This window comes from Sorangiineae bacterium MSr11954 (assembly GCA_037157815.1).
GTDB lineage: Bacteria > Myxococcota_A > Polyangia > Polyangiales > Polyangiaceae > Pendulispora > Pendulispora albinea.
Genome location: CP089984.1, coordinates 8175413 through 8233083 on the forward strand (window position 1 = coordinate 8175413; position 57671 = coordinate 8233083).

The following is a 57671-nucleotide window of genomic DNA, read 5'->3' on the forward strand; positions in this document are numbered from 1 at the left end:
GTTCATCGCGCACCAAGAGACGGCCTTCGATGTCGATGCCGTCCGCGATGCCAAAGGTTCCCGATGGATCGCTGCAAACGCGCCGGCCCCGTAGCGCATCGACGGCGACGAGGCGCTCGTGCACGGGGCCCAGGCCGTGCGCCGCCACCAACGGAAGATCGCGGGCGAGGCCCTCGAGCAGATCGACCACCAGCGCGGCGCGGTCGGGCAGCGCCGCGGTATGCAGCGCCACCGAGGTGGCGAGGTTGGCGATGGCCTCCGGAAAGACGCGGGTGTGCACATTCATCCCCACGCCAATCACCAACGACTCCACGTGGCTCGCCGCGAACTGCGCCTCCACGAGGACGCCCGAGACCTTGCGCCCGTCGATGACCACATCGTTGGGCCACTTGACGCGCACGTCGGCCTCCGGCGCGGCGCGGGCGATGGCGTCGCGCGATGCGAGGCCCGCCACCAGCGACAAAAGCGGCAGCCGCGGCGGCGGGCATGGGATGCGCGCGAGCACCGAGAGCAAGACGTTCTCGCCGCGCGGGGAGATCCACTGGCGGCCTTGGCGGCCGCGGCCCGCGGTCTGCGACTCGCTGATCCACGTGGCGCCGTGGGGTGCGCCGACCTTGGCCGCGCGCTTGGCCTCGTCGTTGGTCGACGTGGTCTCTTCGAGCACCGTGAGCGGCCCCCCCAGGGCGATGCCGCGCTGGCGCAAGAGCGCCGGGATGGGGAGCAGATCGCTCGCGACGGTCATTCGAAGTCGAGCCCGATGTCGGCGGCCGGCGCCGAGTGCGTCAGCGCGCCCACGGAGATGGCGTCGACCCCGGCCTGCCCGAGCTCGGTGATGCGCGGCAGGGTGATGCTGCCGGAGGCTTCGACCAGCGCCTTGCCGCGCGCGCGGCGCACGCCTTCGATCACGTCGGCGGTGGACATGTTGTCGAGCAAGACGATGTCGGCGCCTGCCTCCAGCGCTTCGTCGAGCTGGTCGAGCGAGTCGACCTCGCACTCGACCTTGCCGGTGTGCGGCGAGCGCTCGCGCGCACGGCGGATGGCCTCTTTGATGCCGCCGGCCGCCACCACGTGGTTGTCCTTGATGAGCACCGCCGAGCCCAGGTTGTCGCGGTGGTTCTTTCCGCCGCCGGCGCGCACGGCGTAGCGCTCGAGGACGCGAAGGCCGGGCGTGGTCTTGCGCGTGTCGATGATGCGGGTGCGGCTGCCAGGCGGGAGGGCGCTCACATAGGTGCGGGTCAAGGTGGCGATGCCGCACATGCGCTGCACCAGGTTCAAGGCGGTGCGCTCGCCCATCAAGATGGCGCGCGCGCGGCCCTGCACCGTCCAAAGCCGCGTTCCGGGCTTGACCAAGGTGCCCTCCTCCACCGCGTCGGTCACCTCGAGCAGGGGGTGAATCCGCTGAAACACCCTGCGGTACACGGGGCCGCCGCAGGCGACGAGCTCCTTGCGCGCCACGGCGTGGGCGACGGCCTCCGCCTCCGGGTCGATGCATGCTTCGGTGGTGAGATCGCCGGCCGCGAGATCCTCGTAAAGTGCCAGGTCCACAATCTTGTCGACGACGACCGAGGGAAGTTCGAAAGACATGCGCTCATACTAGGGCGCGCGGGCGCCCTGGACCATCTCGGCGCGGAGGCTCCCTGCGGTCACCACGCTTCGATGCGCCAACCGCGGCGGCGCGCCAGCCGGAGGAGGCGCGGATCGGGGTTGACCACGACCTGCTCGCCAACCGCCTCCAGGAGCGGCAGATCGGTGAACGAATCGGTGTAGAAGACCGAATCTTTCAAGCTAAAACCAAGCGATTCGGCCAGGCGCGCGGCGCGCACGACCTTGCCCGCGCCATACGCCAGAGGCTCCAGGGCCCGGCCCGTGAAGCGGCCATCGCGGCCGACCTCGAGCTCGCTCGAGACGATGTGCTGGATGCCGAGCCGCCGCGCCAGAGGGCGCGCCGCGTAGGGCGATGCGCCGGTGGCGATGGCTACGATATCCCCTTGCGCGAGGTGCTGCGCCACCGCCGCGCGCCCGCGGTCGGCCACGTGCTCTTCGACATAGCGGCGAAACCAGTCGTCGCAGCGCGAGGCGAGCACGGTTTCGGGCATGCCCGCGAAGCCGCGCATCACCTTGGCGGCCACGCCCGGGGCGTCGATCACGCCGAACGTGTAGAGGAGCACCCAATACGAAACGCGGGCGGCGTCACGCCAGGTGGCCTCGCCGATGGTGCGCTGGTAGCGAATGTACAAGCTGGCGGTCTCTCGTCGCACCAAGGTGCGATCCATGTCGAAGAGGGCGGCGCGCGGCATCAATAGACTCCATACCCTCGACCGAGGAGCATGGAGAACATATTGCACGTCGCGTGAAAAAGAATGCCCGCGCCCACGCCGCCCGTCCGCGCGCGCAACCACCCGAAGACGAGCGCCGGAAAGAAGACCGCCAGGCGCGGCGCCGTGCGAATGGTCGCAAAGTGACCGAGCGCGAAGACGATGCTCGCGATGACGAGGCCCGGGGTCACCGACGCGCCCAGAATGCGAACGCGCGCCGGGATGGCGTCGTCGAGCCGGGTCTGCAGGTAGCCGCGGTAGAAGGCCTCCTCCGGCAGCGCGATGATCAGCAGTTGCCCGAGGAGCTCGTTGAAGAGGCTTGGATCGATGGTCTCCCAGCGCAGATGAAAGTCGCCGGCGGCCCTCCACCACCAGCGCCATCCGAGCCAAAAGGGCACGAAGGTGATGGCGGCGAACAGCACCGCCCAGCCCAGCGCGCGCGCAAAGCTCCCAACGAGCCGGCCGATGTCGAGCTTTCCGGGCAGCACGAGCCCGCCGAACGCCAGACCGAAATGCGCCACCCTGGCGTCGTCGCGCGACCACACGAGCCACCAGGTCGCGCCGAGAAAGGTAAAGCCAACGGCCGACGCCACGTACCGGTCGGGCAGGAGCGACGCGGCCACGGTGACGAGCAAGGTCACCACCGCCGACACGCCCAGCGCTTCCAGGATCGCGCGCCCATCGACGGGCGGACGCTCGGGGGTCGTTGGGGAAGGACTTACGCGATAGGCCACGGAACGACGAGCGATGAAAAACGAGGCAGACGAGGGACTACGGACGGCATACCACGCGGGCGGCGTACGCTTCGGTGTGACCGGCCTCGAAGTCTTGCCACGCGAGGGACCATTCCCCCTTGGCGCGCCCCGGGGCAATGGCCGGGCGAGGCTGATCGCCGAGCACCTTGCCGATCACGCTGGCCACGCCGACCCCATCGCGGGTGAGCGGCGCCATCTTGATCCGGCCGGCGTCGTAGTAGGCGAGCTGCACCACGCCATCGGTCCCCACGCCCAGCGAGGGGTGCGAGCTCTTGTCGCCCAGCTTCTTGCGCCAGAGGACGCGTCCTCCCGCCGGCTCGACCATGGCCGCGTAGGCGCCGCCTTTTTCACCGTGCCACGCGATGAAGCAGCCCTCGGCGCCGCACGCGATCACGGGCTGATCGCCCGGGAGCTTGTCCTCGTTGACGATGGCCACGTCCCCGAGCTCGCGATCGAGCCCGCCGCCTTTCGGCCCCGGTGTGGTGCGCTCGTCGAGGCCCTTTTTCAGCTCGGCGGTGCCGAGCTTGAGGCGCATGCGCGCGATGGTGTGCTGCGGCTCGCGCTCCAGTTTGTACACCACGAAGACGGCGTTGCTGGCGATGGCGAGCCCGGGGTATCGGGCGCTGGCGTTGCGGCCGCCCACCGAGAGGTAATCGGTGAGGCGCACCTCGTTGCCCTGCGGCTCGAGATCGTTGGAGAGCTTTCGCAGGAAGAGATCGTCGCCCTCTTTGTCGCGGTCGTCCTGCCAGGCCACATAGAAGCCGTCGGGAGCGCGATCCAGCGCGGGGTAGAAGTTGCCCGCGCGCTCGGCGCCGACCAAGGTGCTCGCGCCGCCGATGCGCCCGTTCGGATCGATCCAGCGCACGCGCACCCCCGCGTCGCCGCCGGTTTTGTCCCAGTAGTAGAGGACGGCGCGGTCGTTGACGGTGAGCAGGCCGGGGCGCATCACCTCGCTGGCCTCGGGGGTCAGATCACGCGAAGCGGACTGCGGGCGGCCCACGTCGTCGAGGACCACGGAGTAGACGTGGTAGTGCCCCGCCTCCTCGTGATCGTCGGTCCACGCGACCAAGGTTCCCTTTTCGACGCTCGCGATGGCCGGGCGACCGATGTTGCTCAAGGGCCCGAAGCGCGGGTGCGAAAAGGCGACCGGCTTGCAGAGGTTGCGCGATACGGGGACCGCGCGGATCTGATCGGCCAAGCCGCGGGCGGCCAATGCGGCGCCGCCGCCGGGCGTGTTTCCGCCCAGCTCCTGCGCGTCTTTGAGCCGGCGAAGCGCGCCGGGGATGTCGCCGGCGGCAAAGAGCTTTTGCCCGTCGGCAAAGGCGGTCATCCACTTGGGCTCGTCGACGGGCGGCACGTTCGACGGGCTGCCCGATGGGCCGGCGATCGGTGCCATCGTCGCCGTCGATGCCACCGTGGGATTGAACACCTGCGGCTTGAGCATGTTGGTCCAAACGACGAACGCCGCCACCGAGCCGCCCACCAGCGCCGCCGACGAGAAGACCCAACGAAATGCCGAGGGCGGCGGCGCCGGGAGCACCTGCGACGCCGAGCCCGCGGACGGCGTTCGCCCAGGGGAAATCTCGGGAACGCTCGCGCCCAAGCTCTCCGCGCCGCTGGCGAACATGCCAGGCCGCGGGGACACCGCGAGCCCCGGACGGCGCCCATTCGCGTCGTTGAAAAACTCGGCCGCCACCCCGGGATCGGCCGCGCCCGCGACGGGCGGGGTGAGCGAGAGCGCGACCCCTGCCCCCGCACCGGCATAGGCCGCGCGCACCACGGCGCCGCCGCCCATCATGTTCTCCTCGGCCGAGTGCGCGGCATGGCGCACCACCGTGGTCTCGAGCCCCTCGGGATCGTGCCGCTCGCTGAGCGAGGCGCGGGAGGCGCGCGCCGCCGCCGCCGCGACAGCCACGGCAGGAACGGCCTGCCGCTCGAAGGCTTGCACCAGCGCCTCGGAGAGCTCTTTGGCGTCTTGGAAGCGATGATCGGGATCGCGCTCCAGCGCCTTGAAGAACCACGCGTCGAAGGTGGCCGGCAGATCGGGGCGGAGCTTGGAGGGAACGGGGATGGGCGCGGTGGCGATGGCGGCGAAGGTCATCGCCACGCCTTGCTCGGTGTTCCAGACCGGCCGGCCAATGAGGCACTCGAAGGCCATGCAGCCGAGCGCCCATAAATCGGCGCGATGGTCGACCGACCCCTGACCTTTCACCTGTTCCGGCGACATATAAGCCGGTGTACCGAACACTGCGCCCTCACGGGTCAGGCGCGCGGTTTTCACGTCGGGGGCGACGGGCGCGTAGAACTTGGCGAGGCCGAAGTCGAGGAGCTTGCTGATCTCGCCGCCCTCCTCGGTCTTGATGAGGAAGATGTTCTCCGGCTTCAGATCGCGGTGGACGATCCCGGCCGCATGGGCCTTGGAGAGCCCTTTGGCGCATTGGGTGATGATGCGCACCGTGGTCTCGGGATCGATGAGGCGCAGGCGCGCCATGCGATCGTAGAGCGACTCGCCCTCGAGCAGCTCCATGCAGATGAAGGGGCGGCCATCCTCGAGGCGCCCGGAGTCGTAGACATCGACGATGTAGGGGCTGCGAACGCTGGCGGCGGCGCGCGCCTCACGGAAGAAGCGCTCGATCACGATGCTGGAGGCCGAGAGCTCGGCCGCGAGCACCTTGACCGCGACCTTCTTGTTCAAGGTCGTCTGCTCCGCCTCGTAAACGGCCGCCATGCCACCGCGGCCGATCTCGCGCGTGACGCGATACTTCCCGACCAGCAGGGTCCCCGCGGGGATCTTCGACTCGTTGGGAACAGGGCGCATTATGAAAACGGGTGAAGAATACGCGAACGGCACCGGAAGGGCGAGGTGAAGCCGAGTCTGTCGGCACGCTTGCTGCGCCAACGCATGCTAATCGGACACGGGCCATGCGAAACCCGTCTTCCCTCGTTCGATTGCGAGTGGCCGTTCTCGTTTTTGGGTTGCTCTTTCCGATGATAACGTTCCCCCCATCTTCTGCGCGTGCGGAGGCCGCTTCGGACCCCGATCCTTGGTTCGGCCGCGATAAAGTATTGCATTTTTCGGTTGCAGCGCTCATCGCCAGCGGCACCTACACCCTGGCGGCCACGCAATTCGAAGCACGGTATCCCCCTTTGCTCCTCGGGGCCGGTACGACCTTGGTGCTGGGCGCGGCGAAGGAAGCTTACGACGGACTCGGACATGGCACCCCATCCTGGAAAGATTTCACCTGGGACGTGATTGGCGCGGTGGTTGGCCTCGGTGTGGCGTGGGGGCTCGATCTGGTGATCCGTGGCATCTCCGATGAGCACCCTTTGTTTAGTGCACCTCATCATGTCGCGAAGCAGGCACCGTCCGAGCCCGGGCATGCCCGATTGCAGCTCGGCCCGGGTCGAGGGCTCATATTGACCTGGTAGCGTCACGGTAGCCTTCGGGTTGCCTGCTGGTAAGCGCACGAGCATGAGGTTTGCCTAAAAAAAGCCGCTCGCAATCATGCTGGGCCTGGGCACGGAGGTCGATATGCTCAAAAAGGTTTTCGAGCTCTTCCAAGAGGCTGCGGTTCGATGGAGCGATGACAAGTGCCATCGCATGGGCGCCTCGCTCGCCTATTACGCATTATTCTCGATTTTCCCACTGCTCATGCTGGCAGTGACGGGCCTCGGATTTTTCCTGGGCGACGATGACGCGACGCGCGCGAAGATCGTCTCCTCGTTCGGTTCCACGGGGGCACCTGGCGCGCAAGGCCTGGTCGACCAAACCCTGAGCAACCTGCAAAACCATCACACCGCGCGCGGGGTCGGCATGGTGGTGGGCTTGGTGGCCCTCGTGCTCTCGGCCAGCGGCGTTTTCAGCGAGCTCGATACGGCCCTCAGCCGGATCTGGCGGTGCCCCGAGCCGTCGTCGTCGGGCATCGTGGAGTCGGTGCTGCAAACGGTGCGGGAAAAAGCCATGGCGATGCTGCTCGTCCTGGGCGCCGCGCTCTTGCTCCTGGTGTCGCTCATCTTGAGCACCGCGCTCTCCGCGGTCACCAGCGTGGCGCGCGATGCCCTGCCCTTCGCGTGGGCCTGGTCGATGCTCGAGCACGCCGTCTCCCTTGGTTTTCTCACCTTTGCGTTCGCGGCGCTCTTCAAAGTGGTGCCCGCATGTGGCGCAAAATGGCGCGACGTGCTCGGGGGCGGGCTGCTCACTGCCCTGCTCTTCACGCTCGCCAAGCGATTGCTCACCCTCTACATGACCACCTTGGCCAGCTACGACGCCTATGGCGCGGTTGGCGCGGTGCTGGCGCTGCTCACGTGGATCTACCTGGTGAGCCTCATCGTCTTCTTCGGCGCCGAATTTGCGCGGGTGTACGCGGAGCGCCACGGCAGCTTCGCGAACCGTACGGCGCTCGAACCCGGCGAGGCGGACGAAACGCGCGCAAAGAGCGAGGTGGAAGCCGGAAAAACGGCGACCCGAGCGCCCGGATCACCACGAAAAGGCGAGCGCGATCGCGTAGCCGACGAGGGCGATCAGCCACACAAAGGCCCGCCCGCGCATTCGCTCCCGTAGGGCAAAATAAGGCGCAAACGGGAACGCGACCAGCGCGAGGAGCGCGCGCCAGCGGGGGGGTTTGCGCACGAGGCCGGCCACGATGGTGACGTGCGCCGTGGCGAACAGGGCGAAAAAGACGATCGTGGCGGCGACGACCAAGGTGTCCTTCATCGGCGACCACCGTCCTCGATGGCCACGATGGTCGGCCCCGTCTGGAAGGGCTCGCCCTCGGGGCTCACCACCGGGCTGCTCCCGGCGCGCGCACCCGCGAGCGGCTTGGGATCGGCGACCGGGAGGCCCTTTGCGTCCTTCCAGACGCCGGGCGCGAAGTACAAGGTGCCATCGGCCCCGCGCACGCTCGTCCACGGCGAGAACTTGGTGCCGGGCGAGGCCACCACCCAGCGCCCTTGCTTCCAGGCCCAACGCCTTCCGTCCCAGACCCATTCCCCGTCGATCCAAACGGCGTCGGGCCGCGGCTGTTTGGGGATGCCCTCGGCGTGCGCGGGCGGCGGGGGATAAGGCACCTCCGCCAGCGCGGACGTCTCCTGGCGCACGTACGATGGTGTCGGAAGCGACGAGCTACCGCAGGCAAAGAGCCACAGGCCGAGCAACGGGATTGGACCGAGGGTCGCCGACAGTAGTAGAGCCGTTTTCACACGTTCACGCATCGCGACCATCACATTATGTTTTCCGCACCCTCCGCGGTAGCCGCGATAGCGTGGTCGTCCTCTCCCTCGAACATGGTCCTCCGACGCCCCAGCCCCTTCGTCGTCGCCGTTTTTGGTGCGCTCCTTTGGATGCTGGCGGGCTGCACGTCGATTCCCAAAGGGCGCTCGGCCATCGACGACGTGAGCATCCGCGGCGCGTCCAAGGTCGATGACTCCGACATCGAGGAGCGGCTGGCCACCGCGGCAACCCCCAAGTTCCTGGGGATGTTCCGGGGGGTCGTCTTCGAGTACGAGCTGTTCGACCGCTTCGTGCTGCAGCGCGATCTGGCCCGCGTGGAGCGCTTCTACCGCGCCCGCGGCTACTACGACGCGCACGCCCGCGCCGGGCGGGTCACCCGCATCTCCGAGAACCATGTTCAGGTCGAAATCGTGGTTGAAGAGGGGACCCCGATTCGAGTCCGAAACGTCACCCTCGTTGGCGCGGAGGGCCTCTCGCCCGACGAGGCCAAAGCGGTGCGCAAGGCCATCGAGCGCAACCTCGGCAAGGGAAACGCCCCCTTCGACGAGGACAAATACAAGGAGGCGGAGACGGCGGCCACCCGGGCCCTGACCGACCGCGGGTACGCGTACGCCAAAGCCGATCGCGACGCCAGCATCGATCTGGTCGCGCACTCGGCCGATGTCAGCTTCAGCATCACGCCAGGCCACAAAGTCCGTTTTGGCGCGGTCACCTACGAGGGGCTGGAGACCATCCCGCTGGACCCCGTGAAGCGCGCCCTCGATATCCAGCCGGGCGAGCCGTATTCGACGGCCGATCTCGACGCTGCCCAACAAGCGGTGCTCGATCTGCAGGTCTTCAGCTCGGTCGAGGTGGTCCCCGATCTCGCGCACCCCGAGTCGGGGGAGGTTCCGGTCCACGTCAAGGTGGAGCCCTCGAAGCTCCGCACCCTCAAGCTGGGCGGCGGCGTGGAGTTCGATATCATCCGCTCCGACTTCCACTTGCTCGCGGGCTGGGAGCACCACAATTACCTGGGCGGCCTGCGCACCCTCTCCGTGCAGTTTCGGCCCGGCGTGGTGACCTACCCGCTGCGGGTCGACAACATCGTGGTGCCCCACCACCTGCTCCCCATGGAGAAGCTGCGGCTGGAGCTGCGGCAGCCGGGCCTCTTCGAAGCGCGGACCAACGGGTTCATTCGCCCGGAGTTCAACGTCATTCCGTTCATTCCGCCGCTGGACAAGAAGCTCCTCGACAAGGCTTCCATCATTGGGTACGCGGAGGCCAAAATCGCCGTCGGTCTCGACCGCACCTTCGGGAAATTCTATGGCGCGCTGGTTCACAGCGTGAACGTGGCCCACCCGTTCTCCTACATCGGTGAGCTCGATCCGGCGCTTCGGACCTTGGTGATCTCGAGCCCCGAGCTGATCGTGAACCTCGATCTTCGCGACGATCGCGTTCACCCGCACAAAGGCATCTTCCTCGGGAACAACTTGCAAATCGCGGGGGGCGTCTTTGGCGGGGACGCCTCGGACATCAAAATTCAGCCGGAGATCCGCGGCTACATCCCGCTCCCGCACAAGATGACCATCGCCATGCGGGTGGGCGTCGGGCTCCTCTTCCCATTCAATTATGGAAAGGTGGTGCGCGAGAACTTGGATCAAGCGCTCACCGACGCCAATCGGGGCGAGCGGACGCGCGATTTCCAGATCATGTACTTTCGCGGGCTCTTCTCCGGTGGTTCGAGCTCGAACCGCGGCTATCCCCTTCGAAGCATCGGCCCGCACGCGTTCGTCCCCTTTCTCAATCCCGATCTGGCGTCGCTGCAGCTCGATAGCGACTGCTTCCCCACCAACTCCGACGGCACCACACGCAAGCTCGGAAATGAGTGCGGTATTGCGGTAGGCGGATTTACCCTGTGGGAGACGTCCGTGGAGGCGCGCATCCCCCTGTCCGGTCCGCTGAGCAGTGCGATATTTTGCGACGCGAGCGACGTTTCTCCCCAGCGCGTCCATTTCCGTTTCAACCGGCCCCACCTCTCGTGCGGTGTTGGCGTGCGCTACGACACGCCGGTTGGTCCCATACGGCTCGATCTTGGCTACCGTATTCCGGGCATGCAGGTTCTGCGGCAGCTCTCTCCGAACGCTCCCCAAGGCAAGGTCAGCGAGCAGTTTCAAGAGGGCGAGCCGGACGAGTTCCTCGGCATCCCCATCGCGCTGGCCTTCGGCATCGGGGAGAGCTTCTAGATGCCGGGAAGGTTGCGGCGCGTCCTCCGGACGTTCGGGACCGTGGGTGTCATCGTGGGGACCACCGCGACCTTTGCCGTCGCGACCGTGGGCGGGGCGTTGCTCCACTTGAATCTGCCTGCAGCCCGCAGGGTCGCGGCCGTGCAAGTCAATCGCGCGCTCGCTGGCACCTTTCGAGGCACCCTCACCATCGAGCATATCGGGCGCATCGGGCCCTCGGGGATCACCAACGCAGGCGCGACCTTGGACGATCCCGAGGGCAAGCGGGTCGCGTGGCTCGATGGCGTGACGGTGAAGGTCGACCTGCGCGATCTGGTGCGCTCGCTCCTCCTCGAGAAAGGAAACATCCGCATCGGGCTCCCCGACATCGGGGTCGATGCCGCGCATGTGTCGCTCGACACCGATCCTTCTGGCGCGCTGAACATCGCGCGCGCCTTCGAGTCGGCCAACCCAAGCCCGCCGAGCGAGCCACCCGGGCGCGGGGTGCACGTGGGGATCCCCAATGTGGTGCTCCACCATGTGTGGGTGCACGGGCAAATGGGCGGCGCGCCCCCCATCGATGCCGATCTGGACGAGGTGGTGGGGCGGGTCAACGTGGAGCCGGGGCTCACCATCGACGTGTCGCATGCGCGCCTGACGGCCCGCGCGCTTCCAAAAGGCGCGAATCCGCGCGGGGAGCTCACCCTTCACGTCGATCTTCCGCCGGGCGCCGAGGCCGAGCTGGGGCTGGAGGCCACCTTCGGCGGCGACATTGCGGGGGTGCCTGCCACGGCGCACGCCTCCATGAAGGGCTCGCGGGTCGACGCCGTTGCCGACATTCCCCACGCTTCGAAAGAGCAGCTTCGCACCCTCGTCCCCGAGGTGGAGTGGAACGACGACGCCAAGGTCCATGCGGAGGCGCATGGCACCCTGCCGCAGCTGGCGATCACCGCCGACGTCGGGGTGGGCAAGGCGAAGCTCCACGCCACCGGCGATCTCCGGCTGGGCCCGACCATCTCCGCGGAGCTCGCGGCCGAGGCGCGCGACATCGATGTGCGCGCTTTTTCGCCTGCGGGACCGGCTTCGGATCTCTCGGCCGACGTCAAAGCCTCGATCCGGCTCGATGAAAAAGGCGCGCCGCACGGGACGTACACGGTGCGCGTTTTGCCGGGGGAGGTGGCGGGCCAGCGCGTTCCGGCGGTACGCCTGGGCGGAAAGGTCGAGGGCGAAAACGTCACGGTGCGCGGCCATGTGGGCGAGGTGGGCGCGCCCACGGAGATCCGCGCGTCGCTCGGGCGGCATGGGACGGAGCCCATCGTCCACTTCGAAACGCACACGCACATCGACAATTTGCAGGGCATCGCGCGGGTGGGCCCCATCGCCCGGGGCTCGGCCGACATTCATACGCGCGGGAACATCGTGCTCGGCAGCCCGACCATCGACGCGCGGGTCGACGTGGATGCCCGGGGGATCGAGCGCGAGGGCGTCGCGCTTGGAAGCGTGCACCTGGGCGGGAGGGTCACGGGCGAGCTCGCGAAGCCCTTCGTCGACGTCAATGTGGAGGGGCACGATCTCGAAGCGGGCGGGCGGCACTTCTCCGAGGTGGACGTGCAGGTGCGCGGGCCGGTCACGGCGCCGGTGATCGGCGCGGTCGCGCACGGCGACGACGAGACCCGGCTCGAGATCGCGGCCGCCGTGGAGATCGCCGGCGAAGACGTGACCTTGCGCCATGTTCGCTTGGACGTGGTGGAGCCCGAGATCGCGATGGTCACGCGGGCCAAGCGCATCCACATCGCCAAGTCGGGCATCCTGGTGGAGGACACGGTCATCGAGGGGCTGGGCGAGCCGACCGTGGTGCGCGCCGAGCGAAACCGCGAAGGCATCCGGCTGCGCTTGCAGAACAAGGGCCTCGACATCGCCAGCGTGGCCCGCCTCGCGCGCCTCGATCCCAGCTTGATCCGCGCGGGGAGCCTCGACTGCGACGTGGACTTGGTGGTGCACCCCAAGGGGGTCGATGGCACGGTGGTCCTCGACTTGAAGCACGCGGCGGTGGGCCATGTCGAAGATGCCCACGCGGATCTGCGCGCGACCTTCGACGACAAGCACGTGATCGCCTCTGCGCACGCCGAGTCGGCCAAGCACGGGACCGTCGATCTCGATACCTCGACCTTGGTCCTCCCCGGCTCCCCGCTCGATCCGAGCTCGTGGGAGAAGGTGATCGGCAAGGCGCACATCGAGAGCAACCTGGACATCGACGAGCTGACCGACGTTCTTCCGGCGACCCTCCCCTTCCGCCCCGTGGGCGGCACGCTCTTGGTGGAGCTCGACGTGGGCCGCGATCAAGCCCACGAAGAGCCGGATCTCGAGCTCTCGGTGCGCACCGAGAAGCTGGCGCTGGTGGCGCGCACGCCGCCCCCGGTCGACACCAAGGTCGAGGTCAACGGGAAGCCGATGGAGCAGGTGGTGAAGCCGCCGGCGTGGAGCCTCACCGGGGTGGATCTGGCGCTCGAGGCCAAAATCGACGGCGAGGACGGCAAGAGCCAGCTCTCCGCCAAGGTCGTGGACGCGCACGCGTCGCTGCTGGAGCTCGAGGCGAGCGGCCAGCTCCCGTACCACAAGCTCGTTCGAAGCGAGATGGCCGGCAACGCGAACCAAGCGATGGCCATGCTCGAGAAGGCGCCCTGGTCGGCCAAGCTCACCGTGCCACGTCGAAGGCTCGATTCGCTGCCGCTGGTGCTCGGCACCGCGGGCCTCGCGGGCGAGGTGGAGCTCACCTTGCGCGCCGAGGGGACGGCCCTCGAGCCGCGCATCGCGCTCGACGCCCACACCTACGACGTCAAGCGGCAACGGGGCGCCGACTACCCGGCCACGACCGTCGACCTGCTCGCGCAGTACAACGCAGGCAAAGCGCAGCTGGGGCTCTCGGTGCGCTTGCCCCCGCACGGCGGCCCGAAGAGCGCGACCCCGGTCGAGGTGTTCGCGCTCCACGGCGACGGCCATGTGCGCGCGTCCGAGCTCTTGCACCCGCCGGCCAAGGGCCCGGCGTGGGACGCGACGGCCTACGCGAAGATCCGGAGCTTTCCGCTGGAGAGCGTCGCGTTCTTCGCCGACCGCCATATGCGCGGGCGCCTCAGCGGCGACTTCGAGCTGAAGGATCTGCATCGCGCGGCGACGGCGCACTCCGAGATTCGCCTGGACGGTCTGCGGGTCGGGCGCGCGGAGTACACGGGGGTCAAGGTCTCCACCAACATCGACGACAAGGGCGCGCGCACCAGCCTGCGCTTCGATCAAAAAGACGGCTTTGCGCAGGTGGACGTTCGGGGCCGCGTCCTCTGGGGCGCGCGGGTGGTGCCGGTGCTCGATCGCACCACGCCCATCGAGGCCGAGGTCAAGGCCAACGCGTTCCGGGTGGCCGCCTTTTTGCCATTCGTGCAGCCCCAGGTCAGCGATCTCGATGGCCGCATCCACGCCGACGCCCGCGTGTACCTACCACCGCCCACGGCCGCGCAGGCGAAGGGCGGCCCGGACGATTCCGAAGAGGGCGAGGAGCGCCCCACGATGGAGGGGAACATCGTCCTCAGCGAAGGCTCCGTCGAGCTCCCGATCTTGGGCGAAAAGCTGCAGGGGCTGCACGCCAACGTGATCATCGATCGCGGCGGGCGCGTGCGCATCGAGGACATCGAGGCAAGGACCGACGAAGGCCATCTGCGCGGCGATGCGTCCGTGCGGCTGGCGGGGGTGCGGCTCACCGAGGCGAGCGCCAACCTGGAGATCCCGAGCAACGAGGCCTTTCCCATCAGCCTGCACGGCGAAGAGCTGGGGGAGGTCTACGGCAAGGTCGAGGTGCGCGCGACGGCGGATCGCAAGACGACGAATGTCGACGTCAATGTGCCGGAGCTGCGCTTCAAGCTGCCCGACACCTCGAGCCACGACGTTCTGGAGCTCGATCGCGCGGAGAAGATCCGGGTCGGCGTCCAGCGCACGCCGCACCAGCTCACGCTCCTACCGCTCACACCCCAGGAGTACGATCCTCCTCCCCCCACACCGCCGGGGGCCGAAACGAAGCTGGTCATCCGCACGAAGCTGGGACACGACGTGGAGATCAAGCGCGGCACGGGTCTGCGGGTGCAGATGGATGGCGAGACCAATGTCTCCGTCAACGCGGAGACCAAGATGAGCGGGCAAATTCGGCTGCTCGGGGGCACCCTGGAGGTGCAGGGCAAGCGCTTCGAGATCGAAAAGGGCACGGTGACCTTCACGGGCGATCCCACCAACCCCGTGGCCTCGGTGACCGCGGGCTGGACGGCGCCGCAAGGGACGCGTGTGTATGCCGACTTCGTCGGACCGATCAAGACGGGCAAAGTGAACCTGCGCTCGGAGCCTTCGCGCTCGCAAAACGAGATTCTGGCGCTGATCCTTTATGGGACCGATCAAAGCGGAACCGCGCCGAAACGACGGGCGGCGAGCGCCACCACGCAAGCGGTAGGAATGGGAGGTGGGTTCGCGACGCAAGGTCTCAACAAGGCGCTCGAGGGCCTCACGGGGAGCGACGTCGTCACGGTTCGCTTGGATACTTCCAGCTCGGCCAATCCGCGTCCCGAGGTCGAATTCCAAATTTCGCGCTCGATTTCCCTGCAGCTCGCCACCGTATTCGGCCGGCTGCCATTCGATCAACCGGACCGAAATCTCGCCACCATCGATTGGCGATTCCGGCGCAATTGGTCGGTGGAGACGACAGTTGGTGACAAGGGAAGCTCGATGATCGATCTGATATGGCAAAAACGATATTAGCGCGCACGTAGTCATGCGAAGCTCGCGGCATGAGCGCCGAAATCCCCCGCCGCACCTTCCTCGGTTCGATGGCCGCCACGCTCCTCGCGGGCGCCTGCGCGGAAAATGCGCAGGACGCACCGGATCCGCAAACGGGAAACGGAAGCGATTCGAGCGAGCCTAATACGGAAAACGGGACACGGGCGCTTCACGCAAACAACGAGGCGGATGGCATTTCGTCATCGTCGATTGACGCAAAGCATGAGCGCATTCCGCGGCGGAAGCTCGGCCGAACGGGTGTCTCGGTGTCGATGGTGGGATTGGGAGGATGGCATATGGCGGTGCCGAAGGACGAGAGCGAGTCCATTCGCATCGTTCACGCGGCGCTGGAGCGCGGGATCGATTTTCTCGATAACTGTTGGGACTATCACGATGGCGAGGCCGAGCGCCGCATGGGCAAGGCGCTGCGGGGCGGGCGCCGCGAGAAGGCGTTCTTGATGACCAAGCTCGATGGGCGCACGAAGACGTCCGCCCTCGGGCAGCTCGAGCAATCGCTCCGCCGGCTGGGCACCGATCGCATCGATCTGGTGCAGATCCACGAGGTGATCCGCGACAGCGATCCGGAGCGCGCGTTCAAAGAGGGCGGGGTCGAGGCGCTGGTCGAGGCCCGCAAGGCCGGCAAGCTTCGCTTCATCGGCTTTACGGGGCACAAGGATCCGAGCATCCACCTGAAGATGCTCCAGATCGCCGACGCGTACGACTTTCGCTTCGACACCGTGCAGATGCCGCTGAACGTGATGGACGCGCACTTCCGAAGCTTCGAGCATCGGGTGCTGCCGGTGCTGCTGCGCAAGGGCATCGGCGTTTTGGGGATGAAGTCGACCGGCAACGGGGTCATCTTGCAGAGCGGCGTGGTGAACGCGCGCGAGTGCCTGCGCTATGCGATGACCTTGCCCACCTCGGTGGTGATCGCGGGCTGCGACAGCATGCCGATCCTCGATCAAGCCATTCACGCCGCGCGCTCCTTCCAGCCGATGACGCGCTCCGAGATCCGCGAGCTCCTCACCCGAACCCGCGCCGCGGCCATGACGGGCAAATACGAGGTCTTCAAGACGACCGAGGAGCTCGACGCCACCACCACGCACCCCTGGTGGCTCGATACGGACTGCATCAAGGAAGACTGCAGCGAGTAGCCGCGCTTCGCCGACCAAGATTCGGCGCCGCGCGACGACGAGGATTCGGCGCGACCGACTACGAGGACTCGGCGTGGGCGACGATCCGCGCAGCGCGCGGCGCGAGCTTGCCCAGGGTGAGCGCCGCCAGGCCGGCGAAGGCCATGGCACCACCGGCGGCGATGAGCCCGGAGCGGAAGTCGCCGGTTTGGTCTTTGAGCGAGCCGGTCACATAGGGACCGAGAAAGCCGCCGAGGTTGCCGAAGGAGTTGATCAAGCCGATGGCCGCGGCCAGCGCGCCCCCGGCAAACATCGTGGGCGCCACGGACCAAAAGGCCGGCAGGGCTGCAAACGTTCCGATGGATAGGAGCGCGACCCCAGCGAGCACGAGGAAGGTCGACGGTGGCAAATAGAGCTGGGGCAACGTGGCGATGGCCCCGAGAAAGGCCGGACCTGCGATGTGCCAGAGTCTCTCGCCGGTGCGATCCGAGTGACGGGACCACCACCACATCCCAAAGGCGGAGACCGCATACAGGGCGGCGATGGATAACCCGATGTCCAGGGGAGAAAGCGTCGTTCCGTGCTCTTTGCCCAAGTCGCGGATGAGTTGAGGCAGAAAGAACGAAACTGTGTAGAGCGCATAGACGATACCTAGGTATGCAAGGCTCAAAATAACCACGCGCGGATCCAAGAGCGTGCCCAGCAAAGAGCGTTGGTTGCTCGCGACCGTGCGTTGTTCGGACTCCAAGCGCGCCACCAGCACATCCCGCTCCGCTTGGGGCAACCAACCGGCTTGTGCGGGGCGATCGGTCAGAAATGCAAATACGACGACTCCAACGAGCACGGCGGGAATGCCCTCGATAAGAAACATCCATCGCCAGCCGGACCACCCCAACCAACCGTGCGTACGAAGAATGAAGGTGGAAAGCGGTGCGCCGATGACTTGGGCAAAGGGAATGGCGAACAGAAAGAGCGCTGTGATCCGGGCGCGCTCTTTGGCCGGAAACCAGTAGCTCAGGTACAATATGAGGCCAGGAAACAGTCCCGCTTCCGCCACCCCGAGGAGGACGCGCACGACATAAAAGCCCGTCGTGTTCTGGATGAACGCGGTGGAGGCCGAGACCACACCCCACGTGACCATGATGCGCCCGACCCAAAATCGGGCACCCACGCGATGCAAGATCAGATTGCTGGGAACCTCGAATAGGGCATAACCCACGAAGAAGAGGCCCGCCCCGAGGCCAAACGCGGTCGATGACAATCCAAGCTCGGCGTTCATGGTCAGTGCCGCGTAGCCGACATTGACCCTATCGAGAAAGTTCAACACGTAACTCAAAATCAGGAATGGCACGAGGCGAGAGGCTGCTCTCCGCACGGCACGCGCCCCATCATTCTCATGTCGCTCATGTCGCTCATGTCGCTCGTTTCGTTCTTGTCGCTCGTTTCGTTGGTGTCGCTCGTCTCCGTTTCCTTTCGTTTCTTGGTCTTGCCTGGTCTTCGCGTTGTCCGCGTTTTTTGCGCTCATCGCATCTTCGGATTCGACATCCATGGCGAAACCCCCGCGTCGCTTGCAAAGCTTGCGAGTCCATAACATTATGCCACCGGTTGGGGGAATCGCGCTGGGGAGTTCAGAATGCCATACTCGAACGTACCCCCGTCCGTGTCGGCGCGCGCACTGGCCCGCATTGGGAATACGGTTCAGCAGAAGTACCGAATCAACCAGTTGCTCGGCATTGGAGGAATGGCCGCTGTTTATGCAGCGACGCACCGCAATGGCCATCGGGTCGCCATCAAATTTTTGCACGAGCACCTGCTGAACGAGCCGGACATCTACCACCTCTTCAGCCGCGAAGCGTATGTCGCGAATCAAGTCGGACATCCTGGCGCCGTCCCCGTTTTGGACGACGATGTCGACGAGGACGGATGTGCGTTCTTGATCATGCCCATCTTGGAGGGTGAATCCTTGCGGGCGCGCTGGGAGCGGGCGAACAAGCAGCTCCCCTTCGCGGAGGTGGCGGTGTTGATGTTGGACGCGCTCGATGTCCTAGCGAGTGCCCACGCCAAGGGCATCGTGCATCGGGACATCAAGCCCGATAATATCTTCGTGACGGCCGCGGGCAGCGTTCACATCCTCGACTTCGGGATTGCGCGGCGCATTGATCGCCAGGGTGTCACCGACACGACGGAGCGTGTGGTCGGTACACCGGTGTTCATGCCGCCCGAACAAGCGCTCGGAAACCGAGACGCCATCGGGCCGCACAGCGACTGTTGGGCGGTGGGCGCCACGATTTTTACACTGCTCTCGGGTGAGTTCGTGCACCACATCGAGAGCGCCAACGGGCAGCTGGCGGCGGCGGCCACCCGACGCGCCCGCTCCCTGCGCGCGGCGGCGCCCAATCTGCCCGAGGTCATCGTGCAGTTCGTCGACCGGTCGTTGTCCTTCGACCCTGGGGACCGATGGTACTCGGCGCGCGAGATGCGCGCGGCGCTGGTGCAAACGTCGGAGCAGGCGTTTCGTCAGCCGGTTTCACGGGTGGCGGCGTGCGTTCGCACCCTTTTGAGCGCAGAGCTGGCGCTGAACGAGCCGCCGTCGTGCCCCCTCGAGCTGCACACGGATCCGCCCGCGCCCGGCGCCCCGGCCCCCACGCCGACACGATCGTCGACACCCGTCGCAGGGGCGGCGCCGTTGGTCGTGAAGGATGCCGTGCCGCTTCCCGTGCCATCGGCGCCCATCGCACAAGAGACGCGGGTCTCGCCATCGTTTCCCAAGGAGCGCGCGTGGGAGTCCTCGCCGGAGCGGCGGCGCGATCTGCTGGAGACGCTCGATGCGTTCCGCGAGAGCCTTCCACCGTCGCCGGGGCTTTTGTTCCGGCTGGACCAGGTGGAGGACGCGATCACGAGCTTGTGCAAGCAGCGCCTCCTCTCCTCGCTGGGGCGCGAGCCAGGTCGAACGATCCGGACATTGGAGAACGTGGTCCGGGTGGGCGACCGCACCTTGATCCTGAAGCTGCGGCCCGATCTGGAGCGCGATCGGCTGCTGCACGTGCTGCTCCAAGATGCCACCGTGCCCCGTCTTCACGCGGGCGATGCCTATACACATACGGAGCTGACCATTCCGAGCTCCATCGGGCGTTACGAGGCGCTGCAAGTCTCGACGCCAACCGCCTTGGGGGCCGCCGTCACGGATCGAATTCACGCGCACATCTTCGATGCCTTCACCACCGGGTATTTCTGGCTCGGCGAGCAAGTGCAGCGCGCCCTCACCTCCGTCGGCAGCCCCTACGAGTCGGAGGCGCTGCAATTGTTGCGCAGGCAATTATTCATTTACGATCGCGCCTCGGCGACCGAGAAGGTATGGCTGGTCATGGTCAGCCAGGAGCGCGTCTACTACGCCGTCGACCACCAAGTCGTTCTGCAGGCGCTGCGCTCGGGGCAGGCGTCGAAGGCGCTGCAGCAGGCGCCCGCGTCCATTGCGACCGTTCTCCTAGCCAACTCCATTTCGCTGGAGCGAAGCTTCTCGCGGCGAGCGATCGACCAGCGGCAAACGGTGGAGATGACCCTGCAGAGCACCCCCTACGAGGACATCGCCCAGGACTTTTTGGTCGGCCAAACGACCATCTACGAGGACAAGATGCTGCTCACCCCCTTGGTGGGCGATGATCGGGGGTGGCTTCTCGCGGCCCACCCGCCGGACACGGACATTCGCCGGGTCCTGCAGGCGGCCAAGCCCGTCCTCGAAGAACATCTCAGCAGCACCGCCGACGTGGCGCTTCGCGCGCCGATCATGCGCCGGATGTAGCGTATGGGCTGCGTCCGGCTTCGATCGCGGGCTACTCTCGTTGGAGCATTGGCGCATTTCAATTGAGATACGGATTCGTCCCCCTACCCTTCTTGGAGCGCACCGTGATCGACTTAGAGCTCATCCGAAAACTCGCACGCGATGTCGACGTTACCGCCATCTGCGATGCCGATAAGACGACCCGCGTACTGCTCGGAATCCAGCCGCGGTCCAAGAACCGCTGGATGTGCGGCCCCGCGTTCACCGTGCGCTGCCGCGACGATTTTTTTGGCGTCGTTCAGGCCATCGAGGGCGCCAAGCCCGGCGATGTCGTGGTCGTCGACGGTGGCGGCAAAGAAATCGCCTACGCGGGGGAGCTGTTCGCGCGCGCGGCGCAGAGCCGCGGGCTCGGGGGCATCGTGGTCGACGGCGGTTACCGCGATGTGGGCTATGTCGCGGGCTGCGATCTTCCCGTCTACAGCCGGTACGTGGTGCCCATGGCGGGTGGGACCAACAAGCTTGGTGAGCTGCAGATCCCGGTCACCTGCGGGGGCGTGACCGTTTCACCGGGTGATGTCGTTCTTGCCGATGCCGAGGGGATGATCGTGCTTGCCCCGGAGCGGGCCGTCGAGCTCCTTCGGAGCGCCCGTGCGATCAAGGACGCCGAGGCGGCGGCCATCGCCACGATCGATCGGGGCGGCAGCCTGACGCACTGTCTGAATGTCACGGCCCACTACGAGAATCTTGCCGGTGGCAAACCGAGTCGGCTTGCGTTTACAGGGTGAGGTTACGGAGCACGAAAAAGTTCATCGACGGACGTGAGGGTGGCGGCTTGGCGAATCCATTGCTCGAGGACGGATTGATCCCTGCAGGCGAGAATTCGTTCGCGGGCTGCTGCGTCGATCGGCACGTTGCGGGCTTCGAGAACGGCGATCACGGCTCGGGCTTCGCTTTGGGCGACTTGTTTCGAGACTTCTTCCGCGACGCGTTTCGGAACTTGTTCCGCAACTTGTTCCGCGACGCGTTTCGGAAGCTCGATAGCGACGGCTTCGGAGACGCGTTTCGGAAGCTCGATAGCGACGGCTTCGGAGACGCGTTTCGGAAGCTCGATAGCGACGGCGTCGGCGAGCCTCTTTGGGAGTTCCCTCTCAAAGTCTTCCTCGACCATCCGGCGGAAGGTTTCGCTCTTGAACCGGTAGCCCGTGAAGTCCATTTCAATCTCCAGCTTAGCACGGTCCTCCGCGGGCAGCGCCGAGAGGATCAGGTCGAGGTAGAGCACGCGGCGTTCGATCGGAAGATTGCTCGTGACCGTAGCATGCGCGGCGGGACGGCCCACGGCGAGGCGATGCTTTTTTCCGTGCACCAACGCCGAGAGCACGGCGAGCTCCAAGGTGCGAGACGCTTCTTCCTCGGAGGTCACGACTGGGACGCGCGACGGGGAGATCACCAGAGGCGTGAACGATGAGCCGATCTGCAATGTCGTGATGGGTTGCTCCGCCCATCGCGCAATGCGCTCGCTTTCGGCAATGACGATGAGGACGATTTGGCAACGATGCTTTGCGTGAAAAATCGCGTTGTAGAAGGGCCAGGAGATACGCTTGTCCGCATCCTCGCCTCGCTGCACTTCGGCAATGATCCCCATCACGGGCACGCCCCCGCGCCTCAAGGTCATCACCAGATCGGCGTGAAACTGAACCGGGAAGACCTGCGTAAAGTCCGCCGGCTCGATGCGCGCCTCGGTGTGCTCCGGGATCGCGACACCAAATAAATCCCGCAACAACTCGGCAACGAGCTCGGGACGCTCGCGAAGAAGAAGCAGCGGCGCCTCGTGTTCACGGCTCACCATCGCCCGCCCCTCGTCGTTGACGTCCTTCTCGAGCCCGTAGCCGTTCTCGAACAACGAGAACACACGCCCGGTCGACTCGCACGACTCGCGTTGCGCGCCGCACACCCAAAATAAACCGCGAGCGGTATCGGCAACATCACGCGGACTCCTCCTGCGCCTGATCATCGGGTGCAGGAGGAGAGTCGTTGTGCGGTTTCGTGACGCAATCTTAAGTCGCGGCTCGCGCTACGCGTTGTTCAACGCACGCAGGTCGCGCCCTCGCCACGCCGCGATGGCGAAGCTACGCGTTGCTCCCATTTACGGCTGCGCCAAACGCCGTTTCCGTGTACTTGATGCCGCTGAACTCCCGCTTGGCGCTATTGAGCTGCCACTCCCCGGCAAAGAGAACGACGGCGCGGCCGCGGACGTCGCGGGCGGGGATGCCGACCCGTTCGCGGTCGAAGGCGAGGAGATCGAGCTCGCCGCCGTCTTCGCGCGAGACCCAGCGGACGAAGTCGCAGGCCAATGGCTCGAGGCGGGCGTCGACGTCGTATTCGGATTTGAGGCGGTGCTTGACGACCTCGAGCTGCAGACGGCCGACGGCGCCGAGGATGGGATCGCCGCCGCGCTCGGGGGTGTACTGCTGAATGGTCCCCTCTTGCGCGAGCTGATCGAGACCGCGTTTGAGCTGCTTGCGCCGCAGCGGATCGACCATCATCACGCGCACGAAGAACTCGGGCGAGAAGCTCGGAATTTCTTCGAAGGTGAAGTTCTCCCCCGCCGTGAGCGTGTCGCCGATCTCGAAGACGCCGGGATCGTAGACGCCGAGCACGTCGCCTGCGAAGCCCTCTTCCACGATGGTGCGCTCTTGCGCGAGGAAGGTCGTGGGGTTGGCCAGGCGCATCGCCTTGCCCGTGCGCACGTGGTGCACGCGCATGCCGCGCTCGAATCGCCCCGAGCAGACGCGCAAAAAGGCCACCTTGTCGCGGTGCGAGCGATCCATGTTCGCTTGGATCTTGAAGATGAACGCGCTGAAGGCGCCCAGCGGATCGACTTTGCCCTTCGAGCCCTCGCGCGCCACCGGGGGCGGCATGCGCTGGCAGAAGGCCTCGAGGAACGCCTCGATGCCGAAGTTGTTCATGGCGCTGCCGAAGAACATGGGCGAGACCTCGCCCGCCAGGAAACGATCGCCATCGAAGGCGTCGCCGGCTTCGTCGAGCAGGGCCGACTCTTCGAGAAGCCGTGAATAGCCCTCGTCGTCGAGCTCGCGCACCAAGGCCGGATCGTCGAGGCCCGTGACGGTGACCGGGGCGACCTCGGAGCCGAGCAGCGCGCTGGACACGCCGGCGCGGGCAGCGTCGAAGAGGTAGACGCGCTTGGGTTCGTCCTTGTGAAAGCCGCGGTAGACGATGCCGCGGAAGGTGGCGCCGCGGTAGATGGGCCACGTCACCGGGTACACCCCGATTTCGAGCACGTTCTCGACCTCGCCCACCAAGTCGAAGGGCTCGCGGCCCGGGCGGTCCATCTTGTTGACGAAGGTGAAGATGGGCATCTTGCGCTGGCGGCAGACGCGAAAGAGCTTCTTCGTCTGAGCCTCGACGCCCTTGGCGCAGTCGAGGAGCATCACCGCGCCATCGGCCGCGTGCAAGGTTCGGTAGGTGTCCTCGCTGAAGTCGGCGTGGCCGGGGGTGTCGAGCAGGTTCATCGAGAGCCCGCGGTAGGGGAACTGCAGCACGCTCGACGTGATGGAAATTCCGCGCTCCCGTTCCATCTCCATCCAGTCGCTCACGGCGGAGGCGCGACCCCGCTTCGCCTTGACGGCGCCCGCCAGCTTGATGGCTCCCCCGTACAGCAAGAGCTTCTCGGTGAGCGTTGTTTTGCCCGCGTCGGGGTGGGAAATGATCGCGAACGTTCGTCGTTCCGCGATGTGGTGGGCGAGAAGCTTGTCGTCCATGTTGGTGTGGGTAAACGAGGTCAGGCGCAGGGAAAGGTAAGGCCCCGGCACGCGCAATGCACCTCTTCCTACCATGGACCGGCCGCTAAGCATGGAGCCGCGTGCGGATCTGCGGCATATGGACGAAGCCCCCACGGGCGAACTGATCAAGCAAGCCCTCGAGGATGCACGGGAACTCGTTCGCATCGAGGTCGGGCTAGCCAAGGAAGAAGCGCGCGATCAGCTGAAATCAGTGAAGCGCGCAGCCATTGCCGCCGGCATCGCGCTGGCGGCGACGTTGCTTTTCCTCTCCACCGCCACGATGGCCCTCGTTTTGGGCTTGCAGGGCGGCGGAGGGGGAGCGATCGCGCTGGCGGTCGCCGGGGTTTATTTGGTCGTGGCCGTCGTGGCAGGGGGTTTGGCTTACCGGTTCATACCCAAAGAACCGGCCGGCGAAACGAGGCGCCGCATCGAGGGCGAGATCAAGAAATTGAAGGAGCATATCGCATGACGCTTCAAACCAACTCGCACGTGGAGCTCGAGCAACAGCGCGAGCTCGCGCGCGCCCGGCTTTTCCATACGCTCGACACCTTGGACCGACGGCGGCACTCGGTCGTTCGCATCGGTCACCAAGCGAAAACAGCCATGGCGCCCGTCGGGCTTGGCGTGGCGGGGCTGCTCGTCGTGGTGATCACTGCCACGGTGGTCGCGCAACATCGCGCGCTTCAGCGGGCGCGGCGCGACTGGCGGAGGATCCTGGTCCAGAGGATGATGCCGGAGCCCCCGAAGAAGACCTTCGTCGTCGAGGCGGGCCGGCGCGCCGGGATGGCGCTGGTGCTGCTCGCCGCCAACGAGCTGGGAAAACGGCTGCTGCGCGCAATCTAGGCGTAATTTTAGACCCCAGCGGTATGGCGCGATTCTTCGATTTTCGCTCCTCGGAAGGGAGCAGAGCCTCAAAGAGTTGATGTTAGCCTAGAGCTGTGGGTCGTACGTGGGACGACGAGCTGGCGCGCGAGCGCTTCATTGCCATTGGGGAGATCGCCACCGAAGTCGCGCATGAACTTCGGAATGCGCTGCAGGTGATCACCGCCAGCGCGTATGTCGCACGGCAAGATCCCACCGCGAGCGCGCCGCACATCCACAAGATCGAGCGGCACGCGCGCCTCGCGCACTCCATCGTCGACGATCTCATGTCGCTCGCGCGGGGAGAGCCGGCGCAGGCGGAGCCGGTCCTGCTCTACGACGTGCTGGTCGCGGCGCGCGCGGAGATTGGAAAAGGCGCGGCGCAGTGGGACGACGCCATCACCCCCGCGGACATTCGGATCCACGCGCACACGGGGCTGGCCGCGCGTCTCTTTCATGCGCTCTACGAGAACGCGATCCATGCGAGCTCGCCCGAGGCGCCGACCATCACCACGCGCGCGTGGATGGATGCACAGACCTTGGTCGTCGAGGTGCGAGACGATGGCCCGGGGGTACCTGCGGAGATCGCCGCGCACATCTTCGATCCGCTGGTGAGCGGGCGCGTGGGTGGTACCGGTCTCGGCCTTGCTCTCGCGCGGCGCATTGCCGCCGCACACTCGGGCGATCTTGCCCTCATCGCGACCGATGGCGGGGCGACCTTCCGCCTCACCTTGCCGTCGCCGAAATAGCAACGGCGAAGCGCCGCATTTTTCGATGCAGTGGCCTCGCGGGGAATTCCGCCCCATATTGCGTGGCCTTCATGCTCCCGGTCGTTCTTCGCGGTGCGCGCACACACAACCTTCGTCATGTGGATCTCACGCTCTCCCCCGGGCAGCTCGTCGCGGTCACGGGGCGCAGCGGCGCGGGCAAATCGTCTTTGGCCCTCGATACGCTGTACGCGGAAGGGCAACGGCGCTTCGTCGAGAGCTTCAGCCCGTATGCGCGGCAATTTTTGGAGCGGCTCGAGCGCCCGCCGATCGACCGCCTCGATCCCATCGCGGCCACCGTGGCCGTCGACCGGCGCGCGCCCATCAAGTCGAGCCGCTCGACCTTGGCCACCATGGCCGATCTCGAGCCGTACTTCGCCGGCTTGTTTGCGCGCGAGGCGGTCCCCACGTGCCCGGATTGCGGCGTCTCGGCCGTGGCCACCACCCCCGAGCAAGCCGCGCGCGCCCTCACCGGCAAGCTCGCGGGCTCGAAGGCCACCGTCAGCTACCCCATCCGCGCGCAGGATCCGGCGCACTTCTTCGAGCTGCGCGAGAACCTGGTGCACGACGGATACCGCAGGCTCATGGTCGCAGGGACCGTGCGCGACATCGACGACGTGCGCCCCAGCGAGGCCACCGCGCCCGATATTCGGGTGGAGGTGCTGCTCGATCGGCTGGTGGTCCGCCAGGAGGACGAGCGCCGGCTGCAGCAAGCCATCGAGCTCGCGTGGGAGCGTGGCGAGGGGCGCGCCGAGCTGCGGGTCGATGCCGCGGGCGAGCTCTTTCCCGAGTCGCTGTTTGGAAAGTCGGGGACCACGAGCGGCGCCTCGACGGGGCACGTGCCGGTCGTGCGCGGGCTGGCGTGCCCGAGCTGCGCGCGCGCCTTCGAGCCCTCGCGGCCGGCGCTCTTCTCGTACAACTCGCCGCTCGGCGCGTGCGAGGCGTGCCGCGGCTTCGGGCGCACGATTGAAATCGACTGGGACAAGGTGATCCCGGATCCCAGCCGCTCCATCGAGGACGGCGCCATCCGCGCGTGGACGGGCAATAGCTCGGAGTGGGAGCGCGGGGTGCTCTCCAAGTTTTGCAAGAAGCAGCGCATCCCGGTGGACGTGCCCTGGGAGGATCTGGCGCCCGCGCAGCGCGCCATGGTCATCGAGGGCGAGGGCACCTGGGAGGGCGGCAAGTATCCCGGGGTGCGCGCGTGGTTCAAATGGCTGGAGTCGCGCACCTACAAGATGCACGTGCGCGTCTTCCTCTCGCGCTACCGCGACTATGTCGCCTGCACGTCGTGCCAAGCTTCACGGCTCAACAAAACGGCGCTCGCGTACCGGGTGGGCGGCCTGAATCTGGCGGATTGGCACGGGCTCGCGGTCAGCGATGCGCTCGCGCGGATCTTGGAGGTGAAGGTCCGCGATCCGCAAGGCAAGCGCCTGCGCGAGGAGCTGGCCGCGCGCCTCGGGTACCTCGACGCGGTGGGCCTCGGGTATTTGACGTTGGATCGGCAAGCGCGCACCTTGAGCGGCGGCGAAGCGCAACGGGCGGGCCTCACCACGGCCCTCGGTGCGTCGCTCACCGGGGCGCTCTTCGTGCTGGACGAGCCCACCGTGGGTCTGCACCCGAGCGACGTGCCCGCCCTCGCCAAGGTGATGCGGCGGCTCTCGGACGCCGGAAATACGGTGATGGTCATCGAGCACGACACCGAGGTGGTGCGCGCGTGCGATCGGGTCATCGAGCTGGGGCCGGGCGCGGGGAAAGAAGGCGGGCAGATCCTGTTCGACGGGTCGCCCGCAGGGCTCGCGGCGCGCGCGGACTTGCCGACGGGGCGCGCGCTGGCTGCCGGCGCCGCGCGGGCGGCGGACGGCGGGAAGAAACGGCGCGCGGTGACGGACGACGTGATCGCCGTGCGGGGGGCGCGGGCGAACAACCTGGCCGGGGTCGACGTGGATTTTCCGCTCGGCACCGTGTGCGTGGTGACGGGGCCGAGCGGCTCGGGCAAGAGCACCTTGGTCGAAGAGATCCTCTACCGCGGGGTGGCGCGGAAGCTCGGCGACACCAAGGTCCCCCGTCCGGGGGAGCACGATGCGCTCACCGGCACCGAGCCGATCGCCCGCGTGTGCCTGGTGGATCAAGCGCCGCTCGGCCGCACCGCCCGCGGCAACGCGGCCACGTACACCAAGGCGTGGGACCGCTTTCGCGCCCTCTTCGCCGACACGCCCGAGGCCAAGGCGCGCAAGTTCACGGCGTCGCATTTTTCGTTCAACGTGGGCGGCGACGGCACGCGCTCGGGCCGGTGCGAGGCCTGCGCGGGCGAGGGCTACGAGACGGTGGAGATGCAGTTCCTCGCCGACGTGACGTTGCTGTGCGCGGTCTGCCAGGGGAAGCGCTTTCGGCCCGAGGTGCTGGCCGTCAAGTACCGGGGGTACGACATCAGCCAAGTGCTGGAGATGACGGCCGCCGAAGCGCTCCGCATCTTCGATCCTCCTTCGCAGCGCGACTACGTGCTCCGGCGCGCGCTCGATCCGGTGCTGCGCGTCGGCCTGGGGTATTTGCCCTTGGGGCAGCCGCTCTCGATGCTCTCCGGCGGCGAGGCGCAGCGCTTGAAGCTGGCGCGCGCGCTCACCGAGACGGCGCAGGGCACCTTGTTCGTCATCGACGAGCCGAGCGCGGGGCTCCACGCCGAGGATACGGTGGCCATCATCGACGCCTTGTCGTCCTTGGTCGACGAAGGCGCCAGCGTGGTGGTGGTCGAGCACGATCTCGACATCGTCCGCAGCGCCGACTGGGTGATCGATCTGGGCCCGGGCGCCGGGCCGCGGGGCGGGAAAATCGTGGCGTTCGGGACGCCCGAGCACTTGGCGGCGAAGAGCGGATCGAAGACGGGCGCGGCGCTGCGAGCTTCCTCTTCGGAGGCGCCCGATCTTCCAACTCGCACGGCGACCTCCGAGGAGAGGAGAGATTGGAAAGGGGAACGTGAGTCTCCGAAGGAGACCCACGACGGCCGTCAGGCCGGAGCATCCCGGGAAGAGAGAGCGCAGATCCACGCCGTGACCGTCGAGCACGCGCGCGAGCACAATTTGAAGTCGGTCTCGTGCAAGATCCCCCACGGCGCGCTGTGCGTCATCACGGGGCCCAGCGGATCGGGCAAATCGTCCTTGGCGTTCGACGTGGTGTTCGCCGAGGGCCAGCGCCGCTTCATGGAGACGTTGACCCCGTATGCGCGGCAGTTTCTGCCGATGCTTCCGCGCCCCGATGTGGAGCGGGTGACGGGGGTCCCGCCGTCGATCGCGCTGGAGCAGCGGCTCTCGCGCGCGGGGTCCAACTCCACGGTGGCCACGGTGACCGAGGTGGCGCACTACCTCAGGCTCCTTTACGCCAAGGTCGGCGAGCTGCACTGCCCGAAGTGCGATGCGGTGGTCGCCACCGTTTCACCCGACGAGCTCTTTGCGCGGCTCGCCCCCGAGCACGGCCGCGGAAAGCACACGATCTTCGCCCCCGCGGTGCGCGCACGAAAAGGGACGTACAAAGACCTCTTCACCCTGGCCTCGCGCGCGGGCATCTCCGAAGCGTGGGTCGATGGAGAGCTGGTCGCCATCGATCCGCCGCCCAAGCTGGCGAAGACCAAGGAGCACACCATCGATCTGCTGGTGTACACCGGGAGCCTCGACGCGCTCGACCGCAAGACGTTCGACACGGCGCTCGGCTTTGGCAATGGAGCGCTGCGCGTCGTGCGCGGGCGGCCCGACCTCGTGGACGGCGACGCGCGCATTTGGTCCACCAGCCAGAGCTGCAGCCAATGCGGAACGGGCGTCCCCGAGCTCGATCCGCGCTGGTTCTCGTTCAACACGAAGCAAGGGCAGTGCGAGTCCTGCGAAGGGACCGGTCTTTTGCCGGGCGACGACGACGAGGATCTCGCCCATCGCGCGAGGTGCCCCGTCTGCGAAGGCACGCGGCTCTCGGCCGTTCCCCGGAGGGTGCGGCTCCAGGGCGAGACGTATCCGGACTTCGTGGGGCACGACGTGGCGACCGCGCTGGCCACGGCGCGAAAGTGGAAGTTCCAGGGCCGCGATCTCGAGGTGGCGCGCGCGCCGCACGCCGAGCTCCTGCGACGGCTCTCGTTCGTGGTCGACGTGGGGCTCGGGTACCTCTCGATGGACCGCGCAGCCGCCACCCTCTCGGGCGGCGAGATGCAGCGCCTTCGCCTGAGCGCGCAGCTCGGCAGCGGGCTCACGGGCGCGCTCTACGTGCTCGACGAGCCGACCATCGGCCTTCACCCGCGCGACACGAAGAACCTCCTCGGCAACTTGCGGAGCTTGGTCGATACCGGCTCCACCGTGGTGGTCGTCGAGCACGACGCGGAGACGATCAAGAGCGCCGACCACCTCATCGATCTGGGTCCGAGCGGCGGGAGGCTCGGCGGCCATATCGTGGCCGAGGGTCCCGCCGCGCGCGTGCTCGGCGATCCGCGCTCCCCGACCGGGCGCGCGCTGGTGGAGACGGCGCGCGTGGTGCGCCCCGCGCGGCCCCCGGCGGACAAGCTCATCGAGCTCACGGGGGCGCGCGCGCACAACCTCAAAGGGGTCGACTTGCGCGTCCCCACCGGGCGCATGACGGTGGTGGCGGGGGTCAGCGGATCGGGCAAGAGCACCTTGGTCCGAAAGGTCTTCTACCCTGCCCTGCGCCGGGAGCTCGGGCTGGTGGGCGACGAGCCGGGGAGGTTCTCCTCGTTGAAGGGGGCGAAGAACGTCCGGCGCGCGCTGGCGGTCGATCAATCGCCCATCGGGCGGACGCCGCGCTCGGTGCCGGCCACATTCCTCGGCATTTGGGACGACATCCGCCGCCTCTTCGCGTCCTTGCCCGAGGCCAAGGTGCGCGGGTACACGCCCGCGCGCTTCTCCTTCAACGCGGGCAAAGGCGGGCGCTGCCCCGCGTGCGAGGGCCAAGGCGCGACGGTGGCGGAGATGGCGTTTCTGCCCGACGTGGTGTCGCCATGCGAGGCGTGCGGCGGCGCGCGCTTCGAGCCGTCCACCCTCGACATCCGCTACGCGGGGCTGACCATCGGCGACGTGCTGCACCTCTCCGCCGAGGACGCGGCCAACGTCTTTGCGGCGCACCCCAAGATCGCGCGTCCGCTCGCGACCTTGGTCGAGCTGGGGGTCGGCTACGTGCAGCTCGGGCAAGGCTCGAACACGCTCTCGGGCGGCGAGGCGCAGCGCCTGAAGCTGGCCTCGGAGCTCACCGCGGGGGTCGCGCACGAGCCCACCGTCTACGTGCTCGACGAGCCGACCACCGGGCTCCACCTCACCGACGTGCGCCGCCTGATCGTCACGCTCGAGCGCCTCGTGGCGCGCGGCGACACCTTGCTCATCATCGAGCACCACCCCGATATGATCGCCTCCGCCGATTGGGTCATCGAGCTCGGCCCCGAGGGCGGCGCGGGCGGCGGCGAAATCGTCTTCGAGGGCACCCCGGCGCAGCTCGCGCGCGCGAAAACGGCGACGGGGCGCTACTTCGCGGAGGAGCGGAGGGCGGCGCGAAATGGCAATGGGTCGTCGTCACGCGCAGCGTCGACGACTCCGGCGACGTGACCCGCGGTGGCAGCGCGGGGGCCATCGGCGACCCGTTCACGGTGTTCCCGGAGCTTGTTGTACAAGGGTCTGCCGATTGATCCGGAGAAGCGCGGCGGCTTGCGTTCGCTTGCCGCCCGTCAGCCGGAGCGCACCCTCGATGATGCGCATCACCAGCCACTCGAGGCTCGCGGGGAAGGGAGCACGAGCGCGCCTTCGTCGGCGGAAGGCTGCGCTGCGGTCGCCATCGCGGTAAGCGCCGCGTTCACGATGAGCGGAAAATCCGATGGCTCGATCAGCGGACGGTCACCCATAGCAGCGCGTGATCGATCGCGTTTCGCAGCTCGCGGACGTTACCGGGACCGCGACAAATCCGCGAGGATCTGCCGCGCCAGCAGCTCCAGATCCTCACCGCGCTCGCCCAGAGACGGAACGCACACGGTCACGACCGAAATGCGAAGAGCAAATCGCCGCGAAACATGCCTTCACGCAACATCTCCCCGCGATCGCGGTTCGTCGCCGCGATGACGCGCGCACGCCACGTCAACGACCGATTCGAGTCTCCGCGGTCAAAAGGACCGTCACATCCGAATTGACAAGCCGCGGAAGCATCCATACGAGCCGCATGGTGAGTGTGTCGACCACCACGCCGACGTCCGCGGGCATCGAAATCGGGGAGGTGCCAAATACGTTTGCGAGGCGAACCATCGCTGCCGTTCTGGGGTTCCAAGAGCTCCGCCCGTACTCGCCCCCCGAGCGCCAGAGCTCCACGGCGAAAGCGACCGGCACCCTGAAGCCGTCACTATAGCATTTCATTGTAGTCGAATCGGCACGGGGTCGATACGCCCCCTGCTCCAGCTAACGCAGCAATCGTTCCACTAAATGCAATTACGCGTGGAGCGTCGTCATCCGGACATCTACACGCCTATCGGCTTTGCTCATTTCAATCCAATGTAAGCTCGCATCCGCACCGATTCCGCAACCGCATGGCGCGAGCCCGCTCGATGAGCGTGCCCATGTCTCGCGCATGTGCACCGCCCTGAAGTACATTGACGTACGCGACGCTCGTACTGGCGGCCGTCGGGGGAGCGATGGGGATCGGAACGGGGGAGAGTACCGAGAGCGACTCGTCGTCCTATACCTCGAGCGCACTGCCGCGTACGGTGGATGCGGCTCCGGCGCCAAGAGAGAAGCTGGTCGTGCCCGGGACCGTGATCGGGCGCCGCTATCAAGTGCGCCGCCTCCTCGGCGAGGGTGGAATGGGACGGGTGTTTTTGGCCCGCGACATGAATCTCGGTCGTTCCGTGGCGCTCAAGCTCCTCCACTCCGATCGATTGGAAGCGCCCGGCACCACGCGGTTGGTCGACGAGGCACGGGCCATCGCTCCGCTCAATCACCCGCATATCGTCCAGGTCTACGACGTGGGCGAGCACGTCGACGCGCTCTTTCTGGCGCTCGAGTACGTCGATGGCGAAACGCTCAAAGAGCGCGCCGACCGTGAACGCATCGGAGTCGACGAGGTCCTACGGGTGGCGCGTGCCATCGCCGATGCGCTCGCCCACGCGCACGCCGCCGGCGTCATTCATTGCGATCTCAAGCCAAGCAACGTCATGTTGGGAAAAGATGGGAGACTACGCGTCGTCGATTTCGGTCTTGCTCACACCGAAACCGGCCGGCAGAGGCGCGGAGGCGGCACGCCCAACTGGATGGCGCCCGAGCAATGGAGGGGAGGCGTCCCCTCGGATCGGATCGATATTTGGGCGTTGGGCGCCATCGCCGCGCACCTTCTCACGGGTGCGCACCCGCACGGCGACGTCGAGGTCCGAGGACACGTCGCCGCGGGTGGGGTTCCCAGCATCGAGCGCAGCCGCCTCGAGCCGCTCGTGCCGCCGCCGCTCATCGACTTGATCGTTCGCTCGCTCGATCCGCAGCCACAGAACCGGCCCTCGGCACGCGCATGGTTCAATGCGTTGGACGAGATTCTCGATAACCGGGAACCGGCGCAGCCGAACGACGGCCCTTATCGCGGCCTCGCCGCGTTCAACGAGGAGCACGCTCGCTTCTTCTTTGGCCGCGAGCAAGAGATCGAGGCATTTTTGGAGCGCCTTCGCGAGGTCCCCTGTCTTCCGATCGTCGGCCCCTCGGGTGCCGGAAAAACCTCATTTCTCCATGCCGGCATCGTGCCGCGGCTGCACGCGCGCGAGCGCTGGACGGTCATCGGCATGCGCCCTGGTGCGCGCCCGATCGAGACGCTTGCGCACCATGTTCTGGCCGCAACCTCGCCGGCCGAGAGCAGCCAGCACGTCGATGAGCCGGTAGCCATCTTTGCCGCAGCGCTTCGACAAACGCCGACGCTGCTGGCTGCCCGGCTGATGACCATCGCGTTCGCTCGCGGAACGAAAGTGCTCCTCGCGATTGATCAGCTCGAGGAACTCCGAACCAATGGCGCCCCCGAGGAAGACATTCACTGCTTCCTCGGCATTCTCCTCAATGCGGCAGACGATCCGCGCGAGCCGGTCCGGATCATCTTTGCAATCCGGGACGACTTCCTCAGCGTCGTACCGGGCGTTCGTTCGCTGTTCGTTCCGCGACGCCTGGGAGCGATCGAGTTGCGGCGCATCATCGTCGGGCCCTTGCGCTCAATCGACTACCGCTTCGACGATGAATCCGTCGTCGACGACATGCTCGCGGAATTCAGCGATGATGAAGCGGCGGCTTTGCCGCTCTTGCAGTTCGCCTGCCGCGCACTCTGGGACGCGCGCGACGAAAAGCGCCGCCTGCTGCTGCGCTCTGCCTACGAGCGCATGGGCGGGGTGGCCGGCGCGCTGGCGAAGCACGCCGCCGGCGCCGTCTCGGAGCTGACCGCGTCCGAGCAACGTATCGCCCGGCAGCTTCTCGTGCGCCTCGTAGTCGGCACGGCACGGCGGGCCGTAGAGCGCGATCGGCTGCTTGCCGGCTTGCCCGAGCCGGCCGGGCTCGTCGTGGATCGTCTCCTCGCAGCACGGTTGCTCGTACAGCAGAGCCCACAAGCCGGCGCGCCTTCCGTCGTGGAGATTGCGCACGAGTCGTTGCTTCGCACATGGGAACAGCTGTCACGCTGGCTCGACGAGTCGCACGAGGAGCGGCGCTCGTTGGCAGAGCTGGACGAGGCTGCCCGATTCTGGGAACGACGCGGACGGCGCGACGAGGAGACCTGGTCCGACGCAGACCTCGCGGCGGCTCGCGAGCGCATCGCCCGATTCGATCTCGCCATTCCGTCGCACGTCGCCGGATTTCTCTCCGCCGGTGAGAACTACCGCGCCCGTCTCCGCCACCAACGCCGGAATCGCAACATCTCGGTAGCCACACTGGCCCTGACCATAACCGTGGGCTCCCTCACGCTTGCCGCCGCCTACCGCCAGCAGAAGATGGCCGCCGAGCGCCAGGCCGAAGATCTTCGGCTCGCGGGCCGGGATTTCGGCCAGTTCGAGCTGGTACTCACCCCTTTCGACAAGGCCGACCATCTGCAGCGTGCAATCGACGCCGTGGCGCTACCGGCGCTCTCGTGGCGCCTCTATGGCCAGCAGCAAGGCGATCCGCACAAACCCGGTGCACCGATTCCCGGCGACCTCGTCCGCGTCGTTTCGGTAGCACGCGGTCGAACCCGGATCGATCGCGTCGATGCCCCCGGCGGGCTCGCGTTTCTTCGTGTCGATGGACGCGGCCGCGCCGGTGAAACATGCGCGCCGTCGTGGATTCGGCTTCAATCGCTCCCGGGTTATGCCTCGCGTCGGGGGCCGATTTCGAAAATCGAGATCGCAATCCCGACTTGCCAGGCCAGCGCGGAAGGCATGATTACGATCGGCGCCGGAGCATTCGTCTATGGCGGTCCTGGTGAGCCAGCAACCCACTTTCCCGACTACGTGGAACCCGAGCAGGTCGTCGAGCTGGGTGAGTACGGGATCGACCGCGCGGAGGTATCCAACGCGGACTTCGAGCCATTCGCCAAGCTTCAAGCCATCACTGGATACGCGGTTCCAACCTACCCGGCCGAGCCCGCGGTCGCCCATGCGGGGGCGGGCCCGGACATGCCCGTGACGGCAATTGATGCTTTCGAGGCGGAAGCCTTCTGCCGATACATGGGCAAACGATTGCCGAGTGATTTCGAATGGACCAAAGCCGCGCGCGGAGGCATGACCATCGATGGCAAGCTCAATCCCTGGCCGCGTCGCCTTTACCCATGGGGCCCTCAGGTCCGTCCCCGTTGTGCCAACGTGGACGGTACGGCTGACGGCTTTCGCTGGGTCGCGCCCGCGGGGGCGTCGACATGCGACGAGAGCCCGTATGGTGTCCTGAATCTTGCAGGTAATGTCGCGGAGTGGATATCGAGGGAGGGACAAACGGACAAAGACGCAAATCCCAATCGAACCATTCGAGCAGGGCAAGTCGACTCGCCTCCAGAGCTCGAACATGCAACGACGGTGTTTCGCAATACACGAGAGGCACGCCAGTTCTCATTTGCGCTTGGTGTGCGATGCGCCTCCGGCGGACGTGTAGAGTAGGAGAAAGACATGACGACCTTGACGATTGTGGCCAAGCCCGAAGAAGGGCACAAACCAGATGATAAAGATGATGGAAATATTGCAATCGATGCCATCGTTCAAAACATAGGCGACTGCAAGCGCGCATCCTCAGTAAATGAGATAAGCAAAATATTGACCGATTATATTGATTCAGATGTGGATGTAATCAGGATAATAGGCCACGGGCAACCCGGAGTTTTAGGATTGGGAACGTACTGGAACAAAACCGTCTTCAAGCCTCCGCACGGCCAATATTATCAGCTCGACAGCAATCCAACCGGATATGGGTTGCTCGAAAAACGTCTGCCACGAGCAACACCGAAGAAAGCGAAGATACTAAAAGTTTGGCTCATCGGTTGCGATGTCGGCAACGAAGTGGAGTATAGCGTATCTGATGGCCCGACATTGTTATTCGACCTCGAACAAATGTGGAATTCTTATCGAGGCAAGCAGGGCCAATGCCTCGTCAAGGTGAGCGCCGCGCCGAGCGTCGTACAGTCACGCAGCTTCCATAACGGAGTGTACACTGGCTCCCTAATCACGTTGAACCAGCCCCTCAAAGACTACGACGAGCTATTGGCAGAAGGGATCGCGGCCCCGGTTGAGCATCGGGAGGTGGTAGTCGATTTCGAGAAATTCAAAGCGGATCGCTGGCGCGGGCTACAGGGCATCGCGCCAACTGTCGATGAGCCATGGCCAGAGGAAGAATGGCTCGAGGATGCGTCTGAGCCAGCTCCCCCAGCTGCCGGTTACAAGCAGGAAAACGTAGAGCAGAAGGTAGCCGTCGACTTCAGAAAACTCATAGGGGGTCGCCCGTTGGGTCAGTACTACTCGAAGCAAAACATCGAGCTCACACCTGACCAAGCCGATATTCTGAAGAACGCCTTCGACACGCGGGTAGAGCTGCCACCTCTTCTGTCTCTTCCCGAAATGGAATTCGAACTAACATGGGGTGATGAGAACACTCTCGTCGAGGCCGAGCTCATTTTGGGCGGGCGCTATCTACGTTTCCGCTCTCCCTCGGGAATGATCTACTTGAAAGCAAAAAAGCCTCGGGAGCCTCAATTTAGAAATGCTCTGATAGCGTTGATGGATGCCGCACGAGATCGCGTCCTCGAGAACAAATAGTTAGGTGGCTCGAGCCTTGATCTTGCGGGGCACGATCGGAGTCCTCGCTATACTTGCTGATTGATGTTTACAAAATACAAACGAGGACTCCGATTTTATACTGCAAGCTTCAGAACGGCAAATTCATTTCATGAAAACTCTTTTGGGTCAGATGCAGGATGATGTATTTGATGCCGTTCGTTGAAATATTCTGATTGCGGTCTGCGAAGGATGGGTCGAGAACGTCTATTTCGAATTCTCCATTGTTTTTTAGAATTGCATTATCGACAACTGCATAGCCTTTGACGATGATGTGAGTTGGGAAAAACTCGATGGGCTTGGATGGCAGTAGCAGCGGGCAAGCGTCGGGCCATTTGAATTGATAGTTACTATCGAGGGTTCGCTCCTCCTCCGAGGACGTTCCTGCGTTCAGGCTAGGCCATTTGACCTTCTTCAGTAGCTCCTTTGATACCAGAAGCTCGCCCTTGACACCCTCCTGCGGCAACGTAGTGGCATCTTCGGGAAACGATGAAGGCGGCCCTAAAACCATGTAGCTTGCGTCCCCCCATGTGCAGGTGAGTTCTTGAGGAAAGGAGTGCGGGACCGGAACTTCGAACGAGACCGCGGTACCGTCTACCTTCGTGATTCGCACGTGGACGGATGCGTAGAGTCGCCCGGGGTACGCCGCACGAACGCGCATGGCATTCGCGCTGTTGTCTGGCTTATCGGACCAATTGAGACATTGTTGATCCATCGGTGGACCTCCTGCTTGTATGGCGATAGGTATCAAGATCAATGCCGAAGCGCTCGTGCGCCCGGTACAGCTTTCCGGGCTCGATATGAATCGCCTGCGTCGCCGTGCGCACCTTTCCATACGTTTCCCGGAGCGTTGTCTCGAGTTGGAGGTTGGCTTCTTCGTTGGCAGAGCGTCACTGGTAGTCACACCAGCATCATCGCTCGCCCAACTGATCTACAATCTACGATCAGCCATCGAACTAACCTATGGCGTCGGGCCACCTCGGCCTAAAGAACACCGTCAAAGTTAGTTCGGGGTTGCCAGGTTCTCGAGGCAACTTGACGCTCTCGAGCAGCTTTTCTGATAGCAATAGATCGCCCACGGCAAACTCTTCTGGCAAAGAGTCATTCGAAAATGAGCCGGGGTACCCCAAAACCATCCACTCCTCGTCTCCCCACTCGTGGGTGACTTCCTGTGGAGCGTGACCCGGGACCGGGACTTGGAACGATACCGTCGCTCCTACCGCATTTTTGATGACCTTCGAGATGCGCACGGGGACGAGTGCATAGAGTCGGCCTGGACTCTTGCTTCTGAAGTATTGCGCATTGTTCTGCTCCTGACCGCATGGTTTAGGCATCAGTCGACCTCCCGTTTCTTTCTCCACGACGATGGCCATCAAGGTCGATGCCATAGCGCTCGCACAGTCGATACAGCTTTCTGCGGTCGATGTGGAGCAGCTGCGCAGCGGTGCGCATCTTTCCATCCGTCTCCTGGAGCGCTGTCTCGATCTCCTCACGAGTTGGCTCCTTGGTCGCGGGAGCACTGCCCGTCTTCGTTTGGTTACCGTCGTCGCGCAGTGCTTTCCGGTGGGTGCGAAGGTGCGCCGGCAGCCTTTCCGATGAAATCGGCTCGCTCGGCTGCTCTGCAATCAGCGACCGAACCAAACCGCGGAGCTCACGAAGATTCTCGAGCCATGGATAGAGCAGAAGGCACTCCGCGGCTCCAGCCGTGAACGACATGTCGGGATGGCTTGCGTCTGCCTCACGCGCGAAGCGTCGTGCCCAGCCGAGAATATCCTCGCGACGGCGACGTAGGGGCGGAAGTTCCACCGGAGCGTTACTCGCCCGCAAGCGCGCGAGGAGGTCCCTTCGGAAGCGGCCGGTCCGGACCGCGTCGTCGAGGTCGACGTTGGTCGCGGCGATTACGCGCGCCGAACTGCGACGAAGCTCGGTCGAGCCGATCGGGCGAGAGTGCCCGTCTTCGAGGAAGCGCAGAAGGTCGCCTTGGACGTCGAGGGGAAGCTCGCCAACCTCGTCAAGGAATAGCACTCCGGAACCGGCTGCTTCGACGAGCCCACCCTTGGCCACGTGCGCTCCACTGAAAGCTCCACGCACGTGTCCGAACAACTCTGAGCGCGCTAAATCACGGGTGAGCTCCGCGCAATTCACGGCGATGAAGGGATGCGGTGCGCCCGTCGTACCGACGAACAGAGCCGCACGCTCTTTACCAGTTCCAGTTTCGCCGTGAATGAGCACGTGTCCGGTTGTAGCGGCGAGCCGCCGTAATTGCCCGCGAACCACCACGGCGAGAGACGAATCGCCGGGAAACATGCGATCGTCTTCGTCGGGAGGAGCGAGCGCCGATGCTCGAAAGACGAGCAGCGAATCGCCGATTCGGATGACGGCGCCATCGACGAGGATGACACGCGCGCCGGGTGCGAACGCACGCCCATCGACGAATCCGCCATTACGGCTGTCGATGTCGACTAGATGCCAGCCGAGTGCTCCAGCTTCGATTCGAATGTGTCTACGGGACATCCTCCGGTCGTCGAGCACGAGATCGACTCCGGGCGTTCCGTTCGCACGGCCTACGATGACCCCGGACGTAGGAATTTCTGCGACCGACCAGAGTGTGCGCCCATGCACAGCGCGCATGTGCGCGGTCGAAGAAAGCATCGCCTCGTCAGAGCGTGCGGAGTCATCCTGCTGGTCCGTCTCCTCCGATTCACCCATTGCCATCTCTGCAACTGTTTCCAGGACCCGATAAACCTACCGAGACGGTGAAGGAGGCACGCCGATTGCTCCATATCAGTATCGGTTTATCTAACTTTAATTGCGATGATGACTGGACCATCGAAAGAAGTCCATCTGTATCTCGTGCTTGAGGTCCCCCATGCTGCGCGATACCGTTGTGCCAAGGTTTCGCGACGTTCGCGGTATTGGCGTATCGTTCATCTGAATGTTAGGTGTTCCGGTACTTGCGGCAACAATCCAGTTTGCATCGTCCTCGTACCATCGGCTCGTTGATTGCAATGATCAGAGACCTGGGGACTACTCAGGAAAACCGAAAAATGCTGAAGTAGCCACACGTGTAAGGGATCGCGGTGACCGCGGCGGGGACCTGACCAGCAACAGTCCCGCCAGTAAGCGCAGATAGCCCAACAGGCCGCGAGGGCTTTCGATGAAACGAGATCTATAGGCTGCCCACGATTAATCGTCTGGTCAGCGGCGAATGCCCGCAATCGGGGCCGAGGAAGAGCCGCGTGTCGCGAAGAGGTACTCGGCGCCGGCGGTGAGCGTGTTTTGACATCGCGAGAGGAACGATTCGCCGTTGCGATCGGCGCGGCTTTACGTAACCGTGCTCGTGCGCATCGAAGGAGGTGCTTCTTGGAAATGGACCCATCGACTGCCCTGCGCTTCTTCGATGGGCTCCGTGCGACGTTCGCGGAGCTCATGGAGAGGCACGACTTCCGCGCGGCGATTCCGGTAGGTGCGGAGCTCGTCGCCATCGCCGAGGAGGTGGAAGGGCCTTGGAGCGGTATGGCCGCTGTTGCTTGGAACAATTTGGGCTCCGCCTGTCAGGGTGCCGGTAACCTCCAATGGGCAAGACGTGCTTTTCACCGGGCTGTCGACATCCACGAAGCGATCTTAGGCCCGCAGCACCCGGAGTTGGCCATAAACCTGGGGAATCTCGGAGGGTTGTACCGTGCGCTGGGCGACTTTCCACACGCCATCGAATTCAACGCGAGGGCCCTGACCATTCTGGAGTCAGCTTACGGTGCCAATGATGAGCGGGTCGGCACCACGCTCAATAACCTGGCACTGGCGTATATGTTCAGCGGCGACTTCGTGACGCCCGAGCCGCTTCTCCGTAATGCTATAAGGATCGCGAAAGAGGCGTCCGCGATGCCCGAGCTGGCCGCTAGCATCAAGAACCTGGCCGAAGTGCTCTTCGGCCGCGGGCAGTATCCGGATGCCGCCGAGCTTTATGCGGAGGCACAGTCTCTCTTCAGAGAGCACCTTGGTGACGACCATCCTCTGGTCGCGACCGCGCTCGTAGGGTACGCCGATGCTCGCATGCGTGAAGTAGAACGCCTTCCGTCACCCGACGCACGCGAAGAGATCTACAAGAGGGTGGAGGCTCTGCTGTGCAGCGCGCGGACCATCTGCGAGCAGCGATTGGGAGCAGATCATTCCCAAGTCGCGTTCGTCGACAGTCGATTGGTCGCCCTCGCGCGGGCACGCGGCCGTGTCGACGAAGCGCTCGCTCTTGCACGGGCGATTGCGCAGAGGCTCTCGGATAGCATGGGCCCCGCCAATCCCGAGACCCTCAAGCAGTGGAACACGGTCGCGGTGCTTTGCCTCGAGGCCGGCCATCTCGACGAAGCGGAGCGTCTCCATCTTGAAACGCTCGAAAGGGAGGAGCGTGTCTTTGGCCAGGCCTCGCGAGCCACGTTGATAACTCTCGATAACTTGATGCACGTATACCTCGCCCAGGGGAAGATCGAAAAAGCGATCATCACCGCCGAGAACGCGAGCAGGATCGAGGACCCGCTCATCGAGCGCGTCTTGCGCTCATCACCCGATAGCGCCCGGCGAGCATTCCTAGGAGCTCAAGCTGGTGCACGCTTCATGGCGATCCTTTCGCTCCACGTCGATTTCGCGCCGGACGACCCGGCCGCCCTCTCGCTCGCGCTAACCACCGTACTGCGGCGCAAAGGTCTCGCCTTGGAGGCTTCCGTCGACGTGATGCGGGCGCTGCGTCAGACATTTTCTCCCGCGGCGCAGAGGTCGTTCGATGCATATCGCACGGCCGCGTCGGAGCTCGCGACCCTGGTACTCGCCGATCGCCCGAGCGAGACCGAGCGGCGGCGCGCGATCGAACAGCAACTCGCCCGCATCGAGGAGGAGCTTTCGGGTGAGAGCGCAGCGTTTCGGCAAGCAATCGCACCACCCGTAACCATCGACACCGTTCAAAAAGCGCTTGCGGATGACGCGGCGCTGATCGAATTCGTGATTGCCACGCCGATTGGCCATCGCGGAACCGCCATCGAACGAATGTGGGACTGGAGTCGCGCGAGGTACGTGGCTTACGTGCTCCGCTCGAATGCCCCACCCGAGTTCGTAGAGCTCGCGCCGGCGAGCCTCGTGGACGATCTATGCAGGCGCTTTCGGAAGGCGATCGGCGCGCGTACACCCGACGCTGGAGTCTTGGCGCGTCGGCTCGACGAGCTCCTCATGCTGCCTGTGCGCGCACTCCTCGGCCAGGCGAGGTTGCTGCATCTCTCACTCGAGGGGCCGATTCATTTGATTCCGTTTGCGGCTCTTCGAGATGAAAACAACGAGCCGCTATTGGCGCGGTACCTAATCAATCATGTCGACCGCGGGCGGGACATTTTGCGCTTTGGCGCGAGGCAGCCGCCGCGAGAGGAAGCAGTCATCTTCGCCGCCCCCGATTTCGGCGTCCCCAACGCAAGCAGCGCGTTCATGCCTCTGGCCGGGACTGAAGCAGAAGCGCGCACGGTCTCCGCCGCGATGCCACGGGCGCGCTTGCTGACCGGAAAGCACGCGACCAAAGCCGCCTTGGCGAAGGTCCACGGACCGCGCGTGGTGCATCTGGCGACGCACGGGGTCTTTCGCTCGGGCAGCGAGAGGCAGACGGTGTTTCCGGATTACGACGGAATGGCGGTGGACGCGATGGCACGGTCGGGCGTGGTGCTGGCCGGTGTGAACACGAGCTTCGCCGAAGGGTATTTGTCCGCAGACGAAATCCTTGGAATCGATTTGATAGGCACCCGCGTGGTCGTGATGTCGGCCTGCGGTACGGGTCTGATCGATCGGCGTACGATGGACGAAATCTACGGGCTCCGGCGCGCGCTGTCCATCGCCGGCGCGCAGAGTCAGGTACTCAGCCTCTGGAAAGTGCACGACTTTGCAACCGCAGAGTTTATGGCGGCCTACTACGGCGCGCTCTCGCGCGGCGTGACGCGCGCCGAGGCGTTGCGAAGCGCGCAGGTGTTGCTTATGCGGCACCCGGAGTATGCAGATCCGGTTTTTTGGGCAGCGTTCATCTCTTTGGGAGACGTCGGTGCCGTCGATTTGAACGAGCCCCTGCAAAGTTCCGATTCTCTGCCTTAGTCGTTCTTTCTTGAGGCGACGGCTATCGGTGTCGACCATCCTTCGATTCGCGGATCGCCGCCGCTGCAACTGTTTCGAGGCCTTGATAACCCACCCAAAGAGGAAGGAGGCATACCGATTGCCTAATATCTGTATAGGCACTTCTTTCTCATTGGGATGATGGCCGGACCACCCAAATAAGTCTATCCATATCTCGCGCTTGAGGTCAGCCATGCCTGTGGCCCTCGAGCTAAAGATTCGCAACGTTCGCCGGTATTACGCATCGTTCATCTCGATGTTCAGGCGCGCGCCGGTGCTCAGGATTGCAATCGTTATTGGCACACCGATTCCGAGCAGGCGATCCATAATTTTATATTCACCAACAACCGAACGACAGCGAATTTTGCATCAATATCGTGCCATCGTGACGACGGCCGGCCCGTTAGTTGCAATGACCAGAAACACAGGAGACCAGCACATGAACGTCAAAGAGTCGACCATCAAAGTCGCCATACCAATAATTTTGGGCGCGTACACCATCGTCTTCGCGGGCTGCATGGCGAATGCCGACTCGGGCGAGCCGGCCACCGACGACACCGGCGCCGCGAGCTCCGCAGCATCTACTTCGCTTCTCCGTCCATCTGGCACGTCCATGTGGCCACCTCCTGTTTGCGACTTCGAATCGTTCGAATGCACGGTCACCGGAGTGTTGTATTTTTGGTCCGACATGCCGAGGTGCAGCAGCACGCGCTGCGCCGCGGCCAAGGAGAGGTGCAACAACGCTTGTTCCGCACCCTGCCTTGGATCTGGCTGCTGAACGAACGGTAATCGCTCGAAGAAGCTGCCGGCCTTCATCGAGCTAGGGTCCAGGCGGAATAGCAGTCTCGAAGTTTGCCAGCCAGCAACAGTAACCGGAGGAGAGTGCCATGAATAATGGACATTTCGAAAATATCGATAAAACCGAAACAACGAGCACCGACGAACGTGTGGTTGATGAGTTGGGTGGACAAGAAAGCTCGGAGGAAGCCTCGGGCGAGGGGGCTGAAGCCAACGCGCACGCGCCGGTCGCATATACGATTCGCACGGCGCTCGGTACAAGCCCGAAGCAGGGCGACGAGGGCAACGGCGAGACGGACGAAGGCTTTGCGTTCCGTTTCGGTCCGGCAAGTGTCGACTTCGAACCTGGTGTCGAGAGTGGGTCTAGCGAGGAGAGCCAATTCGAAGCCGTCGAGGGTTGGGACGAATCATCCCTGACGGAAGCGGCGGCTGAGGAAGCAGCCGAAGAGGCGGCCGTAGACGCGTGGTACGCCGAGGCGACGAAAGCAGAACAGGAGGAGTTCTTCGCATTCATGGCACCACTAGTTTTACCTCTGGTGAAGTCCGCGATTCCAGCGCTTGCAGGAGCTGCGGTGCGGAACCTGCCGAAGCTCGTCGGCCCGGTGATGCAGCGGCTCGGTGGTCGCCGACGGTCGATACGGCGCGGCACCGAGACGACACGGGAGGAGGCGAACGTCGTTGACGAGGCGGCGCTGGACGCGATTGTCCAGCAATTGGAGGTCATCATCGGCAAGGACGACCGTGTGCAAATCGTGAATAGCAACGCCGTCCCGTGGAAGCGTATTTGCCACCTGCAAATCGAGTCGGCAGACGGCGGTCGATTTCTCGGTTCGGGGGCGCTGGTAGGCCCGCGGACTGTCGTCACCGCTGGTCACTGCGTCTACATGCACACGCAGGGAGGTTGGGCCCGATCGATTACGGTCACCCCCGGGCGCAACGGGAGCAATAATTCATTTGGACAGTGCAAGGCGGTCGGACTGCGGTCGGTGCGCGGCTGGGTCAATATGCGCAAACGAGAATACGACTACGCAGCCATTATCCTGCCGTATGACTATGCGAAGAAGCAACGGCCGAGCGCCTTCGGCTTCGCGACTTATTCGGACACCGTGCTCAAGAGCGCGAGGCTAAACCTGGCAGGGTATCCTGGTGACAGGCCGGCCGGGACCATATGGTATCATGGACGCAAGGCCAAGGCAGTAAAGTCACAAACACTAATATACGACATTGATTCGATGGGTGGACAGTCTGGCAGCCCAGTCTGGGTCCGGCTCAACGAGAAACGGATCATGGTCGGCATTCATACCAACGGCTCGCCCAATGGAAATTCGGCAACGCGCATCACTCAGCCAGTTTTCGAGAACCTGCAGCGTTGGAGAAAAGAAGGACTGTAACGACGTTGGACGGTCCAATCAGTCCAATCAAAGCTTGGTAAATTCTCTGCCATCGTGATCGGACGTAACCAAGATAGGAGAAGCCTCATGGGCATGATTTTGGGTAAAGTCACGACCACGGGAAATCAGCCGATCGCTGATGCGGTGATCGTCGTGATATCCGGACCGACCCACCCCGAGCTGGCCGCCTCGAGTGATGAGCGCGGCACCTTCCGGCTCAGCAACCTGAGCCAAGGGGATTACGTCATCCAAGCAGGTGCCGATGGCTATGTTTCCGCCCGCGGGCGCGTGTGCGTATACGTCGCGGGGGTCACACGCGGTCGTATCGTGCTCCAAGAGGACGCTCCGGAGATCGATTGATGGTTCTTTGGCTTTTACTGCGCCGGACGTGCCCACCCGAATAACGGTTCGGCGCAACCCTACGATTCCCCCGGCAACGCGCCGCGGAGGCGAGGGGCCCCCTCGCGCGGCTCAACGGATTGCCGCCATCCATGAAACAAGGAGTCACCGCCCATGAAGTGGTTACGAACTGGCGCCGGCGCGGCCTTGATTGCCGCAGCGACGGGCGCTTGTGCAGTAGAAGACCGACAACAGGAACAAAAGGAGGACGTCGACAGCGCCAAGATCGCCTGGAGCTCGCTCTCGAATGTGCAGGTCGGAGTTCGATGCCAACAGGAATATCAGAATAATTGGCAGAAGGACGTCGGCAACAACGACGTGTGGCGCCGGTGCGATAATTTCTACAATGGGATGGGCTGGGCCCGGCGTGGCTTCCAGTACAATCTCCACGGAGCGGCCGCCGGATTTCACACTCCGGACACATGTGGATGGGCGTGCGGCTTCGTCGACTCGGTCGACTTTTTTTACATGAATACTCACGGCGGCAGCAATGCTTCGTCCTCGTTCTTCGCAATGTGGGACCAAAATAGTTACGCCATCACTGCGAACATGCGATTGGGCGCGTCGAGCCGTCAAAACATGGTCTTTACGACGTTCGCTTGCGATACTCACGCATTCGACGCAAACACGTGGACTCGATGGCGCCGTGCGTTCGAAGGAGGGCTCGTGATGACCTTGGGCGGACATCACAAACTATTTTCAGGGAACGCGCAGTCAGCTACGGAGTTTGCTTCCCGCATGTGGGACGGGGAGCCCATCGACCGCGCATGGCTCGAATCGACGTGGTACGCCGATAACAGCAATACGCCCGCCAGCATCAATACGGGTGTCAACCAGGCGGATTGTTCGTGGCGAAAAGACAACGTTCGGGCCAGTAACCTGCTCGAGACCATACCGTTGCGCGATGGGCGAATTGATTGGTGGTGTCAACGACAATGGAATTGTCGTGCCAAATGGGAATCGTTCGATACATTGGACTCGCATCAGGGCTTGTATTGCTCCCCGCCGCGGCTCACTCGAAACAAAATTTTGCGCGCACCGATGAGAACGCGATCCGTTCGATGCAGCGAGGAATGAGCGTACCGTCATTATCCGTTATCCATCGCGTTCCGCGTGGAACGCGCGACGCGGCGCTGACATCTCTTCAGATTTCGCTCTGCGGCAGCGGGTGTGGCAGAGTCACGCAAGAGCGCAGCGCCGCTCGTCTTCGAGCGAAGGGTGCGTCTTGGCGCCTCGACATTCTGGCGAATGACGGCAGCGCCGCGGAATATTCGAACGACGATGCGCGCGGCAGAGCGCGCGCTCTGGCAACGGATGCAACGAAAGCTATGACCCCCTCTGCCCTCGAGTCTGCAGGGCGCGCCTTCATCGCGAGCAAACTCACGAGCGTCATCGTGCTCGAACCGGGCGAAACCCTCGTCCCCGAGACGGTAGCGTACCGTTCCGACAGCGGCGGAAAGACCGATGGCTCCGGTGAAACAACGACCGTCGTTTCCGCCAATCGGGTGGTCTTTAGCCGCGAAATCAATGGTATTCCCGTCGTGGGCACCGGCTCGAAGATCATCCTGACATTTCTGAGCGATGGGTCCGTCGAATCATTTCGATACGACTGGCCCAAGTACGCGCTAACGGGGCGCGTCCAGACTTCAGCCCCCATCGGTAACATATTGCAGCGTATCCAGAAGGTGGTGGGAGCGCGTGAAGACGTACATGGGCTCCAGCCGATCTTCATGCCTTCACAGGTGACTGCCGATACCAGGATCGACCTCGGAGCGGACGTTCAGCTCGAGCGCCTCGCGTGCGGATATTACGATCCTGGCTTTACCGTTCGCGAATCTGTCGGGGTGGTGCAAGCGGGTTGTTACTATCATGCGGTGCACTATCAGGGCGGCAGCCAAGGTGTCGTCTCGGCAGGCTTGTCTGGCGCCGTCCCAGCGTCGGTTCAGGCAGAACGCGACGATGCATGGCCGGAGGAAACGCTAATCCGTGGCGTCTCTGCGAGCTGGGGGGAGCCTCCGCCGAACGCTCCATCGTCTCGGTAGCGTTGCCCCATTTCCGATGAGCTGAAACGCACCGCCACCCGCCCCGAAACTACCTGCGCCCGTTGACCTGCTGGCACCGCTCCATGCACTCGATGTTGTCGGCGCAGGCGGTGGCGCAGTCCTTCGACTTTTCCTGCTTGCTCGTACAGCCCGGATCGCGCTCGCACTTCTGCGGATCTTTGGCGGCGCCGTGTTCGAGGGTTTTGCACCCTACGGCGCCGCAGACCGCTCCCGTTGCGCCCGCCGCGAGCGCGACGCCTACGAACATGCGGAGGATGGAACGCCGGATCATACGAAGAGGTTAGCCCCGTGGGACGGCGCGCGCTATGGCGCGTCGAACTCCCTGCCGCCGGTGCGCGTTTGCAGCTCGCCCTTCATCGGGCCGGGAGGAGGAGGGTTCGTCTGCGCCGGACGCTCGCGCAAGCACTTGGCGAGGCCCGCATCGAGCGACGGCGTGTGCACCGGCAGACGCGGCCGCCCCATCACGGTGGCGCCCAAACGCGACCAGGCCATGCCCGAGTCCGACACGCTGAACCACACGAAGAGCGCGCGCCCGCGGATGTTCTCGTACGGAACGCCCCCGCCTTGGCCACCGAACCACAGGCGCGAGTCGTGGCTGTTGTTGCGGTTGTCGCCCATCACCCAGACCTCGCCCGACTTGGCGAAGTAAGGCCCCTGCGGATCGGGGCTTCCGCCCATGTGATCGTAGAGGGTCAGGTACGTCTCGTCGCCCAAGTACTCCACGAACAGATCGCCCTCGCGGCGGCCCGTCGGCGTGTCGAACTCGCTGTACGAGTAGACGCCCACCAGGCAGTGCGGAACCTCCCACCCGTTGATCCAAGGGTGGCCGCCCTTGGCCTCGAGCCGATCACCGGGGAGCGCGATCACGCGCTTGATGAAGTCCTGCTCGGGGTGCTCGGGGAACGCGAAGACCATCACGTCACCGCGGTTGGGCGGAAGGCTCTTCCACACCCGCGCGTGCGTCCACGGGATCGACGGACCGTAGGTGAACTTGTTCACGAAGATGTGGTCGCCCACCATCAACGTCGGGATCATCGAGCCGCTGGGGATCTTGAACGCTTCGACCACGAACGCGCGCAGCGCCATCGCCACCGCGACGGCCACCAGGATCGACTCGACGTACTCGCGCACCTCGCTCTTGCGCCAGCGACCGAGGCGCACGTCGACCTCGCCGTCGGCGAGCACCAGCGCCTCGAGGAAGCTCTCCTCGTGGAACGGGGTGGCCTTCATGGTGTCGCGCAGGCGCTCGAGCTCCGCCCGCAGCTTGTCGCGCTCCTTCAACGAGAGATCGCGCGCGATGGCCTTCTCGTTTCGGGCGAGGATCACCTCGGCCTCGTCCAGCAGACCGCGGGCGCGCTCGAAGGTGGTGCGCAGCCCCTCGGGGATGTCCTCGCGCAAGGGCGGATGGGCGTGCCGCGAGAGCGGCAGCCGGAAGCGAATCGCGTAGATGGCCATCTCGAAGACGGCAAAGAGCGCGATGCCGATGGGAACGGGCTGCTCACGGACGCCGGTCTCGATCCAGCCGAGAATGCCCTCGTGGTCCAGCCCGCTCTGCGGGGTCAGCGCCCAGATCGTCAAACACGCTAGAAGCAGCGGGACGAGGACGAACCAGCCGCCGAAGTAAAGGGAGCGAAGGAGCCGCGAGGAGGACGGTCCGTCGTCGGGGCTCACCGAACGGCCGCCCATGCCCATGGATGGGGGGGGCGGCGGTTCGCTCGATGGGCCTTCACTGCCCCGCGCCTGGGCGACGCCGAGCTCCTCGTCGCCGCGCTGTCGCTCGTTGGAAGCGTCGTCTTGTTCGTGCGCGGAGGAACTCATTCGAATGGTTGCGGGATCTGCGCCGGGATCGCGGGCTCAGAGGCCTTCGGCTCCTAATAGACCCACCTTCGCGCTAGAGCAACAGTAGCTACCATTCTGGCACCTCCCCCGCGGCGTTCTCGCTCCTTTATCCTACGCCCAAGGCTCCCCCGAAGGCGAGGCCGGACGCTCCCCGCGGTCACTGACGCTTGGCGTCCGCGACCGGTTCGCGCTTCCGTCCCCCTGCGTGCTCGGCGGTCTTCTCGTCGGAGTCGGGGTCATCGTCGAAGGCGAAGTCTTCGTCGGCCGCGGCCCGTCCCGGGGTCGGGGTCGTCGCGTTTGCGTTTCCCCCGCCTGCCGCGCCCGCCGCACCCTCGCCCTTCGGCGCCTCGGATTTTCCGGTTGCGCTCGCGGCCCGCAAGCCCGGCTGCGACGGGACATTCCCGACGCCGCTGTTTGCACCCATGGGCAAGGTGGCGGGCTTGCCGGGGACGCTCCCGTTGTAGCCCATGGACTTCTCGGCCACGTCCACCACGCGGGTCAGCTCGCGCAGCGCGATGTTGGACGCGATGATGGAAGGCGTGGCCACGCTCAGGTCGTGGATGGCGTGGAAGGCCTCGCTCGGTTTGACCTTCTCGCGCTGAAAGCGCAAATCATCGATGGCCACGCGCACCTCGAGCGGGATGCGTGTATGCCAAATCTTTCCCGGGATGGCCGTGCGCAGCGCGAGCGAGGTCAGAATCGGCTTGCGCGAGTGACCGCCGATGGAGCTCTGCGACGCGAGGAACGCCTCGAAGAGCCACGCCACCAGCTCCTGGTGCGAGGGCGTGTCCTGATCCCACGGCGTGCGCTCGCGGAACTTGGACCAGAGCTCGGGCGTGGGGCCGTAGACGGCCAGCTCTTCGACCGTGAACGCATCGTCGAACTGTTTGACGCTCACGTCCCCGTCCTCGATGACGGAGTCGATGAGCGCGCCTTGGAACTCGGGCGTTTTGTTGCGCGCTGCGCGAGGAGCCAGGCCAGTCAAGCCGGTGGTGATGCGCTGGCGAATGTCGGGGCGCTGCGCCAGCCATCCCATACGCACCGAGGCAGGCCACAGCGAGCGCACTTGCTCGGGTGTCCACCAGGTGAAACCGCCGACCCGCAGCTTTTGAAGGAGCTCCGCCACCAGCTGGAGCGCCGGACTCTTTCCGAGGTGCGCCTGCGCTTCCTGGGCGAGGGTCGCGTCGTCACGCTTTTCCGGTTCGGCATGACGAAGCGGGGTCGGTGAATCAGCCATGGGCGCTCTCCTTCTTTATTTACCTTGTGCGCGGGGTGATGCCGCGGGTGCGAGCCAAAGTATCACGTGAGATCGGTCGAGTAATGCCAGAGGGCGATGAACACGGCGCCGAGCAGGAAGACGATGATGAAACTCAGCAGCGCCACCACCCACAACCCGCGACGCTTTCGCACCGGTCGCGGGCGAGGAGCGAGCGCCTCCGACTCCCCCGCCGATGAAGGCGCGGGGGCGCTCTGGCTGTTGGGGTTCGTGGCCTCCCAAGGCACGGCCGGTGTGGGCGGAGGCATCGCGATGCGCACCGTCTCGCGCTGCCGCGCCGCGAGCTCCTTGCGCTGCTCGGGATCGTCGACGATGACCGTGGGCAGGTTCCCGACGGCGACATTCGTCTTCGGCGGCGGCACCATCTCGCGAACCGGACGCACCCCGTCGGGCGATGTAGTGGCATTCGCATCCAACTCGTCCGCGGGCTCCGCCTGCGCGGCTTGCGCGGCCGGCGTGGCGGGTGCGATAGGTGCGGCATGCGCGGCACGCGTGGTCTCCAGCGCCGGCGGTGGAGAAGGCGGCGTGGGCGGGGACGCGGGCGGCGGCGAAACGCGGGGCGTATCGGGCACCGCTTCGAGCGGCATCGTCGGGGTATCGCGTCGCACCTCCACCGGCTCCGGCTTCGGACGCACGGAGGCGGAGCCGGAGCCGGAAGGCGAGAGCGGCGACGGCGCGATCAGCGGCTGCGACGCCACGGGCTTCAGCGCCGAAAGATCGGGCCGCGACGGCTTGGGAGCGGCCGCCGGAAAGCTGCGGATGGTGGTCGGCGATGCCGGCGCCGAAGCCGCGCCGCCCGCGCCCGCCGGCTTCGCCATCGGACGCGGAATGGCATGCGGCTGGGACGCGCGCCCGCTGGCACCTCCACCCGCCATGTGATCCGGCGACGAGGCGCGCGCACCGGACAAGTCCGGCGACGAGCCGCGGACACCCGCCATATCGGGCGATGAGGCACGCGCAGGCGATGGGCTCTCCCCGATGGTGGGAACGGGCTGCGGCAACGGAGGCGCCGACGACACGCGCACCGGCGGTGGCGGCGGAGGCGTTTGCACCTTCTTCGGCGTGGCGGGGGGAGGCGTCGGCGGGGGAATCTTGAACAGCCCCCCGGAGCCGGACGACGGCGGGTTCGCGACATGCGAAAGCCCGGCCGAAGCCTGGACGCCCGCCGCGCCTGTCACGTTGGCCACGTTGCCCACGTTGGTCACATTCGACGCGCCGGCCGCGCCCGCGACGGGAGCCTTGGGCACTTGCACGCCCATGCCCACCACCGGCGGCGCCACCATCGGCCGAAACGGCGGCGCAGGCGGCGGAGCCACCGGCGGCTTGAGCCCCGTGACGTCGGTCGGACCGGCCTTTGGCGCGGTGCTCGACGTGCTGCTCGATGCAGCAGCCAACGGCCCCACCTGCGGCGGCACCGAACGAGGCAACCCCGCCGGCTCGATGAGCAACCCATTCGGCGAGGTATCGTCGCTCGTCGTGTACGGCGGGCGGGCCAACCCCGGGCGCGGCTCCGTCGACGCCTCCGGCTCGTCCTCCTCCATCTTCGTGGGGAGCACGCGCCGCGTGGGCTCCTCCGCGCGCACGGCGTCCTCGAGCTCCGACCAGAACTCGAACGCGTTCGGCCATCGCTCGGCTGGCAAGAGCGCCACCGCCTTGGCGAACACGCGCTCGACGGGGTCGAACACGGAGATGCCCAAGTTGCGCGGCGTGGGGCGCTTCTTCGGATCGAGCACGATGCTCGCCGCGTCTTTGCCCTGCACCGACTCGGCCACCGGCCGGCCCAGCATCGCCTCCAGCAGCACCACGGCCAGACCATAGACATCGGTCCACGGTCCCCACTCGCCCAGCTTGGGATCGAGCTGCTCGGGCGCCGCGTGGCCCGGCGAAAAGAGCGCTTGCGGCGCCGCCTTGGGCGCGACTTCACGGGCCAGATCGCGCACCACCTTGGCGGTGCCCAGATCGAGCAGCTTGATGCTCACGCCCGGCGCGGGCTCCTTGTCGAGCAAGAAGAAGCTCCCCGGCGTGATGTCCCCGTGAAGGATCTTCTGCTTGTGCGCGTGCGCGAGCGCGACCTTCACCGCCGGCTCGAGGCGCATGAGCAGCTCGGTGAGCGGACGCGTGGACTCGGCGCGCGCCCGGCGCTCGGCGAGCTCGCGCCCCAGGGAGCGACCATCGAGCCACTCGAGGACGGAGTACGGAATGTACACCCCCTCGTCGCTGGTGGTCATGCCGCTGCCGATGCTCCGCACGAAGAACGGCTGCTCTTTGGAGATCTGCGAGCTCGCCTTGCTCTCCTCGCGAAAGCGGCGCAGAAACGTCTCGGCCGTGCCGCCGTCGAGCCAGGCGCCGAGCTTGTAGCACTTCAGCGCGACCGCCTTTTTTGGCCCGATGTGCAGCCCTTTGTAGACGACGCTCGAGCGTCCCTCGCCGACCAAACTCTGGACGAGGAAGTGACCCGCCAGAGTCTTTCCAATCATGCGGAAGGGGTCGAGCGAGCTCACGTGACCTCAGTATACCGGTGATTTTTCCGCTTCTGAAGTACCGATCTCATGGGCCTCCGATTCCCCTCCGAGCCCATGCCCGCGCCCCTCGACAGCGTGATGGCCCGCGCGCCGCGGGCCCGCCGCCGCACACGTCGCATGGCCGCGCCTTCGTCCACCTCCCCACTTTTTTCCCGTTTTTTTCGCCGCTTTCTTTCATCACGGCACTTCTCCGATCTGAGCGACATAGCTCACGGCCGCCGCGCGATCGTCGAGCGGATTCATCGGCGGAGCGACCTGACCCGCGGTTGGGGTGTTGTCCAGCACGATGAAGTAGATGCCCTTGGGGACGGGCACGACCTTTTTGAACGGCGCCCCCGGCCGCATCACGTCCCCCGCGATGACATTGCCGGAGAGCGGCCCGCTCATCGGGTAATCCAAATAGAGCTTGAGCGACGCTTCGCCGTCCTTCTGCCCCAGGAACAGCACATCGACGGGCTGGCCGCCATCGACCGTGCCCTCGAAGTAGAGCGCGCGGCCCGAGTCCTCGACCTCGATGGGCCCGATGAAGTCGCGCTGATTCTGATGCACCTCCGTGCGCAGGTTCTCGTACGTGATGCGGCCCTCGCCCCTCACGTCGTACGGGTGAACGGGCCGCTTTCCCCGCTCCACGTGGCCCACCGAAAAATCGGCGGTGCCGTTGGCCTCGCGGATGACCGTGAAGCCCTGCGACAGCATCGTGCTCGAGAGCTGCCGTCCGAAGGTGTCGGCGACGGGGTTCATCTGGTTGAGCAAATTGGCCACCGGCTGCTCGATGATGCGCACATCGAAGTCGCTCGCCCCCAGCTTCTTGGTCTGGAAGTACGCATACATGGTGCTCCCATCCATCCGGAAATCCTGATCGTACTCGACGGCGCCGTTGCTGGTGAACGAGAGCTTCTTGGTGACGTTGGTCCACGCGTAACCCGTGCCGGAGAAGGTCACGTACAGGTTCCCGTCGGGCGTCTCGCGCTGGGCGCAGCTGGTGGGAAAGAATCGCCCCATGACCGGCGAGTCCTCGTTCAACTTGAGCGGCGCGTTGTGCACGGTCATCTGGTGGCAAAATTCCTTGAGCCCGTAGCCCATGATCGAGCGCCGCAACGATTTGTTGGAGGGATCGTTGAGGGGCCCCTCGATGATCGCGAGCATCTTCTGCCCCGCCCCCGCACACCCGGCGGCCGTCAGCGAAAACCCCGAGACCAGGACGGCCACGAGCCCCCGGAAAAGAGCCTCTCTCCTCGCAGAAACCGCTGAAAGCCGGCCATCTCGTTTCATTGGTTTATGCCTATCACCTTTCCGCCACACCCAAGTCCGCCCTTGCCATGCCCGAGCGTGATATTGTCGACGTCATGGGCAAAGTAGCGGTCCTGGGGGCGGGTGCGTGGGGCACCGCGCTCGGTAAAGTATTGGCTGAAAAAGGAGATCGCGTCGTCATCTGGAGCCGTCGCGCCGATCTCGCCGAGCAGATCAACCAGACGCGCGAGAATGGCCGGTACCTCCCCGGCGCACCGCTCCCCGCTACCTTGGAGGCCACCAGTGACATGGCCGGCGCCATCGATGGCTGTGACATGATCGTCTTCGTGGCTCCCAGCCATGCCACGAGGGACGTGGCGCGCCTCGCGGCCCGTCACATACGCGAGGACGTGCTGGTGGTGAGCGCCACCAAAGGCATCGAGAACGACACCTTGGAGTTCATGGACGAGGTGTTGGTCCACGAGCTGCCGGCCCATGTGGCCCCCAACCTCGCCTTTTTGAGCGGCCCGAGCTTCGCCAAGGAGCTGGCGGCCCATCTGCCGACCGCGGTGGTCATCGCCGCGCGCGACGAGAGCGTCCGGCATCGGGTCATGCAGCGCTTCCACATGCCCTACCTTCGCCTCTACGCCAGCGACGACGTGGTGGGCGTCGAGTGCGGCGGCGCGCTCAAGAACGTCATCGCGCTGGCGGCCGGCGCCGTCGATGGGCTCGGGCTCGGCCACAACACGCGCGCGGCGCTCATCACCCGCGGCCTCGCCGAGATCGCGCGCCTGTCGATGGCGCGCGGCGGCTCGGCGCTCACCTTGGCGGGGCTCGCGGGCATGGGCGACTTGGTGCTCACCTGCACCGGCGAGCTCTCGCGCAACCGCACGGTGGGCATGGAGCTCGGCCGAGGGCGCAAGCTCACCGACATCCTCCGCTCGCTCGGACACGTCGCCGAGGGTGTGCGCACCACCAAAAGCGCGCGCGATCTGAGCGTGAAGCTCGGAGTCGATATGCCGATCACGCGCGAGGTCTACAACGTGCTTTACCAAGGGAAATCGGTCGAGAAGGGCGTGGTCGATCTGATGTCGCTCCCGCTCGGACCCGAATTTTCACCGACGGGCAATTGAACGGTGCAATTGAATGGGATAGAGCCAATCCCATGCATTTCTTGGCTCTTCGGGTGGGGCTAGCCGCGAGCGTCTCGGCGTTTCTCACGTTCACCGCCGACGCGAACGCGCAGCCCTATCCGCAACCGGGCTACGCGCAACCCGGATACGGCGCGCCGCCGGGCTACGCGCAACCCGGATATGGACAGCCGCCGCCGGGCTACGCACAACCCGGATATGGACAGCCACCGCCAGGAGGATATGCGCAACCTGGATATCCGCCGTACGGGCAGCAGCCGCCGTACGGGCAGCAGCCGTATCCGGCGCCGGCGCTCACACGCGGCAAGAGCGACAAGCGCGGCAGCGAGGAGATGGGCTTCCTCTACGGCATGAGCATCGCCTACGGCGTGGGGACCGGCATCTGGATCGACGCCTTGGGCAAGATCAGCGATCCGGGGCTCGCCGTCCTCGCGCCCATCGGCTTCGGCGCCGCGTTCCCCATCGGCGTCTATTTTTGGGACGACTACGATCGCTTTCACCGCGGCGTGCCCTCGTCGATGGCCACCGGCCTCGCGCTGGGCGCGGTGGAAGGGATGGCCATCTCCGGCCTCCATTGGCAGCACACGGGCGGCAACGCCCTCACCTCGAAGAGCTTTCAAGGCTACTCCACCCTCACGTTCCTCGCGGCCACGGGCGGGGGGGTCGGTGGCTACTTCTTCGGCGAGTGGCTTCACCCCGATCCGCGCAGCCTCGCCTTCATCGCCAGCGGCTCCGCGTGGGGCGCGATCTCGGGCACCATGTTGGGCGCGGGCTTCAGCACGGGCGACTGGAAGGACGCCGCCAGCGTCGTGGGCTTCGTCGGCTACAACGCGGGCATCGCGGCCACCGGCGCGCTCTCGACCTTCTACGTCCCCTCGTACAACTCGCTCAAGTACATGTGGCTCGGCTATGTCGCCGGCACCGCGCTCTCGTCGGTCGTGTACTTCTTCTACATCGGCTCCGACTCCAACCCGCGCCATGGCCTCGTCGCCAACGCGGCGGGCGGCCTCGCGGGCCTCGGGCTCGCAGCCGTCCTCGCCGCCGACGTCAAAGACGACGGCGATCGCCGGGCCGGTTCGTTCTTCAAGGCGCCCTTCCAGCTTGGGATGACCCCCGTGCCGCCGTTGCCGGGCACGTCGATGTCATCTTCACCTGGCGGCACATTGATCTCCGCCTTTGGCGAGTTTTAGGCGTGCGTTTTTACGCCGGAGCTTTCGGCGGCGCGTGGAGGCGGCGCATTCGGGAAGCGCTTCGATAAGGCGCCGCTCCGCTTACTTATTGTGCGGATCAGGCGCTGGCATCGTCGACGGACCGGGGCCGGCGTCCGCCACTTCAGCTTCGGGGCCATCGGGGGTCAGCGGGGGCTTCTCTTTGCCGCCGCAGCCCTGCCAGGCAAACATCGCGATGATCAACAGGCCGAAGGCCGGGAAGACTCGATTCATGCAGCCCTTCTCTTTCGCACGATGTATGTGCTTACAAGGCTTTGAATTACCCGGACCGACCCTGCCGGATCCATCACAAAAACACGAAGGGCCTCTTTTCAGAGGCCCTACGCGCATTCATTTGAATGCTTACTGTACTCCCATCCCGCTGCTGGAAAACAGTCGGGCGCAAACGGCAAGGGAGACCTTACTTCGCGGGAGCGGGGGTCGACGTGGCAGGCGCTGCGGAGCCGGCCGGAGCCGCGGAACCCGCAGCCGGAGCGGCCGCCGGATCGCTGGGGCTGGTCGTCGTGGTCGTCGTCGACGACGGATCCGCCGCCGGCTTCTCACCACCACAAGCCACGAGTCCCATCGCAATCGCGGCGAAAATAGCTGCCTTCTTCATGGAAATCTCCTCCTCGATGTACTTCTCAAATGAGCGAGGCCCTTATTTCGCTCACCAAGTGACCGCAGTCAATTGAGAAATCGCGGGCGACATGTGTCATGACCCCGTCAAGTACTCGAAGC

General features: G+C 65.3%; 39 protein-coding genes (1 of these 39 cut by a window edge). 20 read left to right on the forward strand and 19 right to left on the reverse strand.

Going from position 1 to position 57671, the window contains the following annotated elements; genetic code table 11:
* The 5 genes in view from LZC94_31635 to LZC94_31655 are tightly spaced (at most 59 nt apart) and all read right to left on the reverse strand, a layout consistent with a single transcriptional unit that may run on beyond the window.
* On the reverse strand, positions 1-742 hold the 5' portion of the coding sequence (locus tag LZC94_31635) for a biotin--[acetyl-CoA-carboxylase] ligase (GenBank protein ID WXB12389.1). 59 nt of this gene lie to the left of the window's left edge; 742 of the gene's 801 nt are visible here — the first part of the coding sequence; it begins with the start codon at positions 740-742; its stop codon lies beyond the left edge, outside the window.
* Positions 739-1584 (reverse strand): carboxylating nicotinate-nucleotide diphosphorylase, encoded by an 846-nt coding sequence (gene nadC / locus LZC94_31640; GenBank protein WXB12390.1) that lies wholly within the window; start codon positions 1582-1584, stop codon positions 739-741. Before nadC ends, LZC94_31635 begins: the two co-directional genes overlap by 4 nt.
* 59 nt (positions 1585-1643) lie before the next feature.
* Positions 1644-2297, reverse strand: coding sequence for an HAD-IB family hydrolase (locus LZC94_31645; protein WXB12391.1), 654 nt, complete (start codon positions 2295-2297; stop codon positions 1644-1646).
* A complete protein-coding gene (mrtC, locus tag LZC94_31650) occupies positions 2297-3049 on the reverse strand; it encodes an MrtC family glutamic-type intramembrane protease (GenBank protein WXB12392.1) in 753 nt (250 codons plus the stop codon). The genes LZC94_31645 and mrtC overlap by 1 nt, the downstream gene beginning before the upstream one ends.
* A 37-nt stretch (positions 3050-3086) precedes the next feature.
* Positions 3087-5888 carry a serine/threonine protein kinase gene (locus LZC94_31655; GenBank protein ID WXB12393.1) on the reverse strand — a complete coding sequence of 934 codons (2802 nt, stop codon included), beginning with the start codon at positions 5886-5888 and terminating at the stop codon, positions 3087-3089.
* A 170-nt stretch (positions 5889-6058) separates the two neighbouring features.
* Between LZC94_31655 and LZC94_31660 the strand changes: the two genes are divergently transcribed.
* Both LZC94_31660 and LZC94_31665 read left to right on the forward strand, forming a co-directional pair.
* Positions 6059-6499: a hypothetical protein gene (locus LZC94_31660; protein ID WXB12394.1), complete on the forward strand. Its 441-nt coding sequence runs from the start codon at positions 6059-6061 to the stop codon at positions 6497-6499.
* Positions 6500-6602: 103 nt separating this feature from the next.
* Positions 6603-7631, forward strand: coding sequence for a YihY/virulence factor BrkB family protein (locus tag LZC94_31665; protein WXB12395.1), 1029 nt, complete (start codon positions 6603-6605; stop codon positions 7629-7631).
* Between the two features lie 149 nt (positions 7632-7780).
* Here the strand turns inward: LZC94_31665 and LZC94_31670 are convergent, their stop codons facing one another.
* A complete protein-coding gene (locus LZC94_31670; GenBank protein WXB12396.1) occupies positions 7781-8269 on the reverse strand; it encodes a YXWGXW repeat-containing protein in 489 nt (162 codons plus the stop codon).
* A gap of 84 nt (positions 8270-8353) precedes the next feature.
* On the opposite strand from LZC94_31670, the gene LZC94_31675 reads away from it, so the two are divergent.
* The 3 genes from LZC94_31675 to LZC94_31685 are packed head-to-tail and all read left to right on the forward strand — an operon-like array spanning position 8354 to position 16464.
* On the forward strand, positions 8354-10522 hold the full coding sequence (locus LZC94_31675; GenBank protein ID WXB12397.1) for a BamA/TamA family outer membrane protein: 2169 nt from the start codon (positions 8354-8356) through the stop codon (positions 10520-10522).
* Entirely contained in the window at positions 10523-15292 is a 4770-nt protein-coding gene (locus LZC94_31680; GenBank protein ID WXB12398.1) for a translocation/assembly module TamB, read from the forward strand. It abuts the gene before it with no gap.
* A 29-nt stretch (positions 15293-15321) separates the two neighbouring features.
* Entirely contained in the window at positions 15322-16464 is a 1143-nt protein-coding gene (locus tag LZC94_31685; GenBank protein ID WXB12399.1) for an aldo/keto reductase, read from the forward strand.
* Between the two features lie 58 nt (positions 16465-16522).
* Here LZC94_31685 and LZC94_31690 read toward each other — a convergent pair whose 3' ends face one another.
* Positions 16523-17770, reverse strand: a complete 1248-nt coding sequence (locus LZC94_31690; GenBank protein ID WXB12400.1) for an MFS transporter — start codon at positions 17768-17770, stop codon at positions 16523-16525.
* Between the two features lie 333 nt (positions 17771-18103).
* On the opposite strand from LZC94_31690, the gene LZC94_31695 reads away from it, so the two are divergent.
* On the forward strand, positions 18104-20242 hold the full coding sequence (locus LZC94_31695) for a serine/threonine protein kinase (GenBank protein ID WXB12401.1): 2139 nt from the start codon (positions 18104-18106) through the stop codon (positions 20240-20242).
* A 104-nt stretch (positions 20243-20346) separates the two neighbouring features.
* A complete protein-coding gene (locus tag LZC94_31700) occupies positions 20347-21006 on the forward strand; it encodes a hypothetical protein (protein ID WXB12402.1) in 660 nt (219 codons plus the stop codon).
* A gap of 2 nt (positions 21007-21008) precedes the next feature.
* Here the strand turns inward: LZC94_31700 and LZC94_31705 are convergent, their stop codons facing one another.
* Positions 21009-22130, reverse strand: coding sequence for a hypothetical protein (locus LZC94_31705; protein WXB12403.1), 1122 nt, complete (start codon positions 22128-22130; stop codon positions 21009-21011).
* A gap of 217 nt (positions 22131-22347) precedes the next feature.
* On the reverse strand, positions 22348-24000 hold the full coding sequence (locus LZC94_31710; GenBank protein ID WXB20278.1) for a peptide chain release factor 3: 1653 nt from the start codon (positions 23998-24000) through the stop codon (positions 22348-22350).
* Positions 24001-24118: 118 nt separating this feature from the next.
* On the opposite strand from LZC94_31710, the gene LZC94_31715 reads away from it, so the two are divergent.
* The 6 genes from LZC94_31715 (at position 24119) to LZC94_31740 (ending at position 36903) form a co-directional block, all read left to right on the forward strand.
* The gene (locus LZC94_31715; protein ID WXB12404.1) at positions 24119-24490 is read left to right on the forward strand and encodes a phage holin family protein; all 372 of its coding nucleotides are present in this window, start codon (positions 24119-24121) and stop codon (positions 24488-24490) included.
* Positions 24487-24864, forward strand: a complete 378-nt coding sequence (locus LZC94_31720) for a hypothetical protein (GenBank protein ID WXB12405.1) — start codon at positions 24487-24489, stop codon at positions 24862-24864. The genes LZC94_31715 and LZC94_31720 overlap by 4 nt, the downstream gene beginning before the upstream one ends.
* A gap of 95 nt (positions 24865-24959) precedes the next feature.
* Positions 24960-25631 (forward strand): HAMP domain-containing histidine kinase, encoded by a 672-nt coding sequence (locus tag LZC94_31725; protein WXB12406.1) that lies wholly within the window; start codon positions 24960-24962, stop codon positions 25629-25631.
* 71 nt (positions 25632-25702) lie between these two features.
* On the forward strand, positions 25703-31234 hold the full coding sequence (gene uvrA / locus LZC94_31730) for an excinuclease ABC subunit UvrA (GenBank protein WXB12407.1): 5532 nt from the start codon (positions 25703-25705) through the stop codon (positions 31232-31234).
* Between the two features lie 1265 nt (positions 31235-32499).
* Positions 32500-35754 carry an SUMF1/EgtB/PvdO family nonheme iron enzyme gene (locus LZC94_31735; GenBank protein ID WXB20279.1) on the forward strand — a complete coding sequence of 1085 codons (3255 nt, stop codon included), beginning with the start codon at positions 32500-32502 and terminating at the stop codon, positions 35752-35754.
* A gap of 9 nt (positions 35755-35763) precedes the next feature.
* Entirely contained in the window at positions 35764-36903 is a 1140-nt protein-coding gene (locus LZC94_31740) for a hypothetical protein (GenBank protein ID WXB12408.1), read from the forward strand.
* 109 nt (positions 36904-37012) lie between these two features.
* Here LZC94_31740 and LZC94_31745 read toward each other — a convergent pair whose 3' ends face one another.
* On the reverse strand, positions 37013-37636 hold the full coding sequence (locus LZC94_31745) for a hypothetical protein (protein WXB12409.1): 624 nt from the start codon (positions 37634-37636) through the stop codon (positions 37013-37015).
* A 611-nt stretch (positions 37637-38247) separates the two neighbouring features.
* The gene (locus LZC94_31750; GenBank protein WXB12410.1) at positions 38248-39630 is read right to left on the reverse strand and encodes a sigma 54-interacting transcriptional regulator; all 1383 of its coding nucleotides are present in this window, start codon (positions 39628-39630) and stop codon (positions 38248-38250) included.
* Positions 39631-40290: 660 nt separating this feature from the next.
* On the opposite strand from LZC94_31750, the gene LZC94_31755 reads away from it, so the two are divergent.
* Complete coding sequence (locus LZC94_31755; GenBank protein ID WXB20280.1) at positions 40291-43035, forward strand: CHAT domain-containing protein; 2745 nt, start codon at positions 40291-40293, stop codon at positions 43033-43035.
* A 387-nt stretch (positions 43036-43422) separates the two neighbouring features.
* On the opposite strand, the gene LZC94_31760 is transcribed toward LZC94_31755, so the two are convergent.
* A complete protein-coding gene (locus LZC94_31760; protein ID WXB12411.1) occupies positions 43423-43869 on the reverse strand; it encodes a hypothetical protein in 447 nt (148 codons plus the stop codon).
* A 71-nt stretch (positions 43870-43940) separates the two neighbouring features.
* Here LZC94_31760 and LZC94_31765 point away from each other — a divergent pair, with 71 nt between their 5' ends.
* The 4 genes from LZC94_31765 (at position 43941) to LZC94_31780 (ending at position 47683) form a co-directional block, all read left to right on the forward strand.
* Positions 43941-45242, forward strand: a complete 1302-nt coding sequence (locus LZC94_31765; GenBank protein WXB12412.1) for a serine protease — start codon at positions 43941-43943, stop codon at positions 45240-45242.
* Positions 45243-45329: 87 nt separating this feature from the next.
* The gene (locus LZC94_31770; GenBank protein WXB12413.1) at positions 45330-45602 is read left to right on the forward strand and encodes a carboxypeptidase-like regulatory domain-containing protein; all 273 of its coding nucleotides are present in this window, start codon (positions 45330-45332) and stop codon (positions 45600-45602) included.
* Positions 45603-45755: 153 nt separating this feature from the next.
* Positions 45756-46718 (forward strand): DUF6345 domain-containing protein, encoded by a 963-nt coding sequence (locus tag LZC94_31775; protein WXB12414.1) that lies wholly within the window; start codon positions 45756-45758, stop codon positions 46716-46718.
* The gene (locus tag LZC94_31780) at positions 46715-47683 is read left to right on the forward strand and encodes a hypothetical protein (protein ID WXB12415.1); all 969 of its coding nucleotides are present in this window, start codon (positions 46715-46717) and stop codon (positions 47681-47683) included. The genes LZC94_31775 and LZC94_31780 overlap by 4 nt, the downstream gene beginning before the upstream one ends.
* A 49-nt stretch (positions 47684-47732) precedes the next feature.
* Here the strand turns inward: LZC94_31780 and LZC94_31785 are convergent, their stop codons facing one another.
* The 5 genes from LZC94_31785 to LZC94_31805 all read right to left on the reverse strand — a co-directional run bounded on the left by LZC94_31785 (position 47733) and on the right by LZC94_31805 (position 54550).
* Positions 47733-47975, reverse strand: a complete 243-nt coding sequence (locus LZC94_31785) for a hypothetical protein (GenBank protein ID WXB12416.1) — start codon at positions 47973-47975, stop codon at positions 47733-47735.
* Between the two features lie 32 nt (positions 47976-48007).
* Positions 48008-49522, reverse strand: coding sequence for a signal peptidase I (gene lepB / locus LZC94_31790; GenBank protein WXB12417.1), 1515 nt, complete (start codon positions 49520-49522; stop codon positions 48008-48010).
* Positions 49523-49700: 178 nt separating this feature from the next.
* Complete coding sequence (locus LZC94_31795) at positions 49701-50780, reverse strand: hypothetical protein (GenBank protein WXB12418.1); 1080 nt, start codon at positions 50778-50780, stop codon at positions 49701-49703.
* 62 nt (positions 50781-50842) lie between these two features.
* Positions 50843-53320, reverse strand: a complete 2478-nt coding sequence (locus tag LZC94_31800; protein ID WXB12419.1) for a hypothetical protein — start codon at positions 53318-53320, stop codon at positions 50843-50845.
* 198 nt (positions 53321-53518) lie between these two features.
* The gene (locus LZC94_31805; GenBank protein WXB12420.1) at positions 53519-54550 is read right to left on the reverse strand and encodes a hypothetical protein; all 1032 of its coding nucleotides are present in this window, start codon (positions 54548-54550) and stop codon (positions 53519-53521) included.
* A 137-nt stretch (positions 54551-54687) separates the two neighbouring features.
* Between LZC94_31805 and LZC94_31810 the strand changes: the two genes are divergently transcribed.
* Together LZC94_31810 and LZC94_31815 are read left to right on the forward strand one after the other, a co-directional pair.
* Positions 54688-55704 (forward strand): NAD(P)-dependent glycerol-3-phosphate dehydrogenase, encoded by a 1017-nt coding sequence (locus tag LZC94_31810; GenBank protein WXB12421.1) that lies wholly within the window; start codon positions 54688-54690, stop codon positions 55702-55704.
* A 32-nt stretch (positions 55705-55736) separates the two neighbouring features.
* Positions 55737-56912 carry a hypothetical protein gene (locus LZC94_31815; protein WXB12422.1) on the forward strand — a complete coding sequence of 392 codons (1176 nt, stop codon included), beginning with the start codon at positions 55737-55739 and terminating at the stop codon, positions 56910-56912.
* Between the two features lie 81 nt (positions 56913-56993).
* Here the strand turns inward: LZC94_31815 and LZC94_31820 are convergent, their stop codons facing one another.
* Positions 56994-57164 (reverse strand): hypothetical protein, encoded by a 171-nt coding sequence (locus LZC94_31820; GenBank protein WXB12423.1) that lies wholly within the window; start codon positions 57162-57164, stop codon positions 56994-56996.
* Positions 57165-57351: 187 nt separating this feature from the next.
* Complete coding sequence (locus LZC94_31825; GenBank protein ID WXB12424.1) at positions 57352-57549, reverse strand: hypothetical protein; 198 nt, start codon at positions 57547-57549, stop codon at positions 57352-57354.
* Positions 57550-57671 lie beyond the last annotated feature (122 nt).

Bases quoted from the DNA above. Each gene is read 5' to 3' on its own strand.
- LZC94_31810 (WXB12421.1), top strand. From the start codon at position 54,688: ATGGGCAAAGTAGCGGTCCTGGGGGCGGGTGCGTGGGGCACCGCGCTC.
- LZC94_31815 (WXB12422.1), top strand. From the start codon at position 55,737: ATGCATTTCTTGGCTCTTCGGGTGGGGCTAGCCGCGAGCGTCTCGGCG.
- LZC94_31715 (WXB12404.1), top strand. From the start codon at position 24,119: ATGGACGAAGCCCCCACGGGCGAACTGATCAAGCAAGCCCTCGAGGAT.
- LZC94_31755 (WXB20280.1), top strand. From the start codon at position 40,291: ATGGACCCATCGACTGCCCTGCGCTTCTTCGATGGGCTCCGTGCGACG.
- LZC94_31710 (WXB20278.1), bottom strand. From the start codon at position 24,000: ATGGACGACAAGCTTCTCGCCCACCACATCGCGGAACGACGAACGTTC.
- LZC94_31665 (WXB12395.1), top strand. From the start codon at position 6,603: ATGCTCAAAAAGGTTTTCGAGCTCTTCCAAGAGGCTGCGGTTCGATGG.
- LZC94_31825 (WXB12424.1), bottom strand. From the start codon at position 57,549: ATGAAGAAGGCAGCTATTTTCGCCGCGATTGCGATGGGACTCGTGGCT.
- LZC94_31765 (WXB12412.1), top strand. From the start codon at position 43,941: ATGAATAATGGACATTTCGAAAATATCGATAAAACCGAAACAACGAGC.
- LZC94_31785 (WXB12416.1), bottom strand. From the start codon at position 47,975: ATGATCCGGCGTTCCATCCTCCGCATGTTCGTAGGCGTCGCGCTCGCG.
- LZC94_31745 (WXB12409.1), bottom strand. From the start codon at position 37,636: ATGGATCAACAATGTCTCAATTGGTCCGATAAGCCAGACAACAGCGCG.
- LZC94_31655 (WXB12393.1), bottom strand. From the start codon at position 5,888: ATGCGCCCTGTTCCCAACGAGTCGAAGATCCCCGCGGGGACCCTGCTG.
- LZC94_31775 (WXB12414.1), top strand. From the start codon at position 45,756: ATGAAGTGGTTACGAACTGGCGCCGGCGCGGCCTTGATTGCCGCAGCG.
- LZC94_31685 (WXB12399.1), top strand. From the start codon at position 15,322: ATGAGCGCCGAAATCCCCCGCCGCACCTTCCTCGGTTCGATGGCCGCC.
- uvrA (WXB12407.1), top strand. From the start codon at position 25,703: ATGCTCCCGGTCGTTCTTCGCGGTGCGCGCACACACAACCTTCGTCAT.
- LZC94_31675 (WXB12397.1), top strand. From the start codon at position 8,354: ATGGTCCTCCGACGCCCCAGCCCCTTCGTCGTCGCCGTTTTTGGTGCG.
- LZC94_31780 (WXB12415.1), top strand. From the start codon at position 46,715: ATGAGCGTACCGTCATTATCCGTTATCCATCGCGTTCCGCGTGGAACG.
- LZC94_31750 (WXB12410.1), bottom strand. From the start codon at position 39,630: ATGGGTGAATCGGAGGAGACGGACCAGCAGGATGACTCCGCACGCTCT.
- LZC94_31735 (WXB20279.1), top strand. From the start codon at position 32,500: ATGAATCTCGGTCGTTCCGTGGCGCTCAAGCTCCTCCACTCCGATCGA.
- LZC94_31645 (WXB12391.1), bottom strand. From the start codon at position 2,297: ATGCCGCGCGCCGCCCTCTTCGACATGGATCGCACCTTGGTGCGACGA.
- LZC94_31760 (WXB12411.1), bottom strand. From the start codon at position 43,869: ATGAAGGCCGGCAGCTTCTTCGAGCGATTACCGTTCGTTCAGCAGCCA.
- LZC94_31820 (WXB12423.1), bottom strand. From the start codon at position 57,164: ATGAATCGAGTCTTCCCGGCCTTCGGCCTGTTGATCATCGCGATGTTT.
- LZC94_31680 (WXB12398.1), top strand. From the start codon at position 10,523: ATGCCGGGAAGGTTGCGGCGCGTCCTCCGGACGTTCGGGACCGTGGGT.
- LZC94_31770 (WXB12413.1), top strand. From the start codon at position 45,330: ATGGGCATGATTTTGGGTAAAGTCACGACCACGGGAAATCAGCCGATC.
- LZC94_31660 (WXB12394.1), top strand. From the start codon at position 6,059: ATGATAACGTTCCCCCCATCTTCTGCGCGTGCGGAGGCCGCTTCGGAC.
- LZC94_31795 (WXB12418.1), bottom strand. From the start codon at position 50,780: ATGGCTGATTCACCGACCCCGCTTCGTCATGCCGAACCGGAAAAGCGT.
- LZC94_31740 (WXB12408.1), top strand. From the start codon at position 35,764: ATGACGACCTTGACGATTGTGGCCAAGCCCGAAGAAGGGCACAAACCA.
- LZC94_31720 (WXB12405.1), top strand. From the start codon at position 24,487: ATGACGCTTCAAACCAACTCGCACGTGGAGCTCGAGCAACAGCGCGAG.
- nadC (WXB12390.1), bottom strand. From the start codon at position 1,584: ATGTCTTTCGAACTTCCCTCGGTCGTCGTCGACAAGATTGTGGACCTG.
- lepB (WXB12417.1), bottom strand. From the start codon at position 49,522: ATGAGTTCCTCCGCGCACGAACAAGACGACGCTTCCAACGAGCGACAG.